The organism is Emticicia fluvialis, assembly GCF_024793945.1.
GTDB classification, from domain to species: domain Bacteria; phylum Bacteroidota; class Bacteroidia; order Cytophagales; family Spirosomataceae; genus Emticicia; species Emticicia fluvialis.
Genome location: NZ_JANUSD010000017.1, coordinates 1 through 57,671, shown reverse-complemented (window position 1 = coordinate 57,671; position 57,671 = coordinate 1). Strand labels below are relative to the sequence as shown.

Sequence of the window (57,671 nt, the reverse complement as noted above, 5' to 3'; positions counted from 1 at the left end):
ATTCTTTGTAGGTAATGCATATTCTTAAGAAATTTGTATGACACAATCTTCAAAACTTCATAATGAGCGACGAAATTAAACACGAATGTGGCATTGCCCTGGTTCGTCTTCGTAAACCCCTCCAATATTATATTGATAAATACGGCACACCCCTTTATGGTATAAAGCGTCTGTATGTTTTGATGGAAAAACAATCAAATCGTGGTCAGGACGGAGCCGGTGTGGGTAATGTGAAGCTGGAAGTACCACCGGGTAGCAGATACATCAGTCGCTATCGTTCGGTAGAAAACCGCCCGGTTACTGATATTTTCAATAAAATCAATGAAAAATATCGCGAGGTGCTACGAAACAACCCGGATAAGTTTAAAGATGCCAAGTGGTTGCAAGAGAATTTGGCGTATTCAGGCGAAGTATGGTTGGGTCATTTGCGTTACGGAACACACGGCAAAAACGAAATTGAAAATTGCCACCCGATGCTACGCCAGAGTAACTGGCGTAGCCGTAACATGCTCATGGCTGGTAACTTTAATATGACCAACGCCGAAGAGCTGTTCAGGAAACTGGTGAAACTGGGCCAGCATCCAAAAGATAAAGGAGATACAGTAACCGTGATGGAAAAAATCGGTCATTTTCTTGACGAAGAAAACCAGAGAGTGTTTGACCGCTTTAAAGGAATTTACGAGAATCCGGCATTATCGGATATCATAGAAGACAATATGGACCTCCCAAGGGTTCTTTACCGTGCCTGCCGTGATTTTGACGGTGGCTATGCTATGGCTGGTATTACGGGTTTTGGCGCATCGTTTGTAGTACGAGACCCCGCGGGTATTCGCCCGGCGTATTACTGGGCAAACGACGAAGTGGTGGTTGTGGCTTCAGAAAAACCGGCTATTAAGGCGGCTTTCAATGCCAATTATGATGAAATTGCTGAGATTCAACCAGGCAATGCCCTGATTATAGATAAACATGGCGAGTATAATGAGTTTCAGATTATGAAACCATTAGAGAAGAAATCTTGCAGCTTTGAGCGCATTTATTTCTCGCGTGGCTCAGACCCGCAAATCTACAATGAACGCAAAAGGCTGGGGCAACTGCTAATACCGCAGATATTGGAGAAGATTGATTATGACCTTGAAAATACAGTGTTTTCGTATATTCCTAATACTGCCGAAATGGCATTTTTCGGAATGGTTGAGGGGTTGGAAGAATACCTTGCCGACTGGCGTTTGAAGCGCATTACCGATGGTAATTTGTCGGCCGAGGAAATCAAAAAGGTATTGTCTTTCAGGCCGAGGATAGAGAAGCTGGTATCTAAGGATGTGAAACTGCGCACCTTTATTACCAACGACGATGAGCGCGACGAGATGGTATCTCATGTGTATGAAATGACCTACGAGGTTATCAGGAAAGGCATTGATACGGTAGTGGTGATAGATGACTCTATTGTGCGTGGAACCACGCTTGAGAAGAGTATCCTGAAAATGCTTGATCGGCTGGGCCCTAAGAAGATAATTATTGTGTCATCAGCACCGCAGATTCGCTACCCTGATTGTTATGGTATTGATATGTCTAAAATGAAAGAGTTTGTGGCGTTTAGAGCCATGCTCGATTTGTTGAAGAAAAATGGTATCGATTATATGAAGCAAGAAGTTTACGCACAAAGTGTGGGTGCTTTACAAACCAACAATGCTTATGATACCAACTTTGTGAAACAATTATACAACAAATTTACTGACGAGGAGATATCTGACAAAATTGCTGAAATTGTAACCCCCGAAGGCATGAATGCCGAGGTTTCTATGGTTTACCAGACCGTCGAAAACCTGCATAAAGCTTGCCCCAACCATTTGGGCGACTGGTATTTTACCGGTAATTATCCTACTCGCGGGGGTAACCGTGTGGTAAATCAGGCTTTTGTAAACTTCATGGAAGGCAAACTGGTAAGAGCATATTAATTGATTTTAGCATAAAGGGTATCTTATAATAAAAGGGAGCAGACCAATCGGCCGGCTCCCTTAGTGTTTATAGAAATTTAACGAACCAAACACAAATCTGCTTTCTCAGGCAGATAAATTGCCCTTTTTCTTCTTTTTGTCGGGCAAACTAAACACATTATTGGCCACCTCTTTCAGGCCAATCAAACGCAGCACGTCACGCAAATCGATTACTTCCTGAATAGGAATCACTCCATTCTGAGAAATAGTTGTTGTGGTATCCATCACCGTTTTTTATAGTTTTTTATTGTTGACAAATTACATAACAAAGGTAACCCGGAGAGCGAATATTCGCGAAATATACCCACTGATTTTCGCAGATATTTATTTAGTGGTTAAGGCACTGAGTAGGTAAGCCGGGTCCTTAGCTGGCATTAACAGTGATGTTTTGCCGGGTTTTGCTTTAACAGCCCCCAATTAAAAAGCAACCGCCCAAAGAGCCGTTGCTTTATTCATCACCTAACCACTAAAAAGTATTATAAATAATACCGTTTATCTTATTCTTGCAGCTGGTTCTGAACAAGCCGTGGGGGCTGTCAGACACTATGAAAATAGGCCAGCTTATTAATAACTTCTTTAAGTCTTCTTCTAGATACGCCAATATGCCTGCCGCCTTCTATCTTAATTTCTCCTGCATTTTTGGCAACTTCAACACCTTTTACAAACATCATATTAACCAGGTGCGACTTGTGGATTCTGAGGAAAAGCTCCTCTCCGAACATCTTTTCAAAATCTTTGAGCGTTCTAGCTGCCAGATACTCACGGTTTTGAGTATAAATGTAAGTATAGTTGCAGTCGCCCTCCAGTCTTACAATTTTTTCCATTGGTATCTTTATCCAACGGTCCAGATAAAAAACTTTTATCTGCAGATGGTCTTCTGCATAATCAGAATGACTGAAAGTAGCTTTTACTTTTTGAAGTTCAAAATCAATACTGTTCATAATTAAGCTGGGTTATTTCACTTCAAACATAATTTGTAAACGAAAATTATGCAACCCAACCAAAAGGCTTAACTTTTGTAAAGTATTGATTATGAGAGTTTTATAATGAAAGCAGACCGTTAAATCAGGTAATTTCCCCTAAGAAATTACGTAAAACTACGTAGATGCTTTCATGGCTGTTTTATCAGTTTTTATGACTGACTTCTCTGTAAAAATATGCTTTATAATTACAATATGCATATATTTGCAAAAAATTTTATTAAACGGCAGACACGTGTTAGACAGAATCAAGGAAGTAATAGATGAAGTAACCGTTGCTACGGTTGGTAGCAAGGATGACCTCGAGAATTTTCGCCTCAGGTACATTAGTCGCAAAGGTATTCTGAACGACTTGTTTGAGCAGTTCAAGACTGTAGCAAACGACCAGAAGCGGGCAGTAGGACAAGAGCTGAACAAGCTGAAAACCTTTACCGAACAACGGTTTAAGGATTTCTCTGAGGAGCTTGAAAATGCAACCGACGATTCAGCCGGTAGTAAGCTGGATCTTACTTTACCTGTTGCACCTAACTTTGCAGGTTCTGTTCACCCGCTTACATTAACCCGTCAGCGTGTGTTGGAGGTATTTGCCCGCATGGGTTTCAGCCATGAAGATGGACCCGAGGTAGAAACAGACTGGTATAACTTTACAGCCCTGAATTTTGCCGAAAACCACCCTGCCCGCGAAATGCAGGATACTTTCTTTGTTGAGAAAAAAGCTGCCCAGAAAGATGACGTGCTGCTGCGCACGCATACTTCAAACGTGCAGGTGCGTTTAATAGAAAGAAAGAAGCCACCCATCAGGTCTATAATGATTGGCCGTGTGTATCGTAACGAGGCTATATCGGCCCGGGCGCACTGCCAGTTTCATCAGATAGAGGGTCTGTATGTAGATAAAAACGTAAGTTTTAAAGACCTGAAAGATACGCTTTATCACTTTGCCAAAGAGATGTTTGGTAAAGATACCAAAATTCGTCTGCGCCCCAGTTACTTTCCGTTTACTGAGCCAAGCGCCGAAATTGACGTATCTTGTTTTATATGTGGGGGTAAAGGCTGTAACATTTGTAAGCACAGTGGCTGGGTAGAAATTGCCGGCTCTGGTATGGTAGACCCCAACGTATTGCAAAACAGCGGAATTGACCCTGAAGAATACACAGGTTTTGCCTTTGGCATGGGCGTAGAACGTATTACCATGCTTCGCTACGGAATTAATGATTTACGCTTGTTCTTTGAGAACGACGTGCGCTTTCTGAGACAATTTGAAGGTGCCTGATGCAGATTGTAGATAAGAGAAACTCTGCCCGGAAGGGTGGAGTTTTTTTGTGTCTGCATCACCCGAAAGCTGTAGTCATAAGCAAACAAAGGTTTGTTGTTGCATCGGGTTTGATTTTTTCAGAGAAAAAAAATGAATTGTGGGTAAAATTATTTAATCTTGCCTTTCAGCTGGCGCGGTTTTTTAGTGTTATAAAAGAATAAGTATAACCACCAACAACCTTCAGACATTGCTCAACTAGAAAAGATTTAAAAAGTATTATGAAGTATCCGGCACTTTTAAAATTGCTGACTGAAACCGGAATTATTCCGGAAGACCAGTCTGGCAAAATACAGGTTTATGAAAAAAATAAGCCTTTCTCTATTCATTGGGAATTACGGACTTTCCTTTACGCAGGCATTGTACTGTTAGGCACCGGCCTGGGCACCGTTATTTATTTCAACATTGATTCTATTGGCCATACGGTTCTTATCAGCCTTATTGTGGCGGCTTTTCTGGGCTGCCTGTGGTATGCATTCAGGTATCGCAAGCCCTTTAGCTGGAATGAAGTAACAACCGGCGATAAACTGGACGATTTCGCCCTGCTGGCAGCCTGCGTGCTGTTTCTAACGCTGGAAGGTTACCTGCAATACCAGTATAATATTTTTGGCACCCGTTACGGGTTGGTTACTTTTCTGCCCGCTGTATTGTTTTTCTTTCTGGCTTACCGGTTCGACCATCGGGGCGTGCTTTCTATGGCCATCACGGCTTTTTCTTCCTGGGTGGGGGTTAATATTGCGCCCATTAAATTGTGGCAACAAAAGAACTTTTCAACGGTTGATTTAACTAATATATCTATACTTCTTGGGGTGGCGCTGATGGCCGCTGGTTTTATAGCCGGATACAAAAAGCTAAAGGCTCATTTTGCTTTTACTTATCTTATTTTTGGCTCAAACATTGCATTTGTTGCGGGGCTGGCAGGTCTTATTCAGTTTGAAACCAAATTTTTGTATATGCTGCTGATAGCCCTTTTAAGTACCGGTAGTATATGGTATGGCCGCAAAATGCAGTCTTTTGTGTTTTTGTTGATGGGCGTGCTGTATGGGTACGTTGCTTTTACCTATTTTATTTTTTACAGAGACTGGGCACAGGGGCTCAGTTTTACCATATATACTTTGTATTATATGGCCTCGGCGGTTGGTATAGTGTTGTTTCTCATCAACATCAAACAAATAATTGGTATTAAAAAATGAAAAAAGCGTATAACGAAACCTGGGTTGATAACATAGAAAACCGGAATACCATTAAAGACTGGTATGATGAAAAAGTGTTGAGCAAGCAACAGTACGACAAGGCAATTGATTTATTTCCGGTAAATTTCTACCAGCCCAATATGTTTATTGAGTTCGGTTTGTTCATATTTACTAATCTGGCCTTATCGGCTGCATTTGGTTTTTTGTCTATTACCATCTTTCAAGACATACTTAACACAAGCACAGGGCTGGCAATAATAAGTTTAATCTATTGTGTATTACTAATTGTATTTCTTGAATACCTCATCAGGAAAAGAAAGCTCTATCGTTCTGGTACCGACAACGCCCTTTTGTATGTAGCCATAGGCTCGCTTCTAACAGCTATTTTTAGCTTTACCGATTTTAAGTGGCATATCTCTGCTTATTTTCTGGTTTCGTTGCTGGTATTTATTCCTTTCCTGATTCGGTACGGCGACCCTTTCGTGGCAGTAGGCATTTATGTAGCCTGGATCGCCTTCTGGTTTTCATTGGTTATCAGATACCCGGCCGGTAAAGATTTGCTGCCATTTATTATCATGGGGGTGTCTGCCGTTGGTTATTTTATAACCAGATGGTGGCAAAATAAAAATGCCTCTGCTTACTATGCCGATGCACAGATTTGCATAGAGGCTGGCGCGTTGATAACCTTTTATGTGGCCGGAAATTACTGGTTTGTGCGTGAAGGAAATGCTTTCCTGAATAACCTGGCTACCTCGGTTCAGATAAAATTCGCTCTTTTGTTTTATGTGCTTACGGTTGCTGTTCCTGCGGTATATCTGGTGTGGGGTCTTAAGAAGCAAAACAGAAAAATGGTGCTGGTAGGCATTGCTGCTGCGTGGTTTGATGTTTTTACGTTCAGGTTTTACTTTTCAGAAATACCCATCGAATGGGCCATGACCATCGGCGGGGCATTTCTGGCTTCGTTTGCAGTTTGGGGTATATGGTTTTTCAAAACTCCCAAATGGGGTTTAACCAGCAAGCAGACCCTTTCTGCTAAAGACCGCGATTTTGAGGTTTTTCTGTTGAGTCAGGTACTGCCGCATCAGGCACAACAAGGCAATAAAATGAAATTCGGCGATGGGGAGTTTGGTGGTGGCGGTAGTGGGAGTAGGTATTGAGATGGGTGAATGAGTGAGTTAGTGAATGAGTTAGTGAATGAGTGATTGAGTGAATTAGTGAGTTAGTGAATGAGTGATTTAGTGATTGAGAGATTTAGTGAATGAGTGAGTTAGTGATTAGTGAATTTTATGATTTTATTCTTTGATAATCGTGAACCATTGTGTCGCATTCTGTGCATCGTGGCTGTAAAAGTTAGCCTCAATGTTTGCCACCATGTACACAAAGTACTCAAAGTAACACAATTCAGTTCAAATTATATGCCATTCTGGCAAAGTTCAAGACCATACGCCATTCGCTCATTCATCATTCACAATTATAACCACAAACTCACTCATTCACTAAATCTTTTATTTCTTTCTCCCAAAATACCCGCAACACTTTTGAGTTAACACCTACTTCTTTAAAGAAATGGAGCCAGAAAAGCTGCTGGTTTGAAAGGTTATCCGTTGGTGATTTTACTTCTACAAAGCAATAATCGTTGTCGTCCCACATAAAGAGGTCAGGGAAACCACGCAGGTTTTCTACCAGGTTTTTCGACATCTCGTGCAGGATTTTCTTCAGTGCCTCAAAGTCTATTACCTCAACCGCCTTGCGCACCACAAGCCACATTTCTTCTACCCATGGCACAAAGGGGTTGGCAATACCGAATTTTGATTCATAATGCTCGCCCATATATACCAGCAGTAACTGGATGTTATCAAAGCTATCAAGATGATTGATGATGATGTCTTTACGTTTTTCGTAGAAATCGGGCAGGTATAAATCAGACGGGCGGCGTTGAAACGGATGATGGAAGGCAACCAGACTGGGGTCGAAAACGATATCCCAGAAGATAAGGCCAAAAATAGCCCGCCAAACGTAGTTTTCTGAAAACACAGCCAGCTTACCGTTGCTCTGGTAATAATCTACCACGCCCATTTCTACCTGATGCCTGAAGCCCTCTGAAATAGTAATGCTTTCAGAACGGTGCAGCCATGAGGTAGTACTCTTTTTATATACCCGTTTTTTACTGTTTACGTAGTTGATAAAATCAAACGCAAAGAACTTTTCATCTGCATTTTTCGGAAACTCAATCATCAACTGGCAAAGCGAAAGCGCTTCTTCAACATAGCCCAGTTTTTGGAGTGTCCGCACCTGTCGTTCTCTTGATGGTACCTGTTCGGTAAGGCGGTAGGTGTTCAGCGCTTCGTCATACAGTTTGCTTTTTTCAAGAAATGTAGCCACTTTAATAATCAACCTTTCATAAGCCGGTTTAGCTACTTCGCTCAGGTCGCCTACGGTGTCGGTAAAGTTCATAAACCAGTCGTAAACCTCAAGCGGCGGTGCCGATTGTTTCAGTTGCGAAAACAAATCGTTCTGGTCAGTTATCAGCCATTTGTCTTCGGCGTCTTTGCGGGTGTTAAAACGCGCCACCAGTTTGTCGTCGTCGTGGCTTTCATATTGCACCAGTCCAAGGTCTCTGACCACAAACTCGGTCATGTCCAGGTAGCGGTTACCAAAAAACAGAAACTTCATAAAGGTAACCTCAAACTCAAAACAAACCTTTACAACAGGCTCCATGTCTCGCACGGCATCAGCTATTTCTTCAAAGCTGAAATCGCTCAGAATAGCCTCTACCAGTTCATCTTTCTTTAATTTCTTATAAGATTTTCGCTCCGATTTGGGCAGATGTTCCTGGCTGAGCGCCATAATCGGAGCAAACCGTATGCAGAGTTCGTCTTTACCAAACACCCCCAGCAGTTCTTTGCCGAAGGTTTCGTGTTTATTAGCATTAATATGTTCTATAAATTCTCTGTCCAGTAGCTCGTTCAGCAGGGCGGGTATATCCGTTAACTCCTCGTAAGAGAGCCTGTTAATTTTAAAGAACAAGCCTTTGCGGTTACTGAAACGAATAAAAAGGCATTGAGCATCTTCGCTCAGGCAGTAGTATTTTCTCAGGAAGCGCCACTCGTTTTCGTTCAGGATATGGCGGTACTTCTCCTGTACAAAGTCTAACAGGTAGTTGAAATAATCGAGATAATATTTAGGAGGAAGCTCGTTTTGTTCTGCCATAATGATAGAAACAAAATTCAGGTATCAAGGGTTCGGCAGTTTCAGTTTGAGGCCGTCATAGGCCAGATGGATATTGGGAGGCAGCTCTGCTTCTACATCAGCATGCAGGCCCATTTTATGGCTTATGTGCGTAAGGTAGGTGGTGCCGGCATTTACTTTCCGGGCTACCTCTATGGCCTGCCCCAGTGTAAAGTGAGAAATGTGCGGCTCACGCTGCAAAGCGCCCAGCACCAGCACATCAGACCCATAGATTTTCTCCATTTCCTGTTCAGAAATGTAGTTTACATCAGTAATATACGTAAAGCCACCTATACGGAAACCAAGTACAGGCAGGCGGTGATGCAGCACCTCTATCGGCGTAAAGAAGATGCCCTCAATCTGAAAAGGTTGCAGGCTGATTTCGTTAAGATTAATAAGCGGAACGCCCGGATACTTGATGTCGTCAAAAGCGTAAGCATACTCACGTTTCAGTTGGTTTAGCACCCTGGGGTGGCCGTAAATATTGAGGTGGCGAATGCCATGCAGGTAGTTATAGGGGCGCACGTCGTCAAGCCCGGCTGTATGGTCTTTATGTTCGTGGGTATAAATGATGGCGTCTAGCCGGGGGATACGCTCGCGCAGGGCTTGTTGACGGAAGTCAGGGCCGGTGTCTATTACAAAATTTTTGCCGTTTACTTCAATCCAGACAGATACCCGCAAACGCTTGTCTCTGAAATCTAAAGAATTACAGACCTCGCATCCACACGTCAGTACGGGAACACCCGCTGAAGTACCTGTTCCTAGAAAAGTTACCTGCATGCCTGTGATACGGTAGCAACCCGTAAAGATTGCTACCGGAATATTATAAACTCGTTAGAATTATTCAGTCAGACCTTTTACAACTGTTACCAGTTTGTCAAAATTCAACGGCTTCATGAGCGCGTCGTTGAAACCGGCATTTTTGAAATCCTCTTCGGTATAGTTTTTAGCGTTTCCGGTAATAGCTACGGCCGGAATATCCGCCTTTTTCTTGTCACTCAATTCACGAATAGCCTTGATACACTCCATTCCGTCCATTATTGGCATGTTGATATCAAGAAGAAGTATGTCAAAGTCTTCTTTATCAAGCAATTGCATCACTTGTTCACCGTTTTTTACTGAGGTTATTTCAAAATTCTGAAACTCAAGAATTTTTTTGGCCAGGTTCAAAATAACTGAACTGTCTTCGGCTATTAGCACTCGTTTTGTAGATGGCATAGGAATTTCTTAGTTTGGTCTCTGCTATTTTGGTGTAAAGATAAGGAAAGAAGATTTTTAACAAAACCAAATTTTATTAAAGCCTGATAAAATATGTATTTTTGCAAAAATATAGTTTTTGCATTTCATTCTGAACCCCGACCATACAGGCTTGAATAGAATCTTACAACCCGGAAAAAAGATATACTTTGCTTCTGATTTTCATCTTGGAGCGCCCTCTCATCAGGATAGCCTGACCCGGGAAAAACTTCTGCTTGCCTGGCTGGAGCGTATCAGGCATGACGCCGGAGTTATTTTTCTGGTAGGCGATTTGTTCGATTTCTGGTTTGAGTACAAACGTGTGGTACCCAAAGGGTATGTACGTTTTTTGGGCAAGCTGGCCGAACTTTCTGATGCCGGTATTGAAATTATTGTTTTTCTGGGCAACCGCGATATGTGGATGACCGATTATTTTGAAACCGAACTGAACATACAGACCATCAGAAGACCCCGCACTTTTGTTTTTAACGATAAGAAGTTTCTGATTGGGCATGGCGACGGCCTGGGCAAAGGCGACTACGGCTATAAAGTGCTACAGGTTATTTTTGAAGGAAAACTGCCACGCTTTTTATTTAATTACATTATGCCGGCTAATCTGGGTATGTATCTGGGGTATATCTGGACCAAGTTCAGCTGGCGCAAAAAAAGAAAGCCGGAGCAATACCTGGGCGACGACAAAGAACATCTGGTGGGGTACTCAAAAGCAGTAGAAGCAAAAGAGCATCATGATTTTTATATTTATGGACACAGGCATACTATGGCAGACGTACAACTGACCCCAACCGCCAGATACATAAATCTGGGAGACTGGATATGGTATAACAGCTACGCTGTATTTGATGGCAATGATGTAACGCTGACACAGTTTAAGCCAAAGGACTGAATAAGTGCGAAAGATAAAAAGCAAATCCCCGAAAGATAGCCAGGCATTCTTCGGGGATTTGCTTTTTAGTGTTTTTCAGCCTTCGGTTTAGAAAATGTCTTTCAAACGAGGCAACTCAAGGTCTTTCTGAGATATATTCGGGTTTTCAATGCCCCAGTCAATGCCCAGTTCAGGGTCGTTCCAGATAATCCCTCCTTCAGAGGTTTTATTATAGAAATTTGTACATTTATAGGTAAAAAGGCAGGGTTCAAGCGCCAGAAAACCATGCGCAAATCCGGCTGGAATATACACCATGTTTTGCAAGGCAGAATCGAGAAGAAATTTCTGATGCTTGCCAAAGGTAGGGGAGCCGGGGCGTAAATCAACTGCCACATCAAGCGCTTTGCCTGTAATTACTCTTACCAGCTTGCCTTGCGCGTAGGGTTCTTTCTGAAAATGCAATCCTCTTAAAACACCGGCCGTTGAAGATGACTGATTGTCTTGCACGAAATCAAATGGAATGCCGTTATCGGCAAAGTTTTTTTTATGATACGACTCTAAAAAGTAGCCCCTTTCGTCGCCAAAAATACGGGGATAAATTTCTATTAAACCTTCAATAAAAGTATGTTTGAACTCCATTATAAATTATGTTCGTGTTTTAATTAGGTTCGCGCGGTTGTTGCAGGTAGTTACAAAGCCGTAAACTGAATAATTTATGCAAAAATAATATTTCCTGAATAAATTCTATTCTGTTTTGTATTAAATCAGCAGAATTACGGAAATTTGAGAAAATTTTTTAAAAATGACAAAAAAAGAGCTTTTCGACCAGATTCTTCAGAAGAAATCCTATTTATGTGTGGGGCTTGATACCGACTTGAAGAAGATTCCGGCGCATTTGTTAAAAACCAATGACCCTGTTTTTGAATTTAACCGCCAGATAATAGACGCAACTGCCCGCTACGCCGTAGCATATAAACCCAATATTGCTTTTTACGAGGCTATGGGCGTGAAAGGATGGGAGAGTCTGCAAAAAACGATGGAGTATATACCGAAAGAATGTTTTACCATTGCAGACGCCAAACGGGGCGATATTGGTAATACATCTGAGTTGTATGCCCGCACTTTTTTTGATAAAAGTTCGTCTGGTTTTGATTTTGACTCGGTAACCGTAGCGCCTTACATGGGGCGCGACTCCGTGCAGCCATTTCTGGCGTTTCCGGGTAAGTGGGTTATTCTGCTGGCATTAACGTCTAATGTAGGTAGCAATGATTTTCAGCACCTGACAGTGGAAGCAGGCGGCACGCGCAAGGCTTTGTTTGAACGTGTATTGGAGAAGTCGCAGGAGTGGGGCAATAGTGACGCCATGATGTATGTAGTAGGGGCAACCCAGGCTGATAAACTGGCCGAAATACGTAAAATTGTGCCAGAACACTTTCTGCTGGTGCCGGGTGTAGGTGCGCAGGGCGGTAGCCTGGAAGAAGTGTCGCGCTATGGTATGAATAGCCAGTGCGGGCTATTGGTCAATTCGGCCAGGGCCATTATTTATGCCTCAGACGGAACTGATTTTGCCGATGTTGCGGCACTTGAGGCCAGAAAAGTACAACAGGAAATGGAGCAGTATCTAAATGAATTAATCTGATATATTGGGTCTTGTTTTTCAAAAAAAACCATGACAGAATCGTTTATTCACTACCTGTGGCAATTTCAACAATTTAAGACTTCTTTGCTGCTGACAACCAAAGATGAACCGCTGAAGGTGCTAAAAACCGGCATGTTGAACACAGATGCCGGGCCGGATTTTCTGCAGGCAAGGGTGCTGATTGGTGAAATTGAATGGGCCGGCAATGTAGAAATGCATCTGCGGGCATCTGACTGGAACATTCACCAGCATCAGTCAGATAAGGCCTATAATAACGTAATTCTGCATGTGGTATGGGAAAGCGACAAGCCCATTTTAAGAGCCGACGGCAGCGAAATACCCACGCTTGAACTGAAAGCCATTACCGATAGCGCATTGTTAAACAGGTACCAGTTGCTGCTGAGCAATAAAAGTGTAATACCCTGCGCGGGGCAGTTTGCAGGGGTTTCTGACCTGGCTAAAATTACCACTTTCGACAAAGCCCTTACCAGACGGCTGATGCAAAAAGCCAAAGGTATTGAGGAATTGCTTGACCAGAACAACGGCGACTGGGAAGAAACTACCTACCAGCTACTGGCTAAAAACTTTGGTTTCAAGCTAAACTCAGAGGCTTTTCTAAGGCTGGCACAAAACCTGCCCCTGAAGGTGCTCCGGAAACACCGCGATAACTTGCTACAGATTGAAGCCATGCTTTTTGGGCAGGCCGGGCTTTTGGTAGAGGTAGACGAATACTCTGAAAAACTTACCCGCGAGTTTGATTTCTTTGCCGCCAAGTTTTCTTTAAAAGAACAACAGTTGCAGGCGCATGAATGGAAATTGCTTCGAACCAGACCTGCCAATTTCCCCACCATCAGAATTGCTCAACTTGCAAAGCTCATTACCAGCCAGCAAAGTTTTTTCTCTTTGTTTACTCAAACCGGGTCTGTAGATGAATTGAGAAAGGCTTTACAGGTAGAGCAGTCGGCCTACTGGCAAGATCACTATCATTTCAGTAAAAAAGCCGCACGCCGTAACAATGGCTTAGGCAAGGGCTCGGTAGATATACTGCTCATCAATACGGTTATACCCCTGCTGGCGTGTTATGCGCAAAAAACCGATAATCAGGCATATATGGATAGGGCCGTGGCTTTTCTGGAGTCGTTTCCGGCTGAAAGTAATCACATTATTGATATGTGGAAACAACTGGGCCAAAGCATTACAACTGCTTTTGATGCCCAGGCGGGTATTGAACTTTATAATCATTTCTGTACCCAAAAGAGATGCCTGCAATGCCATGTAGGTATAGAAATACTAAAGCGCTAACAAGCTTACGGGGTGTATTCTGTTTGCAAAGCTGCTCTCATTTCCTCTTTATTTTTTACAGGGCGCAGGTTTAACCGTTCTCCTTCGACCAGCATAAAATCATAAGCCGTGTCAAATTCATTTATGACGGTTCCTTCCAGAATGGCCTCTCTGATAGCCACTTTTATAAGACCCACTTCGCGTGAGGGCTTCAGATCAAACACTTCCATAATTATTTCACCGGTAATAACCGGCTGAAAATTACGAAGTTTGTCTTTGGCTTCCAGTTCAATTAACGATTCCTCCACCTTGTCGAAATTGCCCAGATACCGGCGTACACGGTTGGGGTCTTTAGAAGTAATATCTGCCCGGCACAAAATCATCAAGGCTTCTATGTCGTCGCCTGCTTCAAATAAAAGTCGCCTTAAGGCAGAGTCTGTAACGCCATCTTTGGCCAGCGCAATAGGGCGCAGGTGTAGCCGTACCAGCTTTTTTACCATTTTCATTTTGGCATCCAGCGGCAGTTTCAGCTTTCGGAAAATACCCGGGGTCATTTTTGAACCCAGCTCTTCATGCCCGTGGAAGGTCCAGCCCACTTTGGGGTGAAAGCGTTTGGTAGCCGGTTTGGCAATATCGTGCAGAATAGCAGCCCAGCGCAACCACAAATCATTCGATTTTACGGCCACGTTATCCAACACCTGCAGCGTATGGTAAAAATTATCTTTATGCCCTTTGCCGTCTTGCGTTTCAACCCCTTGCAACTCGCAGAATTCGGGGAATATTATCTGCAAAAGGCCTGCATAAAACAGCAGCTTAAAGCCGTAAGACGGCGTTTTAGACAGTACAATCTTGTTGAGTTCGTCGGTGATACGCTCTTGCGAAACAATACTGATGCGGTCTTTCATGGCCGCAATGGCATCAAAGGTGCTGCCTTCAATGTCAAAACCCAGTTGAGAAGCAAAGCGGATGGCACGCATCATGCGCAGGGGGTCGTCAGAGAAAGTTACTTCGGGGTTAAGGGGCGTACGGATATTTTTCTTTCTGATGTCTTCTACACCACCAAAAGGGTCTATCAGTTGCCCGAAGTCCTTCTTGTTTAATGATATGCCCAGTGCGTTGATGGTAAAGTCGCGGCGGTTCTGATCGTCTTCCAGCGTTCCGTCTTCTACGGCAGGCTTGCGTGAGTCGGCACTGTAAGATTCTTTTCTGGCGCCAACAAACTCAATTTCAAGGTCGTTTAATCTGATTTGTGCCGTGCCGAAATGCTTGAAATAATTAACGTGGATATTATCTCCTAATTTAGAGGCCACTCTTTCTGCCAGACCTATTCCGCTACCCAGGCAAACCACATCTATATCTTTATTGGGGCGGTTCAATATCAAATCGCGCACGTATCCGCCAATCACGTATGCATCCAGCCCTAACTCGGTGGCCGCCTGTGCAATGGTTTCAAAAATGGGTTCGTTTGATATATGCTCTTTAAAATTCATATTCATTATGTCTTTCCGGGCAATAAACGCCGAAAATTAATCAGGACGGCAATTTATCGAAGAAATTTTAAATGGACACCGAAAAACTGACATAATTTGAGCAATGCACTATGGGGCAGCGGGCTTCTCCTTTACTATTTTGCTCACAAACTGGTTGCCTTTCAGGTAGAATCGGTAGAGCAAATCGGCTCCCTGGGTAATACCAATGCGTGTGGTGGTTACAATTTCAGGGTTTTCATCTTTGGGCGGCAGGCAATAAAAATGTTGGCTGTAAACGGGTAAAAAATTAAAGTCGCGGTTAATACCCATAGCCGTTACCAGCTTGCCCGGGCCGCTGCAAAGGTTTTTCAGTTGGGTGGTTCCTCTTCTTTGCTGCATCAGTTCTATTCCATCCACAGGCTCAAGCGCTCTGATTAACACCGCTTCGCCGGTGTCTTTTTGGCCACTTACAATATTAAAACAATGGTAAACACCATAAATAAAATAGACGTAGGATATACCCGGTTTTTCAAACATGGCCGCATTTCTGGGGGTTTTCTTCCGGTAGGCGTGGCAGGCGGGGTCGTTTTGCAGATAGGCCTCTGTCTCTACAATGACGCCCGCTGTGAGGCCTTCAGGGCTGTTGTGCACCAATGTGCAGCCAAGCAGATGACGAGCCAGCGAGAGGGTGTCATATTTTTCGAAAAATTCTTTGGGAAGAATGTCCTGCATCAGTACTTTTGGCAAAATAATACCTTCAAATGTATAAAAAAATCCTTGGCCTTTTACTGTTTACACAGATTTGCTACGCACAGAAAGACTCTCTTAACCTAAATGCAACCCCCTGGAAAACCCTGAATTTAGGCTTTGGCGTTGTCTGGAAAAACTACCATTTTAATGATAAAAACCTGATGGGCACCAGCCAGATGATAAACGTGCTGGAAAGTAAACAGAAAAATAAGAAGGTCAGGTTTGGTTTTGTGGCCGCAGATGAAAAAAAGACGGATACCACCGCCAGACGATTGCTTTTACCTACCAGCCAGCTGGCAGCAAAAAGCGGAGCATTGGCAGCAGTAAACGCCGGATTCTTTGATATGAAAAACGGGGGCGCAGTTGATTACCTGAAAATTGATGGCCGTGTAATAGACACCACCCGGGTGGCCAATGTGGCACGTTTGCCCAGAAATGTGATTGCGGCGGTTGTTATTCATCGTAACCGTGTGAAAATTCTGAAAGGTGGGCTTACACCGGGTTGGGAGAAAAGCCTGCCTGCTGAAAATGTGCTGCTAACCGGCCCTTTATTATTAGCTGATGGCGAAGCCGTAAAACTGGAGAAAACATCTTTTAACGACAACCGCCACCCCAGAACCTGCGCCTGTATAACCACCGATAAGAAGTTACTTTTAATAACCGTTGATGGCCGCAGCAAGGAGTCGCACGGTATGACGCTCCACGAATTAACGGCTCTTACCAAAGCATTAAAATGCAAGGATGCTGTCAATTTTGACGGGGGAGGTTCTACTACCATGTATATTGAGGGGCAACCTGAAAACGGTGTTGTTAATTACCCGTCTGACAATAAAATATTTGACCATGCCGGAGAACGGTCTGTAAGTAATATTTTCGTAATTTTGAAGAAGTGAGGCGGCATTAAAAACCGCTGAATCAGGTAGAGCCGCATGGCATGTGGCTCATGTTTGAACCCGGAATTACCGAATTTACCGTAGCAGTTCAGAATTTTGAACCTACAACGTTTGACAATTTACATTTTTATAATTGCATTTTGAACAATATACAATATAAATACCGCCCCGATAACCTGACGGAGTCAGAGCCCAATAAGTATAAGCCTGAAAACCTGAAGTCGGAAGAGATGATTCTGAATCTGGGGCCTCAGCACCCGTCAACGCACGGAGTGCTAAGGCTGGAGGTGGTTACTGATGGCGAGATTGTGGTTGACGTAATACCTCACCTGGGGTATCTGCACCGTTGTTTTGAAAAACACGCGCAGAGCTTACCGTTTAATCAGACTATTCCATTTGTAGACCGCCTTGATTACCTGGGCGCAATGAACAGCGAACACGCCTATGTAATGGGTGTTGAAAAAATGCTGGGCATAGATAAAGACATTCCCAAACGGGTAGAGTACATCAGGGTGCTGGTGGCTGAGCTGAACCGCATAGCCTCGCACTTTATTGCTATTGGCACTTATGCGCTCGATATAGGCGCTTATACTCCTTTCTTGTGGTTGTTCCGTGACCGTGAACACATCTTGCGTATGCTTGAATGGACCTGCGGCGCACGTATGTTATATAATTATATATGGGTAGGAGGCTTGTTTTATGACCTGCCCGTTGGTTTTGAAGACCGTTGCCTGTCTTTGATAAAATACCTGAAACCCAAGCTGGTTGAGTTGCAGCAACTCGTAATAGACAACCACATTTTTATTAACCGTACTGCTAACGTAGCAGTTTTGCCGCTGCCTGTGGCTATTAATTACGGCTGCACAGGGCCGGTGCTGAGGGGCTCGGGTCTGAGGTGGGATTTACGCAAGGTGGATGGCTACTCTGTGTATCCGGAAATTGATTTTGATGTACCCATTGGCAAAGGGCTGGTTGGCAAAGTGGGCGACTGCTGGGACAGAAACTATGTTCGGGTGTTGGAGTGCCACGAGTCTATCAGAATCATTGAGCAATGTCTGGAGAAACTCACCAAAGAATATAACCGCACGCCGGAGTTTGACCCTCAGGCTGTGGTGCCAAAGAAGATTCGCCCTCAGAAAATGGATTTTTACGCCCGCGCCGAAAGTACCAAAGGCGAGCTGGGTTTCTATTTTAGAACTGATGGCCGGTCTGATGTTCCTTTGAGGGTAAAGGCGCGCGCCTGTTCGTTTAACAACCTTTCTGTACTGCCCGAGATTTCGCGCGGGGGCATGATTGCCGACCTGATAGCCGCTATCGGCTCTATTGATATTGTTATGGGTGAAGTTGACCGTTAAGCCAGGCTTTGGTTTTACGAATAATTACGGCACCCACCGCGGCCAGAAACTTGCCCCGGGGTACTGAGTTCATTATCTGTAACTCTTCTGCCAAAGTGGTGTGGCCATCTAAAAAGCTAAAAACGCGGGCCGGAGGGTTTTTGCGGTAAAGCATGGCAAAAATGTCGGCAGCGCTATGCCGTTTTTGTTCCAGCACATTCAGAAGTACCGAGGCATAGAACCGGAAGCGGTTGTCGAAAATACTTGCTTCTATTTTAGGTGAACCCGTCTGCTCAAGGTTTTCAACCAGCTTCTTTAGTTTTCTTTGCGTATTGGCAAAGGTGTATCCGGTGGCAGGGTTGGTATATCCGCCTGCGGTGCCAATTCTTACCACACGTGGGCTTGGGCGTTCGGTAGTGGGTACGTCGCTCATGGGTATCACACCAAACTCTTCTTCCAGAATCTGATAATCCTGCAATTGCAAATCGTTATTCAGATAATCTCTTAAGGCTGCATCATAATCGTCAGATGGTAGGAGTGTTTCACTGAAAATGGTGTATTCAACCAAAGCAGTATGGGCATCTAATGGCAGCAAATACATAAACCGGCAATCTTGCTTCTGATCAATATTGAAATTCATCAGTACTGGCACATCCGGGTTGAAGGCAGCTTGGGCTGTTTTAACTACGTATCCTTTAAAATGCTGCAGCAGATTGTGGTTAAGTGGCTGGGTAAGGTTAAGTTGATAGGTGCTGTCAAATACCAGAGCAGCTTCATAGGCCTGTCCGTCGGTGGTTTCTACCACTACACTATTTGCATTATCTTTTATGCTGTTTACGCTATCTTTCAGCCATTCAATTGGTTGATGCCTTTGAAGGTCGGCTTTTACAAAATCATAAAAATCTTTTCCGCGCAGCAACTTATACTGATAGCCGCCCATATCTAACATCTGTTTGTTGCCGTAGGCATCAATCAGCTGTACATTCTCCCATTTTTTTATCAAAACAGATTCAAACGTGTTTATGCCTCGTTCCCAGAATGCCCAGGTGCGGTCGTTCGTGTTTTTCTCCTGTGGCTCAATTATCAGCACAGATTTATCGGCCAGCTTACTGTTTTTTAGATAGTAAGCCAGCGAAAGCCCGGCCATGCCGCCACCACAGATAATGTAGTCGTAGTGTTTCATGGGATGAATGCCTGCTAAACAGGATAGTAAAGTTAATGAGAACTTTACAGGCGTCATTAACCACCTCCCCCTAAAATAAGCGATTATCATTGCCTAGTTTAGGGTACTCCTACTTGAAAAGGAGGGGAGATTGTTTTGATGATATATATGTATGTAAACCTACAGAAAAGCCCCGATTTATATGAATTGGGGCTTTTCTGAAATATCTTATTTATCAATACTACACATGTACGTGGCGCTCGGCATGGTAACTTGAACGCACCAGCGGCCCCGATTCAACGTATTTTATACCCCGTTTCAGGCCTTCTTCTTTATACATGGCAAAGGTATCCGGGTGTATAAACTCAATTACTTCATGGTGCATCTTGGTAGGTTGCAGGTACTGGCCCAGAGTCAGAATATCCAGCCCGTTTTCTGCCAGGTCGTCCATTGCTTGAAAGACTTCGTCTCTGGTTTCGCCCAGCCCCAGCATAATGCCAGACTTGGTGCGCTTGCCATACTCTTTGGTTCGGCGTGTTTGTTCAAGGCTTCGTGCATATTTGGCCTGCGGGCGTACATTACGATACAGGCGTTCAACGGTTTCCATGTTATGTGAAACAACCTCCTGCCCGGCTGATATCATTCTATACAATGCCTCCCAGTTACTTTTAGTATCAGGTATCAGCGTCTCAATGGTGGTTTGCGGTGAGGTTTCTTTCACTGCTCTTACGGTCTGATACCAGATTTCGGCACCTTTATCTTTTAACTCATCACGGTTGACCGACGTAAGCACAGCATGCTTTACCTGCATCAGCTTAATGGCTTCCGCAACGCGGCGGGGTTCGTCGGTATCGTATTCGTTGGGCCTGCCGGTGGCTACGGCACAAAACGTACAACTACGCGTACAAACATTGCCCAGAATCATAAAAGTGGCTGTTCCTTCTCCCCAGCATTCGCCCATATTGGGGCAATTGCCCGACTGGCAGATGGTGTGCAGCTTATGCTCATCAACTAAACTACGTACTTTTTTAAAATTGTCGCCTATAGGTAACTTTACCCTCAACCAATCGGGGCGGCGTGTTCGTTGTTCGGTGAGTACAACGGGTGTATCTGTCATAATCTTTTCTGCTAATAGTTTGAGGCAACGGCCCTACAAGGTACAAAAGTATAAGTTTTCATACTTCTGTAAAACATTTTAATGCAGATTACTTGGTTTTACTTTGTTTTTTGCTGCCAAAATAAATGGTCAGGTAGCCTGCAGTATAGAAACGCGAATTGGTGGTTAATTGGTTCGACATAATTTCAGGTGTTTTACTGAAATACTCTGCCGTAAGGCCAACTTCAAAGCCTGTCATGTTGTTGCCAAAAGTATTGATATCTATATTGGCGGCCAGCTTGGCATGGGCACCCGGTATAACTTTCATACTGGTAAACAAGCCCTGCCAGATACCCGCAGACCCCTGAATACGGTTAAAGTCTGTATGAATGTTGGGGTCAAACTGAACCACATCTACAGCGCCTTTGCCGTCTCGGTCATATTTAATATAATAGGGTTTTTGTAAGCCCAACGATGGGCCAACGGCTGCAATTACACTTATGCCAATGCCGTCTTCACCGTTTTTTCTGAAGTAAACTATCTCACGGCCATATTGCGGGCGAAGCGAGAATAAATAGTTGGTTTTGCCATAAATAATACGGTTGGCAATGATGGTGGGTTCAGACCGCTCTTTGTTGTTTTTGATATTGACCGCCTCAAAGGCAATGTACTGATGAACCGGGTTCCATTTATAAGTACCTATAGATTTAGAGTGCCGCACAACAAAGCCCCCCAGCAGGCCGGAGTTGGTGTTGGTAGTTAAACCATAAGCCAGCATTTTATAGTCTTCTTTTTTACGCTCTGTTTTTTTAGAATCAGGTTTATTTACAACAGGCGGTGGTGGGGTAGAAGACCTTCTTTGCGCAAAACCGCCTGAAAAAACAAGCAAAAGCGCCAAACTTAGTACACCTATTTTCACGGGCGAAAAATTTATGATTCTGTTACTACCATTGACAATATCTAAATGTAGATTTTTTTCTACTGATAGCAACATTAAATTATTTTAAATTGTTTACCGAAACGGTTTTTTTGCAAAATACTTATTTTAAACGTAAATTTGGTTAGCATTATTCAAGAAAATGCCACAAATTCTAAAAATTTCTTTTTAAAAAATGCCGACTTCAAAAATTACTTACCTTGGCGAGCTTCGTACGGAAGCCGTACACCTTCAATCGGGCACACAAATAGTAACAGACGCCCCGGTTGATAATCATGGAAAAGGAGAAGCTTTTTCGCCTACCGATCTCACCGCAACCTCATTAGGCAGTTGTGCCATGACCATCATGGGCATAACGGCCCGCCGCGATGAAATTGATTTCACGGGTTCAACTATTGAAGTGACGAAAATTATGTCGGCAGAGTTGCCTCGCAGAATAGTAAAAATTGAGGTGAATTTTAACATGCAAACACCTGAAGAACTAAGCGAAGAAGTAAAGCACAAGTATATCCGTGTGGCGCATACCTGCCCTGTGGCTCTGAGCCTGCACCCTGATATTGCGCAGGTATTTAACTTTAACTGGCACGTTGCCGAAACCGTTTAAATGATATTCCCGGGGGATACGCCGTGTGTCCCCCGGGTTGTATGTATTTAAGATACCTGGTTTACAAGCTCATCAAACCGGATGTCGAAATGAGAAGCATCATAAACGCACGCTCCGTTTTTAATCAATAATACCTGTGGCGACTGATGCTCAACGGCAAAATCCTGCGCTATTTTGTTAGAGATTCCCCTGAACTGCAGCAGGTCAAGATAATAAGGTTCTATGCCCCGGGCTTTGGTAGTGTCCCAGGCGCGTTCCATTCTGCCAAGCGATGCCGCACTTATTGAACACGTAGTGCTATGTTTGAATACTAATACCGGATGCTGAAAAGATTTTTGTCTGATTTCCTCAATCTGCAATTCGTTATTGATGGTCTGCCAGTTCATGCGCGTTTACTTTGTTTATTTATGCTTTAAACCAAAAGCTAAACTTAAAAGTTTCGGCAGCAACAGAGAAAACAGCAGGCTTTAATGCCGGTTACTACGATAAAGGAGGCTGATTTGATACCGCAGATTAATGAATTTGAGCGACACCATACGTGCCATGTGAGACCGGGAAATGAATTTTATAAATTTTGAAATAAAACCCGGATAATTGGGTGTTGTGGTTTTATCGTTCTGGTTAAGGGCCACCGCCAGCGTGATTGAATAATAGGCCAGCGCATTGGTTACATCCATCAGGGCATGAATGGTCTTGTCTTGATTAATAAAATAAAACTCGCTGTAGAGAATATCTTTCACCAGAATAATGGTAACACCAGTTACCCCAACCCAGTAACTTTTTTTGTTTACAGGCCTGAAATAACCCAATACCAATAAAACAAACAATTCAAAAGCGTATAAAACCGTTACAAGAAAAACGGTGTCTGGTATTACTTTCAGTAGAACGAAACCGAAAAAAAAGAAAACAAAACTGGCAGGGAAAGCCAGCTTTAAACTGTTTTTCCATTGAAGGTTGTAAACACGGGTGCCTTCTTTCTGAAAAATTATTATATAAACCAAGTGCACAATGCAGGCGAGTGAAATCTGGATTAGTTCGCCATTGCCGTGGTAGTTGAGGTAAATGGAGAGGTCGCTGAAGGCGCCTATAAAACAGGCAAAGTACATGAGTTTGTCGATACTGGCAAACGCCCATTTTCTGGCAAATCCATAGTACACTCCCAGCAGTGGCATTAACATTGTTGCCCCTATCAGCAGTGCGGTACGGCTATCATTCAGAAAGACGTAAATATTGAATATTACCAGTATCGCCAGTAATACAGTAATAACTCTCTGCATGAGTTAATTAATCGAAGTTCGGTTTGGACTTAACTAAATTGAGAACAAAGCTATTAAAAAGTTCTTGAAATTTCCCTGATTCGGGTCGGGTATCTCAATAATTTTAATTTTTTATTTTTTGAGCATTCGGGTGCTTTCAGGGGGGTAAGGCTGCCAAAAAACCCTTGAATGCTGATATTTCAGAAGATTTCGGGCATAGCAAATTACTGATAATATCCGATTTCTTACCGTTTATCTTTAAATTCTTACCATTTGTCGGTAAAGTCAGTATTTACACAAAAATGCTTCGTTCTTTGATAATTTATATCATTTATGTTTAACCCTCTTTTTTAACTATTAGCCATTCTAAAACAAAATCAATTATGAAAGAATTGCCAAAACAAATGTCGTATGTTAATGATGTATTCAGTTCAGCACGCGACCTTGGTCTTATCCAGGTAAGAGCTCAGCAGGGCGATCAGCCCGGCCGTTCTATTTCGCTGAACGGAAAATCTTACACCAGTTTCATGTCTAACAATTATCTTGCCTTTGAAAACGATGAGCGGGTAAAGGAAGCGGCCATTGAGGGCATCAGAAAGTACGGCATGCAAACTTCTATTTCCAGAATGTATATGTCTTTTGACCACTACCTGGAGCTGGAAGAAAAGCTGGAAAAGATTTTTGGCTTACCTACATTTCTTTCGTCTTGCACTACTTTAGGGCACTTCGCCTACCTGCCTGTAATCATAGGCAAAAATGATGCCGTAATTCTCGACCAGTTCGTACATGAGAGTGTTCAGTTGGCTGCCAACACTTTAAAAGCCGACGGCTACCATGTAGAAGTGATCAAGCACAGCCAGATGGATATGCTTGAAAGAAGAATTAAAATGCTGAGCGAAAAGTTTGATAATGTCTGGTACCTGGCCGACAGCGTTTACTCTATGCACGGCGACCTGGCACCATTGAAAGACGTGGAAACACTTCTGAACGCGTATGATAAATTTAAGGTGTACATTGATGATGCCCACGGCATGAGCTGGATTGGTCAGAACGGCAAAGGCTATGCCCTGCATAACATACCACGGCATGAGAAAATGTATGTCATTACGTCGCTCAACAAAGGCTTTGGCGCCTTCAGCTCGGCACTGATATTCCCGAATCAGCTAACCAAACAAACCGTTTATAATTGTGGCGGTGCATTGCGTTTCTCGGCACCTACTTTGCATGCCGGTATAACGGCGGCATCGTGCATTGCAGATATTCATTTGTCTGACGAGATATACGAACGACAAATGCGCCTTAACGAACTCATTACTGTATTTAAACAAAAGGCACAGGCCCTGAACCTGCCAATTGTTAATTATTCGCACACACCACAGTTCTTTTTAGGCCTGGGTAGTGTAGAATTACTGATACGGTTCTCGCAGTTTTTAATGAGCAAAGAATTCCTTCTTAGCCCATCAACTGTTCCGGCGGTGCCTGTAAAACACTCAGGTTTCCGTATTTCACTGAGCCTTTACCAGACAGTGGAAGACGTTACAAACCTGCTTGACCTGCTGGCCGAGTACATTGAGGTACTCGAAAAAGAAGGTTCTTTTAATAAAGAGCAAGTATTGAAGGGCTTTAAAATGAGAGATAACCAGAATCATCTGGTGTAATGCGTCTTATTAAAATCGGCCTCTGTCATTTAATTAATGGCAGGGGCTTTTTTAATGGTGAATTAGTGAATGAGTGAATGAGTGATTGAGTGATTTAGTGAATGAGTGATTGAGCGAATTAGTGAATGAGTGATTGAGTGAATGAGTGATTGAGTGAATAAATTGTGTAACATAGTGTAATCCTAGAGTACATGGTGGCAATTACCAAGACTTAAAACCAAATTGCCACAATGTACACCAAGTACCCAAATTTGCACAAATATTTTTAATCGTTTATTCATTACTCACTAACTCACTCATTAACTAACTCACTCAATCACTCAATCACTCAATTCTTCTTAGTAAATTAATAAAATCATCTTTAATTTATCCAATTATATAGGCGCGTGATTTCTTTTTTCTTATCTTTAGCATCAGAAACAATCACTTAAGACAAACTATAAGTACTTATGCCTGGTGGCCAGGTGCTTACATTAATAAATGAGCCTTAATACTGATAATATCCGACTGGTTTTCGGACTAAAGCTAAAACAACTGCGAATTGACAAAGGTATGTCGCTTACTGACCTCGCCCAGAAGTCAGGCCTGTCGATGTCCTATATCAATGAAATAGAAAAAGGAAAGAAATATCCGAAGTCTGATAAAATAGTGGCTTTGGCCGATGCCATGGGCGTTGATTACGACAGCCTGGTGTCGCTCAAACTCAACAAAAAACTTGAGCCCATCTCTGAGCTGCTCCACTCTAATTTTCTGACCGAGCTGCCCTTTGAAATTTTTGGTATTTCGCCGGCCGACCTGCTTGAACTGCTCTCAGGGGCGCCAACCAAGCTGAGCGCCTTTATCAGCACTATTATTGAAATAGGCCGCAATTATAACATGACGGTAGAGCAGTTTTATTTTGCCGTTATGCGCTCGTATCAGGAAATGCACGACAACTACTTCCCCGAACTGGAAGAGGTGGTCGACAGGTTTCTGGCCGAAAACCGCATCAGCGCCGACACCCAGATTGATGAGTTTTACCTCTCTAATCTGCTAACTGATAAATACGGCATTGCCATTAAGTACTTCGACGAAGACGACTACCCCCATATCATTAACATCCGCTCGGTATTTTTGCCCAAAACCAATACCCTGCTCATCAATAAACGTATCACGTCTGACCAACGCGCCTTTACCCTGGGCCGCGAGCTGGGCTTTATTTATATGAAGCTCAAAGACCGCCCCTATACGTCGTCTTGGGTAGAGGTGAAGTCGTTTGAAGAGATTCTGAATAACTTCAAGGCCTCTTATTTTGCCGGAGCCATACTGATACGCCGTGAGAAACTGATAGAAAAACTGGAGCAGCTGTTTAACCAGCCAACCTGGAGCAACGCCGCACTGGTAGAAATGGCCGAGCAGTTTCAGGCTACGCCAGAGACACTCTACCACCGCATCAGCAATGTGCTGCCCCGATACTTTGGCATTGACGAGATTTTCTTTCTGCGGTTTGAGGCCCCTACGGGCAAAAAGGAGTATCATCTTACCAAAGAAATGCACCTGGCGCGCAGGCATACACCGCACGAGTCGCAGGAAGAGCATTACTGCCGCCGGTGGGTGTCATTGAATATTCTCGACGACGTGTCAGACCTGCAACAAAAAGGCGAAGTGAAAGAGCCACTGGTAGGGGTGCAGATATCTAACTATGTTGACTCCGGCAGTAAATATCTGGTGATGGCCATGGCGCGCCCGCTGAACATCATTAAGCATACCAACATCAGCGTGTCGGTGGGTTTTGAGATAAACGACAACCTGCGTGCCAAAATGAAATTTTTGGACGACCCGAACATCGTAACCCGCGACGTAAACCAGACCTGCGAACGCTGCAGCCTTTTCGACTGCAAAGAGCGCGTAGCCGCCCCCGTGATACTACAAAAGAAACGCCAGATACAGAACATGAAAGCTGCCCTGAGGGCCATGGAGGGGTGAGGATAGATACCATTTTATTACAAACAGCCTTGTTATGGGGCTGTTTTTTTTGTTTTGGGGGTACCGTTAAAAAAAAATAATATCTTATCAGAGAATAGATAATTGTATTGGATTATACATAGCTAATTTTGGGTTTTATTTCACATTTAATTTTAAATTATTTTGTAGAATTAAAGAAAAAATGCAAAATTCTTAATGTTTATGAATCTTAAAATCATTTTAAATTAAATGGCAAAATTGAAAAGAGAATCTTTTGAATGGGCATTAATCCATTTAACGAGTTTTTATGACAGTGATTTTTATCCATTGCTTTTCGAATTTAAAGCTATTAAGCATGATTGGAACAATATCCTGCCTGTTCTTTTGGAAATAGATATTGACACATATGCACCTAAAATGCCTTTTATTTCTGCTGCACCAAAGTCGGACGGATCTTGTAGAGTTGTTCATCAACTTGACCCAATAGACAGTTTGATTTATACGGCATTAGCGTATGAACACGCTTTAAATATTGAAGCTGCTAGAATACCTGTAGAAAGACACATTGCATTTTCTTATAGAATCAATCCAGATACAAAGGGTTCTTTTTTTGACACTAATAGAAATGGATATGGACTTTTTTTGAATAAAGCGGAGGAATTGGCTGGGGAAAAAAAGGAAGGATATGTTTTAATGACAGATCTTGTCGACTTCTATAATCAAATTTATCTTCATAGGGTTAGCAATATTTTGGAAGAAGCAGGGTCTATAAATTGTAAAGATTTTGAAAAGTTTTTATTAGGACTCAACAATAATATATCAAAAGGTATTCCAGTTGGGCCTGCGCCAAGTATCATAATATCAGAAGCAATCCTGTCAGATATAGATAATAAAATCATTAGACACAATGAGAGCTTTGTGCGATATGCAGATGATATATACATCTTCTTCTCTGATAAAATTGCTGCTCAGAGATTTCTCAGTAACTTAACACTTTACTTGCACTCAAATCATAGATTAGTTCTTTCATCAGAAAAGACAAGAATTATTACGACTGTCGAATTTCTTGAAAAGCATTTGAAAATAGAAGATGTTTTAGAAAAACAAAGACTACACAGCAAATTACGAGAAATCCAATCTGATATATACCCATTACCAGAAAAGCAGCCAGCATTTGAGGAGCTTGATAACAATGAAAAGTTCAAATTGCGGGCGGAGATATATAAGGAATTATTTTTGGAGTCTATTTCTTTCGAGAAAATTGATTTGGGATTAATGCGACATATTCTAAGACAGGCAGGCAATTATAAAATAAGAATAATTATACCTTTGATTTTTAAACATTTTGATACTTTAATTCCTGTCTTACGAGAGATTGTTAGTTTCTTTTTAAAAGTACTTAATGAGAAAACAGCGAAAAGATTTGAGGAAGAATTTTCATTGTTATTAGAAAAACCCTATTTGAGTGATTCTTTTATAAATATTTGGATTTTCACTTTATTCCAAGATGATTCTTTCAATAATACTAATATTAAGATTGATTATAATAAAGTTAACCGAATCAGAGAACGAGCATTAATAGCAAAAAGGTCGCATGACAAAACGTGGGTAAAGGATATAAAAGATGGTATCGATACTCTAGGCCCTTGGGATAAAAGAGCTGTTATTGACTCTGCAATTGTTTTGTCAAAAGACGAATGTTTGCATTGGTTAGGATTAATTGCGTCAAAGGGAGAGCTGGTTGAGAAATCTATATGCGCAAAAGTAATTAGTGATAAAAAGGCTGAATAATTGATGTATATTCAAATACAATTATCATCATAAAATGATTAAGATTTAGTTCAGAGTTGTAGATAAATACAAATTCTAGTGCTTTAAATAGAGTTTAGTTATATGACAGTATTATCTGCATCGAAACGGTGATTGACAAATAGTTAATATAATATTATAATGAAAGAAATTACAAAGGTTAGTTTATCAATAATACAGGAACACGAGGTATCTTGTAATTCAAGTATAACTTTAAATAATCACAACTTGCCGGATTTTTGTCCAATAAATGAAGTTAAATGTTATAGAGTATTACTTGAGGAAGATGATATTAATAGAATTTATCTTTTGTGGGAAGCGGGTTTTAATAATTTAACAAAGAACAATTCTTTTAAACTAGCTGATTTGACTGTTGATGCCCAAGAGTTAGTACGTGTTAAGTCCTTTCTCGATAATAGAATTGATTTACGAACATATGCTAATCTTGAAGTTATTCTTTTTGGTCAAAATTTGGAAGAATCCTCACTAACAGCCACCGATGGCAACCATAGACTAATGTCTCAATTCCTTAGTTATAAAAGTATTGCTGAAGTTCCAGCGTATATCTATACCCATGAAAAAATCAATAATTGGAATTTTATACCGCCTGTGGCTCGTTAAAATAGTTAACATCCTATTAACCAAACACTCTTTTGGCGGAATGTACTTAGCCATTAAAATAACTGCTCTTATGATCATTCATAATAACATCATTTAAAGTTAGCCAATGCAATTATTGATTAAGTAATTTGGCAATTGCTTTATATAAATCAACTCTATATAATCTCCATCCACCAAATAATCCCTATCTTACCCCCCAATTCCAAATCAAAAAAAATGAAAAAACTATCAATACTAGCCCTATTACTAATCTCAAACCAACTACTAGCCCAACTACCTGTAAAATCATTAGCACCGCAAAGCGAGTTGCTGAAAAGCAATGATAAAAAGCTGGCCGCCAACAAAAAACTGGTGTATGATATGTGGCGGGAGTTTCTGGAAGGTGGGCACATGGAAGTAGCTGAAAAATATTTTGCTGAAGATTATATGCAGCATAACCCCAACGCCGCTACGGGCAGAAAGGCGGTGGTAGAATTTTTCTCGAAATTCAAAAAGCCGGAACCCATAGCCGATGCCATTAAGGCGCAGGTGGTGTCAATCGTGGCTGAGGGCGATTTGGTGGTTATCAGTTTTGTAAGAGAATTGCCTGACCCAACCGACAAAACCAAAAAATATACCACAACCTGGTTTGATATGTTCAGAATTGAAAACGGCAAAATAGCCGAACACTGGGATAGCGCCGAGAAATATGCGCCTGCTAAGTAAAGATTATAAGCGTGCTTCCTCCTGTTCGGCTGAATTTCAATTCAGTCGCTGTGTATTGCGTTCTCTGAACGCAAACAACCAAATGATGCTCAAAAAACAACTGCCACACTGACGGATAAAACAATCAGCCAAGCATCTGATTGAAATACTGTTTATTGCCCCCACTGCTGCACAACAATGCCCAATTGTTTGTCGGTAATTGCAAATTCTCTGGCTCCCCAGGGGCGCAGGGTTATCCGGCTCAGGTTAGGGTGCAACAAGTGCGGATGCGAGGCCGAAACCCGGGCATACACTTCTTCTATGTTATCGGTTACCAGTCTGAACTCCGGGTTGTGTTCACGGGCCAAAGCGGCATCCTGAAAAAGATTAATCGTTATATCTCCTTTGGCAAGCACACAAAAAGGCCTTGCGGTTTTCAGTTCATCATGCACAATGCTGAACTGCAGGCAGTCGACAAACGTAACGAGGCCGTCTTTAATATCAACATAAAAAATATTTGGTACCAGCTTGCTGAAATGCATAGTGTAGGTTTGGTTTGTTTATTGGTTTACGGGGGCATCCCGCACGATTAGGGTAATTAACAAATTTAATTTTTTTTACCCAACCGTTCGATAAATAATTGTAAAATTATTGTTTGGTATTGGGTTATAAACCAGATATTTACAGACTGTTAATGCCAATATCGGAAGAATCTTCGGCGCAAGTTTAAAAAAAGCCTTAACTTGCATACTAAATCCAGCTTTCTTAAAGTTTATAACGAAAACCTATAATCTTTTCCCCATGCTACAAACAGTTTTGCTTCAAGTTCCAGACTCAACCTCAACTGCTGCAAGTGCCGAATCAATTAATTATTTAAGCCTCTTATTGAAAGGGGGAGTTGTTGTTTACCCGCTATTGTTTTTGCTTTTTCTGGCCATATTCTTCATTATTGAGCGTTACCTGTTTATCAGAGCTGCCTCTAATATAGATTTTGGCTTTCTACGCACCTTAAAAGATAACGTATTACGCGGCGACCTACGCACCGCTACCACCCTTTGCAAAAGTACTAATCTGCCTATTTCACGTATATTAGAAAAGGGTATTACACGTATAGGCCGCCCTGTGAAAGACATTGAGAGCGCAATGGAGATACAGGGGAACCTGGAAATATCTAAAATGGAAAAAAATATGGGCTTTCTGGGCCTTATTGCCGGGGTTGCGCCTATTCTGGGTTTTATTGGTACCATTTCGGGTATCATCCGTATATTTTATGACATTGCCGCTACCGGAAACTTCACCATCGAGATTATTGCCAATGGATTGTACGAAAAAATGATTTCGTCTTTCACCGGGCTGGTGGTAGGGGTGATAGCCTACGCCGGGTATCATGGTATCAACATGATGATTGATAAATTCAGTATCCACCTGCAGGCAACTGTAATGGATCTGCTCGACACATTGAACGAGCCTGTGAGATAATTTTTCAGCAACCATCAGTTTACCAACATGAAATTAAAACGCCAAAGAAGATTTGAAGCCGAAGTTTCAACCGCATCGCTGAACGATATTATGTTCTTCCTGCTGTTGTTCTTCCTCATTATATCTACGCTGGGGAATCCTAACGTAATTAAACTGCTTTTGCCTAAATCGTCGAAATCCTCGCACGATGTCAGCAAGCAACCGGTTTCGCTTTCTATTACCAAAGATAAGGTGTATTATATTAACAGCACACCGGTGCCTTTTCCGCAACTGGAAGAACGCCTGATAGCTGCCACCGCCAATATGGAAGAACCAACGGTGGTTTTAAGAGCCGAAAGCTCACTTACCGTGCAAGACCTGGTAGATGCCATGTCGCTGGGTGCCAAGCTGAAAATACGCATGGTTCTGGCTACCGAACTGAATAAGTAAATAGAATTATTATAGATGCACCAGGCCACCCATCGGGTGGCCTGGTGGCGTTTAATGGGGTGGGGTTGCACCTTTACTCTGCCAAAACCATTCCTGATTTCGGCGATTTTATGGTGTATTTCAAGCCCACCTTGTATTCTTTGGCAGGTGCCATGGTGAGTGTCCATTTAATTTTTCCGGTTTCTGTATTAACTTCCGCTTCGGGTGCTTCTTTGTCGTCAATGCTTACATCGCGGGTATTTGAGACAGGAAACTGGTCTTCAATCACCAGATTGATGGTTTCGTTTTTGGTGTTGCGCGCTACGATTTCAAAAGCAAACTGCTCAGTTTTATTACTGCCAATAAACTGTTTTTTCTGATAGCTTTTTATTTGTGTTCGGCTTATGATTACATTTTTATCTCGCCCGAACGAAAGGCTCAGGGTATCTTTATTGAATAAGTTCAGGTTCGATTTCCCCACATACGTGTTTTCAATAAACAGACTGGCCTCGCCGGGTAACAGCTTGTATTTCTCCCAGTTAATAATCTGTGCGTTCAGAAACACATCAGTGTCTATTTTCGGGATGCTAAAATGCTGAAAAACCGCCGGAATACTCTCTTCCTTAATTTCCACAGTAATTACCTTGCCGTCTGATGGAACACTGTATGGCACCAGAATATCAAAAGATTGGCTGGTAGGGGCATCTCGTTCAGTAATATCCAGCGGAACGGTTCTTTTTTTGTAGTCATTATTGCCGGCAATTTCCACCCCGGCGGCCCGGCCTGCTGGAGCATAGCCTGTCACAACAGCCTCGTTTAAAGCCTGAACAGACTCATCCATCACTACATCTAATCTGTTAGAAGTTACAGGTCTTTCAAGCCTATAGTAGCCAATATAATCGAAAATTAATGTTACCGATTTGCCATAAAGCTGGGGCGGAATTGTTAACCTGTAATAACCGTTTGCATCAGTTGATGTACTAAGGCTGGTACCTTTCAGGCTAATTTGCACACCGGGCAAAGGTTGTTTGTCGCTTTTTCCGGTTACTTTACCGAACACCTCTGCCTGATTAGCATTGATGCCCTGATTATCAGCCTCCTCCACCTGATTATAATAGTCGCTGTAATCATTTCTTTGGCCTACTGTCCATTTTTGTAGTATGGGTGCCTGCCCACTTTTGAACGGATTAGCCGTTGAAAGGCTCAGCTTTATGTCTTTCCAGTCTTCGCCTGAAAACTGGTACACATTGGCCTTATATGCCATGCGCAGGGGTTGGTTGAGCTTCTCAATTCTGAAATCATAAGTAGGCGCCCAGCCAGCATTTTTTACGAAATAATTTATTGAAACAGGGGCGTTGGTTACAGGTTCTTTTGCGCTGACGGTAACCGAAATTTCTGAAATTAGCGCGTCTTTTCTGGCATTGATTTCTGTAAGTTGCTGGTTAAGTTTTTTCGTTTCTTCTTCCAGTTTCTCTATTTTGTTCTGAAATTCCAGTTTTTTGGTCAGCACCTCCACCATCCGTTGTCGCTGGAAGTCGATACTTTCTTTTAAGTCGGCGGTTTTCATACCTGCCTGGGTGCCACCCACCACCTGATTTTTGAGCAGTATTTCTTCTTCGCGCTGGTAAACCAGCAGGTTGTTTTTTTCAACCGTCATCTTCAATGCAATCTGTTTTTTCTGGGCATCAATTGCATTGATTTCTTCCTGCAGGGGTTTGTCAAGCATATTACCTATTTTATGCGATACCGACAGGATAGTAAACCTGCCCTCGCTCTTCACCTGAATGCTATTGGCGTTGATTTGCGGCGATATACCTTTGAACAGCAGCTCGGTTCTGCCCACAGGCAACGACACTTTTGCAGAACGGCTTACCTGAGCGCCGTTGAGAAAAACCGTCACGTTTTCAACTTTTGAGTGGATAGTGTTGGGTTGTGCCCATAGCCATTGGCTTAATAGGCAAAGCAGGATGATTTTCTTCATAATATTTGTTTTTTTATGATGGATGCAAAGCGGCGTAGGATTCCATAAAAAATGAAAAGTTTTTTTTAAGAACGGGGCAAAAAAAAACAGGGCAAAGCCCTGTCGTATTTTATACAATGTGCTGGTATCATAATCGTTGCATTACCTGTTTTACCATCGCGTTTTTCCACTCCGTAAAATCTCCGGCCAGAATGTGTTCGCGGGCCTGGCCAACCAGCCAGAGGTAAAAAGTAAGATTATGTACGCTGGCTATTTGCGCGGCCAGAATTTCGTCACATTTCACCAGGTGGCGTAGATATGCCTTGCTGTAGAAAGTGCTTACATGTCCGCCGAGGTTTTCGTCGATGGGGCTGTAGTCGTCTTTCCACTTTTCGTTTTTGATGTTGATAATACCCTGCGTGGTAAACAGCATACCATTACGGGCATTGCGGGTGGGCATTACGCAGTCGAACATATCAATGCCCAGCGCAATGCTTTCGAGTATGTTTTCAGGCGTACCCACGCCCATCAGGTAGCGTGGTTTATCTTTGGGCAGAATGTCATTTACGTAGTCAATGGTTTCATACATTTTCTCTGCCGGTTCGCCTACGGCCAGCCCGCCTATGGCATTGCCCTCGCGGTTCTGGTTAGCAATAAATTCAGCCGACTGGATACGTAAATCTTTATACACACTGCCCTGCACAATCGGGAAAAGCGTTTGCGAGTAGCCATACAGGCCTTCGGTGGCATCAAACCTGTCGCAGCAGCGTTTCAGCCAACGATGCGTCATTTCCATCGATTTTTTGGCATAATCATAGTCGCAAGGGTAGGGTGCGCATTCATCAAAAGCCATGATGATGTCGGCGCCTATTACCCGCTGAATATCCATTACGCTTTCAGGCGTAAACAAGTGTTTAGAGCCATCAATATGCGACTGAAACTTTACGCCCTCTTCGGTTATTTTCCGTATATCTTTTAATGAAAACACCTGATACCCGCCCGAGTCAGTTAATATCGGGTGGTTCCAGCCGTTAAATTTATGCAGGCCTCCGGCACGTTGCAGAATATCCAAGCCCGGCCGCAGGTATAAATGGTAGGTGTTGCCCAGTATTATCTGCGCTTTTATATCGTTTTCAAGCTCTCTCTGATGCACCGCTTTCACGGTTCCGGCTGTACCCACCGGCATAAAAATCGGTGTCAGAATCTCGCCGTGGTCGGTTGTTATTTTTCCGGCTCTGGCTTTTGAGCCGCTGTCTGTCTTTTGTAATTCATATTTCATGCTGCAAAAATACGAAAGATTCACATTAATCGCTTATCAAATGCCTTTATCGTGTTATTGGGATTCAGATAGAAATTAACAGGTTTTTGAAATAGAATTGCCAATTGCGAGTTATATTTGTAGAGATTCTATTCAAATCCTCATGGAAAAATTATTTAAGGAGTTTCTGCATGCCGAAAACCTTTACCAAACCCGCAGGCATTTTTTTAAAACCTGCACAACTGGTTTAGGGGCTGCTGCTTTAGGCTCAATGATGAGCGGCTGTTTTTCTGGCAGTTCGTCAGGCAATGGCATAATAACAGACCCCACTCTACCTAAAACCCCGCATTTTGCACCCAAAGCCAAACAGGTTATTTATATTCACATGGCCGGAGCGCCGTCTCAACTGGAACTGTTCGACTACAAACCTGAACTGATGAAGTACGACGGCAAGGATTGTCCGCAGGAGTTTCTGGAAGGCAAAAAATTTGCTTTCATCAGGGGTGTACCTAAAATGCTGGGTTCTATCGGAAATTTTAGCCAGCATGGGCAGTCGGGGGCTTATATTTCAGACTTTATGCCGTATCTGCCAGACGTGGCCGACGAGCTGACTTTCCTGAAGGCCATGTACACCGACCAGTTTAACCATGCGCCGGCTCAATTACTGATGCACACGGGTAGCCCACGTTTGGGCAGGCCGAGCCTGGGTTCGTGGGCCATGTATGGCCTGGGTACCGAGAATCAGAATCTGCCCGGTTTTATAGTGCTGGCATCTGGCGGGCGTAGCCCCGATGCCGGAAAAAGTGTGTGGGGCAATGGATTTTTGCCCTCTATATACCAGGGTGTACAGTGCCGCACAGGCGCCGACCCGGTGTTGTATGTATCTGACCCGCACGGCATGAGCCGCGACATACGCAAGCAAACCATTGAGGCCATCAATGAAATTAACCGCCAGCAATATGAAGAAGTACAGGACCCCGAGATATTGACCCGGATATCGCAATACGAAATGGCTTTCAGAATGCAGATGTCGGTACCGGAGGTGATGGATATCAGCAAAGAACCCGAATGGATACGCAATATGTATGGGGCAGAGGTAGGCGAAGCCTCTTTTGCCAATAACTGCCTGCTGGCCCGCAGGCTGGTTGAAAACGGTGTGCGTTTTGTGCAGCTTTTCCATTGGGGATGGGATGCGCACGGCACCGACCAGCGGTTGTCATTAGACGGAGGTTTCAAGGAATTATGCCAGATAACCGACAGAGCCGTAACGGGGTTAATAAAAGACCTGAAAATGCGTGGCCTGCTAGACGAAACCCTGATTGTATGGGGCGGAGAATTTGGCAGAACCCCTATGCAGGAAAACCGCGACGGACAAACCCTGCCGTTTAAAGGCCGCGACCACCACCTGGATGCCTTTACTGTTTTTATGGCAGGCGGAGGTTTGAAAAAGGGTATGTCTTTAGGCGAAACCGACCCGCTTGGTTATTATGGGGTAAAAGACCGCACCCATGTGCATGATTTACAGGCTACTATACTGCATTTACTGGGCTTTGACCACGAAAAACTTACCTATACTTTTCAGGGGCGGCCGTTCAGGCTAACCGACGTGGCAGGTAAGGTAATAAAGCCCATATTGAGTTAATACAGCATTATTTTATCAGGTTTTATGGCTGCTGGCTACCGATACAAAATGGTCGGTAGTCTTTTTTTGTACAGTATTAAGAATCTTTTGTACTAAATAGTTAATTAAAACCGCTAAATAAGTTTTACTTTTAAGTTAAGGCCGTTTTTTGTTGCTTCGTACAGTCAAATATTTAGTTTGTTAAGAAGTAAAACAAGCTTTTGCTGTGGCCATCCCTTACGAATTTCTGAAAATGCTATACTATATATCATTACCTAATCAAAGATATTTTTTCTAGTATCAACTACAGTCAGTTGATAGCACGGCTTTTATAATTGAGTGAATGAGTATGTCCCGGCCAATATATTGCCTGACAATCGTAACCCAAAAACGCTTTTAACAGGCACCATTTAAACCAAAGTTAAAAACCGGCAGTTAAACTTATCTGACCAATAAGTGCTGCCGGTTTTTTTTGCGTATTGTTTGGTATCTCAAAACTCACACAATTCAATATAATGGCCGTCGGGGTCGGTTAAGAATAGCTGCCTGGCGCCGTCAGGGCGTAGTTTAATGGGCATATAGTCTACACCCATTGTTTGCAGGTGCTTTTCGGCTTGCTGTATGTCGGTAACCTCCAATGCGAAATGATTGCCCCTTATCCCGGTTGATGTACCTGTTTCTTCACGCCCTATGAGGTGCAGTTCGCGGTTATCACCCAGGCTGAACCATCGCACGGGGTAGTCAAAGGCAGGGGTGGGTATTTCGTGCAGGTCAAGGGCATTTGCATAAAAGTGGGCGCTGCGTTCTACGTCTGTTACCTGTAACGCAACATGGCTAAAGGTACTGATGGTCAGCTTGTTAAGCATAGGTGTTGTTGGTTATATATAACTTTTTTTAACTCAATTGGCTTTGCAAAACTAAATAAATCATCCGAATCGCCCCGGCAGTTTAGCTGTTCATTTGTTTTTTTAGTAACTTGCGGCATGGAAAAGTTCGTAGTTTCAGCTCGTAAGTACCGCCCGATTACGTTTGATGCCGTAGTGGGGCAGTCTCATATCACCACTACTCTTCAGAATGCCATCAGAACCAATCATCTGGCGCAGGCTTTTCTGTTTTGTGGGCCGCGTGGTGTGGGCAAAACTACCTGTGCGCGTATTTTAGCTAAAACTATCAACTGTCAGAATCTGCGGGAAGACATTTCGCCTTGTAACGAATGCGAATCATGCCGCAGTTTCAACAACAACGCATCTTTCAATATCCATGAATTGGATGCGGCTTCTAACAACTCGGTGGAAGACATCAGAAACCTGACCGACCAGGTGCGTTTTCCTCCGCAATCAGGTAAATACAAAGTATATATCATAGATGAGGTGCACATGCTGTCGCAGGCGGCTTTCAATGCTTTCCTGAAAACGCTGGAAGAACCCCCAGCCTATGCCATTTTTATTCTGGCAACAACCGAGAAGCATAAGATTCTGCCTACTATCCTGAGCCGCTGTCAGATTTTTGACTTCAACCGGATTCAGATAAAAGACATGGCCGACCACCTGGCCAATGTGGCCAGTAAAGAGGGTATCAATGCCGATTACCAGGCGCTTGAGTTAATTGCCCAAAAGGCCGACGGTGGTTTGCGCGATGCCCTGTCTATGTTTGACCTGAACGTAACCTTTGCCGCAGGCAATGAGCTTACCTACAGGGCTGTGCTTGACAACCTGCATATTCTGGACTATGACTATTATTTCAGAATGACAGATAGCCTGTTCAGTGGCAATATATCGGCAGCTTTACTGCTTTATAATGAGGTGCTCGAAAAGGGCTTTGACGGCCACCAGTTTGTGGTAGGTCTTAATGAGCATTTCAGAAACCTGATGGTAAGTAAAGATGCCCAGACGGTGAAACTGTTGCAGGTAGCAGAGTCTACTCAGAGAAGATATCAGGAACAGGCCGAAAAATTACCGATGGGCTACATTATGTCGAGCCTGAGTGTGGGTAGTCATCTGGATATTAACTATAAATCGGCCAAAAATCAACGCCTGCATGTTGAGATAGGGCTAATGAAGCTCTCACAGATACAACAGGTGTTGAACCTGAGTGACCTGCCCACCGGCACGGCAGACGAAAAAAAAAAGCCTAGCGTAAGCGAATCCACAGCAACACAGCCCGCGGTGCCTGCTGCCCCACCCGTAGCGGCTGAACCTGCTAAAACTGCACCTCAGCCGGTTTATACGGCACCTGCTGTACCCGAAGCCAAGCCCGTTGTAAGACAACCGGCACAGGCAGCATCGGCCAGACCGGCATTTGTGCCATCTTCGTTGAAATCAACCAATATTGATATTTCTTTGCCATCTTCTGCTGACAAGGGCAACCAGGCGAATGAACCCGCGATAAACCCTGTAAGACAGAACAAGGAGTTTACGGTAGAACAATTACGGCAGGAATTACACAGATTTGCAGATTCGCAGAATAAATCAACGCTTGAAGTTATGCTGAAACGTGATTTTGACTTACAGGGAACCATGTTAAAGCTAAGGCTCGATAACCAGGTGCAGATGGATCTGCTGACAGGTATAAAGCAGGATTTGGCTGAATACTTAAGAAAACAACTACAAAATTATACGATTCAAATTTATGCCGAGATTGTGGAATCTCAGATTGAAAGGCGCCCCTATACGGCTCAGGAAAAATTTGAATTTCTGGCCAATAAAAACCCGGCTCTTTGGGAATTAAAGGATAAACTAGGCATGGAGCTGGTTTTTTGATGTGAGATTATAATTTTGGTAGAGCTGCAATGCTTGCGGCTTATCGACGAATTAGCATTTTCTCTAATGGGGTTTGCTAGGTTAATTCTAATTGATGATTTTAATGAATAGATAGTCCCCTGGAGACGCAAGCATTGCGTCTCTACTAAACTGCAAAAAATATGAAATCAAAAAGGAAAATTAAAACCTATAAGACTGTGGAAGAAGTAGTAGAAGCCAAGAGTGAAGGAGCAAGGAAATTCTTGCAATCAGTAGATATTCCCCAAATTATTGCTTTGCATCCCACCCCTTCTAAAACCCCAAAGCCGTAAGTGCAGCGCGGGCTTTATTGTCTATTGATGTTTTGTATTCGTGGCGTTTGTAAGCCAGCGCTTTTTCGAAATATACTTTCGCCTTTTGTGGCTGATTTCTCTCCTGAAAAATATAGCCTGCCTGCAAGGCAGCACTCGCCCCGAAATGCCATTGCGAATCTTTGTTCTGGTCGGTTAGTTTTATGGCCCTCTCATAATAAGCCAGCGCCTTATCGGGTTGGGCAGTTTTATGAAAAATTCGAGCTATTCTATAGTTGAAGTCGGCCTTGTCTTTAGCCGAACCAAAGCTGGTTTCAGAAAGATTGGCGGCTTCGTGCAGCGCTTCGTCATAATATCCGGCATCAAAAGCCAGTCTGATTCTCATCAGCCGTTTATCCGGAAAAGTTTGCGTTTTGTTATAGCTTTCGTAGAATTTCTGTGCGGCCTTGTCAGACTCTGCCACCGTATTACCAACATCCGGAATACGCCTCAGATAAGCCAGGCTCTTTTTTTCATCGCCAGCCAGCCAGTTGCTTAAAAATAATTTATAATAGGTGTCTTTTAGAAAAGTTTTCCCTTTAAAATTACGTATATAGGCCATATACGCTGCGCTGGCCTGTGCATAATTTCCTTTAAATAGGTTTATTTCGGCCTTGTATAGCTCGGCAATCGGGAAGTATAAATAAGAAGCATTGTACGGATTCAGCCTCAGGATTTCAGCGGCCTGGTCGGTTTGACCTGTTTTTAAAGATATGGCTGTGGCCAGATAACAAAGGTTAAGGTTGTCTTTATGGTGGTTAACTGCCTGTAATAATTCTTCATTGGCCTGGTCGGTGTAAGGTAGTATGTACGCCTGGATAAAGAAGCGGCAAAAATCAGCCTCGCCGCCCCATATTTTGTCTTTAGATGCGGCCTCCAGTTCTTTTATACCTTGTTGAATGTTGCCTTTCAAACCCAGAAAATTGGTAACCCATTGCTGGTTTTCAGGTATTGAACCCACTAACACGTGCAAACAGCCAATAGACTTCAGATTCGGCAGAAACTCCGGAAACAGTTTTCTGTTTTCTTCCAGCAGCTTATTGGCCTGAATGATATTCCAGGCCGCTTTTATTTCATGCCCGAACCTGATTTTAAGCAATGCCCAATGAATTTTGAGTTCTGCCCTCAGAAATCGGTTATAGGGCGACCGCCTGTCGGTTTGCTCAATCAGCGCAAGTCTTTGTTCTTCTTTGCCGGTTAGTTTTTCAAAAGCAGCCGCATCCTCCGAATTAAGCAATTCTACCATATCGGCGTAGTTTTCTACATAAACCCTGAACGGGTTGGCCGGGCTTTCGGTGGCAAGCAGATTTCTTCCGCTTTGCATACGCAGTTTAAAAATTTCGGCGTAAGCTTTTTGAAGATTGGGGGTGAAGTCGGCCGTGGTGGCGTAGGCAGGGATAGCAAACACCAAAAGCCACAACAGGCCTGAAAAGAACCTGTTGATAGTTGCAAAGTGTTGGTGTCTGATGAGCATGGCTATTCTGAAAACAAAAAAGCCAAATCTTCCAGAAAATGAAAATTTGGCTTTCTCTTAATGAAAATGATATTATTTTCTGCTGATTTCGATGGCGTCAACGTCAGCCAGAATACGGCCGCAGTGTTCGCAAACGATAATCTTCTTTTTGTCTTTGATATCTGCCTGGCGTTGCGGAGGCACAATGTTGAAACAACCACCACATGCACCACGACGCACCATTACAACGGCTAAGCCATTGAGAGCATTAGAACGGATACGGTTATAGGCGTTCACTAAACGTTCTTCTACGTCAAGTGCGGCTTTGTCGCGTTGGCCAACCAGCGCTTTTTCTTCTTCCTGGCTTTCGGCAACCAAAACATCCAACTCTTTGCGTTTTACCTCAAGGTCTTTTTTACGGCCATTCATGGCTGCTTCTACATCAGCAATCTCAAGGCTTTTATTTCTGATTTTGAAGTCAGCTTCTTTGATGCGTTTGTCGGCCAGCTGAATTTCAAGTTCCTGTAACTCTAATTCTTTAGATATGGCATCATATTCGCGGTTATTGCGAACATTCATTTGTTGGTCTTTATACTTCTGAATCAGCTTTTCGGCATCTTTTTTATTCAGACGATACCCGTTGATTTCGGCTTCTAAAGCATCTACTTCTTTTTTAAACTTAGAAATACGTGTTTCAAAACCAATCACCTCATCTTCCAGATCGCGTACTTCGTCTGGTAAATCACCACGTAGCTTTTTTATTTCGTCCAGCTCTGAATCAATAGATTGAAGATTTAGAAGAGCATCTAATTTTTGTGCAACTGTTAATTCCATAATATATGAACCGCTACGGCGGACCGTCTTGAATTTAAAGCGTTGTTGTTTGCTGCGGAGACCACCCCTGCAATCATCTGATTAATAATAATATTGAACAGGATTTGTTGGTGTTTCCGACAAATGGACTGCAAAGTTAGTGAATTTTTTGCAAATATAATCTTTCAACAATTCTTTTGTAAATTGCTCGCTTTCATAATGGCCAATATCTGCAATGATGATGCGATTTTCGGCATCAAAAAACTCATGATACTTATAATCAGCAGTTATGAATATGTCGGCACCGGCTCTGATGGCGTCGCCCAACAAAAAGCTACCCGCACCGCCGCACAAGGCAACTTTGCTTATAGGTTTATTCAGCAAACCTGTATGTCTGATAACTGAAACCTGCATATTTTGTTTCAGATAGGCCAGAAAATCTGTTGGTGCCATCGGCGCAGGCAGATAACCAACTGCACCCGAGCCCACTTCCTGATGGCGGTTATCCAGCTGGGTAAGGTAGTAGGCAATCTCTTCATACACATGCCCTTTGCGCATGGCGGCCAGTATCTGGTTTTTGAGATATGCCGGAAAAATAACTTCTACCCGGTTTTCTTCAACTTCTTCCATTGGCCCGCCCGACTGCCCGATTACCGGATCAGCCGCTGCCCCGGGTTTAAATGTGCCTTTGCCTTCAACCCTGAAACTGCATTGGCTGTAGTTGCCAATTTCGCCCGCCCCGGCGGCATAAAGTGCATCCAACAGGTCTCCTGTGTGTTCTACTGGTATAAAAACCACCAGTTTCATCAGTAAGTCGGTTTTGGGCGCCAGAATTTTAACCCTTTGCAGGCTCAGTTTCTGCGCAATTTTAAAACTGACGCCATCAACCACGTTGTCAAGGTTGGTATGGGTGGCATAAATGGCGATGTCGTTCTTGATGGCTTTTATAACGGTGCGTTCTATGTAATTTTTGCCGTTCAGCCGCTTGATACCCTTAAAAACAATGGGGTGGTGCGCCACAATAAGGTTGCAACCGCGCTGAATGGCCTCTTCCACCACATCTTCGGTCGAATCGAGCGTTACCAGTATACCTGTTACATTTTCGTCAGGACTACCCACAATAAGCCCTGCGTTGTCATAAGACTCCTGATAGGGCAGGGGAGCAAGTCTTTCAATATAGTTAGTTATGTCTTTTATTCTCATCGGGTAAGTCGGTAAATTAATAAAGCCGCACGTTGTGTAAGTGCCGGAAACTCCTTCAGATTGATGGTTTCTCCGGGCGCGTGCGCTCCCTGTCCGGATGCGCCAAGGCCGTCGAGACAAGGTACATACTGCGCAATATAAGAAATATCTCCGGCACCGCGAGAACCCGGGTCTCCGGCTTTTACTTCGCCCAGACCCAAATCATGGCTCACCTGATTCAGCACTTTCAGCAAGTCAGCATTGGCCTGTGTTGGTTCCATGGCCGGAATACCGTCTGAAAACTTTATTTCTGCAGTTGTTCCGTTCAGGTTCTGGGCCACAATCTCACGCATTTTATTACGGGCTTTTTCTTTCTGTGCTTCGCTGATAAAGCGTAAATCGCCGGTTACTATTACCTTTTGGGCAATGATGTTTGTTTTGCCCACGGCCTCACCTTTGGCAGTAGCCTGGTTATAACTTACCTCGGTTCCACCTGAAATTACGCCCGGATTAAAGGTCAGGTATTTTTCGGCGCTCAGGGTTTCTCTGAAGCGGTCTAAAATACGGGCAGCTTCATAAATGGCTCCGTAACCCATACCGGCATTGAATATACCTGACGAATGACCAGTTTTACCCGTGGTAGTTAATTCCCAACCACTTGCACCCCGGCGTGCAGTGGCAGCAATGCTGAAACTCTGAGCGGTTTCGTAAGCCAGAGCAATGTCTGACTGGCGGGCACGCTCAATAAAATCTTTGCGGCTGATGCTGGTGGGTTTGCCCGAACTCTCTTCGTCGCCGGTAAAGTAAATAGTTATGCTGGTGTCGTCGAGTAAGTTCTGGGCATGCAGGGCTTTCAGAGCGGCAATAATCATTACATCGCCTCCTTTCATATCATTTACCCCCTGCCCGGTAGCAAATGTTTCGTTCAGCCGGGTAAAGGGTGTAAAAGGCATTGATTTCTCGAAAACGGTGTCTAGATGGCCAATCAGAAATAATTTTTTACCTTTTTTGCCTTTCCGGTACGCCACCAGATGACCGGCACGATTGAGGGAATCTGGCAGTGCAACCCACTCTGTGGTGAAACCCAGAGCCTCAAATTCCTGACGGAATAGCTGTCCGACCTGTTTTACACCTTCGAGGTTCAGGGTGCCACTATTGATATTCACCACTTTTTCAAGCAATTGCTCGGTTTGGGCAATGTGCGCGGTTATATGTTCTGCCACTTTTTTTTCGACCGGACTGATTTTTTGCGCCAGCCCATTAAAACCCGGTAATAGAAGCAAAAAGATTAAAGCTTTATTCATCTTAATAAAATTACAGATAGCGTTCGTTCAGGATTTTTAGATGGTGCAACTCATGCCCCGGAATCAACCAGGCCAGCGCTCTTGTAGAAGTAGGCTGGTTATTGGCCAAACCAACCCGATGCAACTCATCATTGCTGAACGATTTGAAAAGCAATATAGTAGATTTTCTCTGCGCTTTATATTGTAAGCGTAAACTTCTGAGACTTTTTTTGTTAAAGTTGGTGCCTGCCATATATTGAGCCTCATTAAAACCCGGCAGCGACTGTTTTTCGCCTCTGGCAATACACAAGGCACGGTAGGCCAGTATTCTTTCTGTATCAATCAGATGGCCGAGTATCTCAATGGGCGTCCATTTACCGGTGTCGTATCGGTAAAAGTGTTTTTCTGAAGGTAATGATTGATAGAAGTTATCCACAATTGAAATATTTTCTGACATTTGTTTCAGGGCATCGTCAGATGTAACTTGCTGAATATAACTGTGTTGATACGAAAGGGCGTTATACTCTTGCGGAGTGGGTTTAAAAATTTTCATATTTTTTTTGATTCAGGTATTGACACGCAAATATAATGTTCCTACCTTTGCAGTCCCAAACGATGAGAGAAAATAAAAATCACGAAGCGTTAAGGAGAAGAAGGTCCGGTAGTTCAGTTGGTTAGAATACCTGCCTGTCACGCAGGGGGTCGCGGGTTCGAGTCCCGTCCGGACCGCAAAAGCACTCAGAAATGAGTGCTTTTTTTGTTTTCTGCAATTTCGGGGGTAGATATAGATCAATCTTAACAGCTGGTTAGTGCCCGTAATTGTGTAATTTATTAATACTCTGTTGGACATTACCTTTCGATTCAGCCCCTAATCCCGCTTTCTGTTGACCATTTCAAAGATAATTTGAGACCCAACCCTTGTGTGATTTTCCACAATCTGGTAAGCTACTTCAGATTAAGTAAGCATTAACTGAATATATAATTTATGCTCAATTCCTGAGCCTGGTAATATCAGGTAGTATAAGTATCTCGGGAGCGCAACCAAGCATTCCCCTTGTAATTACCGCTATCATCTTTTTTAACCCAATCTATAGAGTAGAATCAATCGTTCTTCTTTTAAGAAGCAGTTTACCTGTAAGCGCACGGGTATAACATTCTGCAGGCCAGGGGGCATAACTATTACCAAGACCAAGTACGAAATCCGCCTGCTTTCTGAGTTCCAAAGTTGCTTGGTCAGTATCTGCAGGAGTTTCAAAGTTCGCGCCCCCCTGCCAACCTGCCTGGCTCGAAAAATATAAGCGTAAGTTTCACTCTCCCGGAGGTCACGAATGCTTCAATAAACAGCAGCTTTAATGAAAAAGGGATTCAAGAAAACCTACGGTTTTCCTAAAGGTATTTTTAAGCATATTACCGGACAGACACCAGTTCATTATCTGCCATTTCCTTCAAGAAAAGAAATGTTTTCTGCAAGCAATCCTCTTTTGAAATGGTATAAATGTCTACCAGTTTATCAACAATGCTTTCAGCACGTAGGGGTTGTTCGAGCAATTTCCAGACATCGGCACTTACTTCATTTAGAAGTATATAATTGCCAGTATCCAGGTTCATCATAAGGAGTTCGTTACTAAGTTCGCTTGTCAGGAACTGCTGGTCATTCCGTATGATCAGAGATTGAGGAGTGATCATTATTCCTTGAATTTTAATCTTTAAAGATAGTATAATCAAAAGATAGTATAATCACTTGCAATAAATAATTTTTTGAATTATATCTCTGGTCTTAGATAAGAATGCTTTTGCCCATAATCTTGCATATTTTCGTATAGGAAAAAGGAAAAGTAAAGCGTTTAATTTATTTGTCTCTATAATGAACGACCTTATACTTCTTTTAAGTGATAGATTCAGGGCAGATATTCGGGTCAATAAAAGTTTGCTATTGGTATCGCCAATGGCGGTAAGCGTGATCTTCGAAAAGGTAATTGGAAGGCTCATCTTCCTAGATGCTAAATTAAATGTGTCCGGATTGTTATTTATCGATCACAGCAATTTTGATTTTATGTACAGTAGCCTTTATGAGCGTTACGAGCCACTTGCATTCGAAAATAACCATAAGGAACGCCCACGACCACTTTTTGGGCGCCATAACAAAAAAGTTGCGGAAGTAACTTATGTTATCGGGCGTTCAGAAAAAAACGCTAAGCGTTGTATTCGACGCTCCCGATGAGGATTATTGGAAGAACGTACAAAATTATTGCCCCCAAAATTTATATGCCATTTTCATACAGGCTATTCAATGTCGTATAGATAAGTAAGTTTACTTTATTTTACTATTGGTTACTTACGAGAAAGTGTTTATATTTACTCATAGTATAAGGGGGTAATTGACCCAACATCAAATCTAACAGATTTTCGATTAGAACTGACAATAAATATAAACTATGAGTTTGATAACCAACAATTTAAGGCTCTCTGCTGTAAAGAAGAGCCTTATTGAGTTTCTGCCATATTCAATCGTGACACCGTTTATTTATTGTTTAATTCCAGCCTTCGCAGAAAAACAGTTCTGTTCTTGATTGGATAATTGGATGGGTCAATTCCCATTTATGGAAGTTGTTAAATAGAAAACGAATACTTACTTTAGACGAAATTAAAATTAATATGTATCGTTATTGGGGCTACGGCCTTCATATTGAATCGGAGTTGGAATTTCCCGAATTGCTTCCGCGCGAATTCGTGGATGAACCTGATTTAAAGATCAGTTATGGTGAAACTCCATCGGCTATCGCAGGTGACAAAGTGGTACATAAAAGCAATTGCTCAATATCACCTGATCAATACTTGCTTTGGCTTCCCGTGGCTCGTTATTATGTGTCGTCGGGAAAATCAATTGTGGTAAGCCCCTCCAAAGAATCTGACGAAAAGAGTGTACGACTGTTTTTGCTTAGTAATGCTATGGCCGCGATACTTCACCAACGGAATGAAATAATGCTGCATGCATCAGCTGTGTGTGTCAAAGGTGGTGTTGTTTTGTTTTGCGGACATTCTGGCGCGGGCAAGTCAACAATAGCTGCCTCACTCCAGGCAAGAAGATACCAAATCTTTTCGGATGATGTGTGTATACTAAAGTGCGAAAATGCAATTGATGAAGTAAAAGTATCACCGACATACCCAATGATGAAGCTTTGGGAAGATAGTTTTGAAAAGCTGGGTCTTAGAAAGCCAGACTCCGACATGGAAATTAGACCAGGTGTAAATAAGTATTCGAAATTTATTCACACCAATTATCAGACAGATTTAATGCCCGTGTTGAAAATTTTTCTGCTAAACCCTGCTGAAAACGGGAATGAAGAAGTTAGCATTCAATCACTGCCTCCAATGACAAGCTTTATGAGAATTCAATCACAAACCTATCGGACCGGTCAGATCAATGCAATGGGTATGGGCGGCCAGCATTTTTTAACTATTTCGGCACTTATTGCCAAGGTTCCGGTATACGAGATATCTAGAAAAAGTTCAGATAATACTGTTGCCCAGCTCGTTGAAAAGGTTATGCATTATTTACCTAGGTTGAACAGTAAATGAACTATATGCAGCAAAATTTCGAGCAGCTTATTGCTCCTGTCACAACCAAAGCTTTCTATGCCGATTTCTTTAAACGCCAACCGCTTCTTATCCAGCGAGACCAACCTGATTTTTTTAAAGAATTGCTGTCCATTAAAAGCATGGCTGATTACCTGGAGCGAAAGGATCTGATTTATCCAAGTATAAGAGTTGTGAAAGATGGCATGGAATTGCCCACAAGCTTCTATGTAAATCAAAGTAATTTTGGTAACAGGACGCTTGAGAATATTAATACCAGGAAAGTATTTGGTTTATTAGCCGATGGCTCCACCGTAGTAGGACAACAAATGAACCTTTCTTTTCCATCACTGTATGCGCTGTCTCAAAATTTGGCCCAACAGTTCCAGGCAAAGTTGAATATCAACGGTTATTTAACGCCATCAGCATCTAAGGCATTCAGGCCGCATTACGACATGCACGAAATAATTGTGATACAGGTATATGGTTCAAAAGTCTGGAAATTATATGATATGCCCGTTGCCAGCCCTAATGAGCCGTTTGATAGAGCCAAATGGACACCTACCGCCCCGAGCCATGAATTTACTTTAAAGCAGGGTGACACGCTTTACCTCCCCTGTGGATTCATTCACGAGGCGATCTCGGTTGATGAACCTTCGCTGCATCTCAGCATCGGACTTTCACTGCATGATGCCGAATTACAGAACAAGAACTTTGTGGAACCAAGGGGACGCCTCTTCGATGTATTACATCACAGGCAACTTACGCCAGACAGCCGCCTGCGGTGTAGTATGAAGCCACCTCCTACATTGACTGAACACAAAGACTTTGTGACAATAGAATTTTATGACACAAAATTAACTTTCCCATTGTCTCAAAAGGACTTATTGCTCAAACTTTTAACAACAGAGGAAATTATGATACGCGAACTGCCTGGCAAGTTTAACGATCCGGCATTAGTACAAGGCATCAGGTTGCTGATTAAGCACGGAATATTAGAAATTGTGTCAATAGCCTGAACATTTGAGCACGTTTAAGGTTAGACAGAAACGAATGACTTCAGCTTCATGTAATCTTCCCAAAGTTTGGTTTTTATAAGTGACATTACACGTTCATTGAGCACAAAACCGTTCACCATTACGTTTTGTAAGTAATGAGAAGACCGATTTGGGTCTTTTGAATAAATATTACATCCGGAACGTATAGCCGCCCATTCGTTTTCTTCAGCGCTAACATTGAAATGATCAAATAGTTGCTTAATATGTTGCACTTTGTCTTCGCTGTAGTGGATGAATAGCGCATTATGTTCCAAAGCCTGTCCGGCATTGTAAATTCCTGATAGTATGTTGACAATAAAATCTATGTAGGCCCAGGTGGCTACCTCTTTTTTGTTGATGCGAAGCATAGCCGAAACAAGTTCTGGATTTAGGAACAAATTGGACCAACCCGGTTTGGCACGGATTAACGACTCCACTACCTGGAAAGGGTCACGAAAAGCAAAAGCTATGGGAACATCCGGCCATATTTCCCGGATAAGTGGTAAGAACAGTATATTCCAACTGCTGAATTTGATGAATAATCGATCGCATTCACTTTGTGAATGCCCCAGAAGGGTGATTACCGATTGTATAAACTGCTTAACCTTGTCCTTGGGAAACTGCGTATCTGCCAAAGAATTGGAAAGTAAGTACGATTGAAATAATGTGTTTAAAATTCCGGCTTCGGATATAACAGTGGCTCCTTTAATTTGCTGCAAAGCATTTGAAAGAAGCGTGGAGCCGCAGCGTGATACATGAAAAACAAACCCAGATGGCGTAACAGCAGGGAGTAGTAAGGCTGAATTTAAAAGCGTCTCAGCAGAGGTAGTTAAGGTGTTATGACCTGCCTCTAAAATGCTGATATGATCCTCAATCACATGGTCAAAAAATGGCTTATCAAATTTTGATAAGCCAATGTCGACCCAAAATACTTCACCTTCGATAGTATTAAATGAAATGTGGTATGGAATCATACAGTGAAGAAACTAAACACCAAAATCAGGATGGTGATATATCAGTATCTTCTGCTCCACGGGTAGGGCCACTTTGAACAGCCTGTCTAGGAATAATCGTTAGTGAGGGATCTACCCACAGCTTTTTTGAATCAGGTTTTTCTGAATCAGGATTTTCTTTAGGATCTACTTGCATATTATGTATATTTATTTAGTACTAATTTTTTAATAAATTTACATAGTTTTTTTTAATTTCCAAATAATTATGCTTTCCGCCACTCGCTTAGTCGGAAGTTTCATAGATAAAATTCTTTTTTCCAGTTCATCAATACTGGTTTCTTTATAGGCATCCAGAAAAAGGTCTTTGTTAAGGTAGGGAAGGATATTATTTAGGTCAGGCAATTCGTTCAGCCAGCTTCGCATACTTTCTGCCCGCTTCATCCATTTTCGTGTCGTATTCCCTACCGGAATCGCCATTTTAAGATGATTATTAAGAATAGATGCCGGTATTTTGTAAGCCATGGCCTCTCTAAAGAGTTTTCGGCGATTTGTTGCAGTTACTTTATATTCAACCGGGACACTTAGTACGTACTCTATAAGCCTTATATCGGCCATTGGATACGCAATTTCCATTTTCATCTCTTTTGTAGATCGGATCTCTCCCTCCATTCTTTGCGATGAATAGTCATTCGTAGCTTCATTTACCTGAATTTCTCTGAAAGTGCTAGGCAATCTATAAAAATCATCCTCAATATCAGCGGCAAGTTCATCGAAATATTGGGGCAGCAACAGGTTCGTTGGGGAGTTTTTAATGTCGTTATTTCTTTTTTTTCTCACTAGCGATAAAACAAATGCCGGAAAAAGCTTCTGAAGTATTACGCGCAACAGGAGTTTTGTAGCAAAATTTACCTGCTTCATTTTCCAGGCTTCCCTGAAATAACGGATTAACTTAAACTTAGACAAATATTCCAGGTAAAAGGGATGCTTAGTCCACCAGGTAGCCATATGATCGCCCAAATAACCTGATAATATATTGCGTACCCCGTGTTTCTGACTTAACTGCTTCATATGGAGGAATCCGATATCAAGATGAGAGCAGGGGCCGTCATTCCTTTCCAAATTGACCTTGATTTCATTAATCGAATCTCTCGTATAATCTCCGTCAATATACACTTCAAGATAATCAAGGGGCGCATATTTTCTTACTTCCTCAACATAGAAAGACTCTTTGTTAGTTAATTCCGGAAACTCAAGATCGGGCGGCCTTTGGAATGATACCCCTATTGTACTTTTTCCGGCAAGATGGAGTTGTTTAGCCGCGATACAGGCAATTGATGTTGAGTCCATACCACCACTCACCTCAAAACCAACCGGAAATGCCGATCTGGTCCTGCATTTTACAGCCTGCTCAAGCAATTCGTAAAACCTTTTTGGATATTGTTCAGGGTCTTTAAATATGGTTTCTTTAGTTGTATCAAGTTCCCAGTATTTTCTGGTAGTTATTTTGCCTTTTTCCAGGCTCAGGCAATGCGATGCACATAGCCTCTGTACAAATGTATAGCAGGTTTTTTCCCGGGTGTGAAGACCAGCTAGTAAATATTTAAGGTAGAGTTCGTTGATTTCTTCGTTAATACCAATTGCGAGTAATCCTTTAATTTCAGAGGAAAAGGCGAATAAATCATCATCTTCATAATAATAAAGCGGTCGGATACCCATATGATCCCGCGCCACGAATAACTTTTCTGCTTTTTCATCCCAAATAGCAAATGCAAAATCGCCAATCAGATGGTCTACACAGTTTTCGCCATATTTTTCATAAGCTGCCAGTATGAGTGTACTATCCGGAGCAGGTTGATCCTTTGGATGCTGGGGTAGGTTAAGCTTTATTATCAGTTCTTCGCGGTTATCTATGCGACAATCTGCAGTTATAGCCAATCCTGTATCCTTGCTGTAAAGCGGAAGATGTTCATGAAGTGATTCCGGCGTGTTGTGAAGCATCAGATGTCCGAGACCAACCCGGTTACTTTGCCAGAACCCTGACGCATCGGCCGTCCAATGATCCAGCCTGGCCTGCATATTTTGTAACTTCTGTTGCTCGACGAATCTATGTTTACTTATAATGCCAAATATTGAGCTCATGGGTACATCCGGTATAGCCCAAATATACACAATTACCAGTATTAATTAAATGGTGTCCATTACCTTTTTTTTCTGCCGTCAATACTGAAATAGGGGTATCTAAAAAGTATTTTCAGGCAAATAATCTTTGGCAGTACTTGGTTTTTTGGAAAGCCCTATCCACCCAGTTAGCACCAGAATACCATCCACTAATTAGTGCGGTTGTCGGAAGCATCGCATCATTTACTAGATGTTGACCATCTTCTTGGTAAGCTGGCCATTGCAAATGTTATCTATAATAATGTATATGGCAACAGTGTCGTATTTTAGCATTGTATCTCTTGATTTGTCGTGATTTTTAAAGTACCGCCTTGCTAAGGATAACACTATTTTTATGGCTGACAACTTGAGTTAATTAATACTAACGTACAAATTTCAATAGCTAGCCAGTTTAAGGAGAGTACTCCATTTTCATGTTAACTCCTATTTGTAGGGGTTTCGTATCGTCAGATTAAGGCATAATTTAGTTCGTGAAATGCGACTAAAAGCCTAAATCCGACTATGCGAACACTTTTCTCATTCTTATTAGTATTCAATTCATGTTTTGTCTTTTCTCAGAACGTTAATCAGCTCGAGGTCACATGGTTAAATCCTAACCCTATTAAGTATAACGATGGTGTTATTTTTACTAACAATGAATCGTTGAAACTTGAGTTTCTTATAAAAACAACGCAGAAAGAGGAGGATGTCAAAAACCACCTCAGGATTCTGGTTAATGGTGTGGATACGAAAGAAGGTAAAAAAAACTTAGGTGTAAGAGAAATCAGAAAAAAGAGCGCGACTGCCTCGTTTCTCAACAGATTTATTTACCCGAGGACAAAAATTTCATTGAAATAGAGTTGTCAATACCTGGCCAAGTCAGGAAGATTAGTGAAAAACTGGAAGTTAATCTTCTTAGTGAAGAAAAACCACATCTCTACATAGTGAGTGTAGGTGTAAGTTCTGATCTGAACTATACCCAAAAAGATGCCGAGAGCATTTATAATATTTTCAACGGACAGTTTGCCAGTTTATTCCAGACCGTTAGAGGTGAGCTTCTGGTTTGTCCGGAAAACACTACGAAAGCAAAAATTGCTACTACTATTGAGAAAATCAAATTTCAGGGCTTGCGGCGAAACGACGTTTTGATTCTCTTCTTTTCTGGGTATGGAATTAATAGCCTCAATGATTCTGATGATTTTTATCTGTAAACAAGTGATGCCAATGCTTCCATAAGCCGGTATTCCCTTATTAGCTATCAGAACGATGCGATTGATAATATTAAAGACCTGGACTGCAAGCGCATTATTTTAATTGATGCCTGCCAAAGTGGTGCTGCACGCCAGAATGGGCAGAAAACCGGCGCAATCGATTACGGGAGAATACAGAGAATTATAAGCCAGACGCCTCCTTCTATTATTACACTCACAAGTAGCTCAAGCAATGAATCTTCAATAACCTAGCTCCCTCTAAAAAAAAGAATCTAAAATAACTACTTACCCTATCAACTCAAGTCCCTTCGCCGGCACAACTGGCATTGCGGCTAGTTTATTAAATTGAAAATTTCTTAGAGTAGAACCGAAGAAGGAGTACTTGAGAATAGGAGAAAAGCGCTGGAAAGAATTAAAACAAAGGCAAATTAAATTGTACGAAGTAATAATGCCTTAAATATAAAGATGCCGATAAATAACTTTTCTTTGCTTTCAATTTCCATTTTCTAGAACTTAGAATTATCAAAAAAACAGTTGTATAAAAAGAATAATTAAACCCGTAGTGCATTTGGAGAGGGATAAAAAAAGCTGTTCATATTGACATAAATGTCGTATATTTAATTGACTACCAATCGATTAAATACTATGAACAACTTCGGTGAAAGTTAGGAACAAATTTTGAATGTTTTAAGAGTTATAGCTAGTAAAAGTAATTTTTTAAATCAGATTAGAGTTCCCAAATTGTCAGATATCGAGTTAATTTCTTTAGCATTAACGGCTGCATTGACTCTGAGCATCAGCTATTTAGGATACTTCCTGATAATTTGTCAGACAAAATAGAGAGGACAGTTTATAATCGTAGAAAGAGAAGGCTTTTTGGTTTTATAGAAATACTCAGAAGTAAACTTGCTTCTATACTGGTTCCCTATGAAGAGTATTTAATAGTAGATTCCATGCCATTAGAGGTGTGCAACCTAAGCAGAAGCCCCAGGTCAGTCATTTGCAAAGAAACCTTTGAGAGCGCTCCGGATAAAGGCTACTGTGCCTCTCAAGGTTTAAGTTATTAGGCTATAAGTTGCATGCTGTTTGTAGTATTGGCGGTGTTTTTAAAAGTTTTGATTTAACCAAAGCTTCTGTGCATGACATCCATTTTTTGAAAGACATCAAAAACAATTATGAAAATTGTACTATTATTGGAGATAAAGCCTACTTAAGTGTTGATTATCAGTTAGATTTATTCAACAGTAACAATATTCGATTGCAGGTTCCAATGAAAAATAACCAGAAAGATTACAAACCTCAGTTTTTTCTTTTAAGAAAGCGCGCAAAAGAATAGAAACACTATTTTCTCAACTTTGTGACCAGTTTATGATTAGAAGAAATTACTCAAAATCGTTTCAAGGATATAAAACCAGATTGTTGACTAAAATCACTGCTTTAACAGTAATTCAGTATCTAAATCATCTTGCTAACAGAAAATTGAACAACATTAAAATTTCAATTACCTAAATGCACTACGGGTTCATTTACTCAATAATGCGATAGAGCCCTTTTTCATGGGATAGGGGAACTATTGCTTGAACAAAACGAAAAATATCATGAGTGTACTTACCAGGCAAATCTTAGAACAGTTAGATTACGTATCATCCAACAAACTGGTTGAATATATTTTCAAGAAGTATCATAAGTTTGATTACAAGGCAGTTAGCCGACTGTCACCTCCATTTGAGAAGATTGTTTTCAATGCCTATTGTGATGAAACAGATGAAATAATTGGTACGATTACGCTTACGCGCCCTAATGAGAAGAAGATATTTCCGTCTAATTTTTACTTTGGTTTCAAAACTCCTTCATACGTTGATTTGGCAACCACATTAGAAATGGGGCGACTGGTAAAGAGTGATAAACCCGAGCACAAAAACAATGATGCTTACATCTACATCTCTCTTTTGCTGGCAGTGAAGGCGTATAGTCAGTTGAAGGGTATTACAAGATGGGTGGCTTCTGTTCATAACAATCTACTGCAGAATATTCTGAACTTGGGCATTCCGGTTGAGATTATTGCTACCGAGCCTCTCCGTATGGAATCGTCAATCAGAGAAGGTATGGGTAATTACCCTAACAATGTAAACTTCATTACAGCTACTATGGCCGATTCGTTCAAAGCGCTTGAAAAATTCCAGTACCTGATTGATGATGGTAAAATCACAATAGAAATCAATAAGCCTGCTCTTTAACAGAGCGGGCTTCTCCTAAAACTTTTCTTAAATAAAAAAATGAAAAAAATTCTTACCTCTGTATTGATTGCAGGGCTGATGCTCTATTGCCCTTTGCTTGATAAACCATCTTTTATGTCGGATATAAAGTTGATTATTCCAACAATATGTAGTCTTTGGTTATTGATTGAGCAAAAAGAGTTAAATCTGAAAAATATCAGCAAGCACTCTGCTACTGATGGATATTCTACCATCCTGATTGTGTTTGTCGGAATGATAACTCAGGCAATGCCGTTGCTTGAGTGGAAAACGCAAGGACAGACATGGTTGTGCTTACCAACTACTATATGGACTTACCTGGGCTCGTTTATGCTTTTTTGTGGTTTGTATTTACGCCTCAAGGCCATGCACCAGCTAAAGAAATTTTTTACAAACGAAGTCAGGGTGGATAAGGACTGGAAACTAATCCAGACAGGGTTGTATCAGTATGTTCGGCATCCATCTTATACAGGCGCCATTATTACCATGCTTGGTACGTCTGTCTTGTTCGAATCATGGTTGAGCCTCACCGTTAGCGTGTTTCTCTTATTGGCTGTATATCTATACAGAATTAAGCTGGAAGAAAAATTACTCATAGCTCATTTCGGGGATGAATACCGCGCTTATATGAAAAGAACATGGGCACTTATACCTTACATTTTTTGAATTATTATTAAAAAAAGAACCAATACCCCTTATTAATGGGGGTTGGTTCTTTTTTGGCTATAGAGGTACTTTGTTTCAACTTATTTATTACCCAAAACTACTGTAGCTATGACCCAGATAAATCTCAATGTTAAGACAAGCATTCTGCCTAATGAGATGATGTATTTTGTAGCATGCATAAATTATACAATTATTTATTATAAAAACCGGACAGAAATAATTTGCGTGCCTTTGAAAAAGATTGAAGAAAAGCTTCAGTCTTATCCTTTTTGTCGTATTCATAAGTCATATCTGGTCAATGTAAACTATATGTCTGACAGAAAGACCAGGTATTTAATTGAAATGACAGACAATTCAATTCTTACTATTTCCAGACGGAAAACGAGTGCCTTTAAAAAATTTCTAAAAAAGAATGCAAGTGTTAAAGCGCTGACCAAAAAAAGGGTCATCAATGCTGACTATCCGGCTCCGGAATCGAAATAGCCTTACCATCGAAAGCATAATCTTATTTTTTTCTATAATTTTTTATCCTTTAAACCTTATCTGCGTCAAGATTGAAAATATGTACACACCAACTATTATAACATTTTTTTTCTGGTCGATGTTACCACTTTAGTTGGTATATGCTTAATATTCAGCGGAATAATGAGTTCATGGGGCGGCAGACAGTTAATATTTTTGGGATGCTATTATTGGTGCTTTGCTCTTTATGGGCAAAGGTTGCCTCCTAAGTAACAATTTTATTATTCAAGTTTAATTCAAGCTTGAAAAGTATTGATGAACGCGTAAAACCTGATAGCCAATCTAATTAGAGAGGTAATTCTTATCGTTTGTGTATCGGAACAAATAAATTAGCTATTGTAATTTTTGATTTAAAAACCTTTTAATACCTATAAGAATCAATCTGAAATGATGAAAATAAGAATTGCGATTGCTGATGACCATCGATTACTTGCACAATCTCTTGAAAACACACTAAACACTCACGAAGAGTTTGAAGTAGTGAGTGTTTGCCACACCTGTAAAGATACACTTTGGAATATTGAAATCCATCATCCGGATGTGTTATTGCTTGATTTAAATATGCCAATAGTGGGCAGTGTATGCTACTCCCCAATGGTTGTACCACGAAGTGGTAAAGTTAAGTTGAGAATAAATAATTTATTGTTGTAAATCTGTGTTGAAAGTGGGAAATAACTCAAAGAGTTATTCTCGTTTTCAACACTTTTTCTTTTTGGTTCTTTTTCTTTTTGTTAGTAAGCTGTGATTATGTTGATAACTAAGCTGCCTTAATCAAGTAAAGACCCTGGG

General features: G+C 42.0%; 53 protein-coding genes, 1 tRNA gene and 1 pseudogene. 30 read left to right on the top strand and 25 right to left on the bottom strand.

All coding sequences use genetic code 11. The features are described 5' to 3' along the window. Positions 1–62: 62 nt before the first annotated feature. The gene (locus tag NZ848_RS18205) at positions 63–1,955 is read left to right on the top strand and encodes an amidophosphoribosyltransferase (RefSeq protein WP_259016730.1); all 1,893 of its coding nucleotides are present in this window, start codon (positions 63–65) and stop codon (positions 1,953–1,955) included. Positions 1,956–2,060: 105 nt separating this feature from the next. Here NZ848_RS18205 and NZ848_RS18200 read toward each other — a convergent pair whose 3' ends face one another. Continuing rightward, positions 2,061–2,219, bottom strand: a complete 159-nt coding sequence (locus NZ848_RS18200; protein ID WP_158237902.1) for a hypothetical protein — start codon at positions 2,217–2,219, stop codon at positions 2,061–2,063. 311 nt (positions 2,220–2,530) lie between these two features. Next, positions 2,531–2,935, bottom strand: a complete 405-nt coding sequence (locus NZ848_RS18195; protein WP_259016729.1) for a LytR/AlgR family response regulator transcription factor — start codon at positions 2,933–2,935, stop codon at positions 2,531–2,533. Between the two features lie 274 nt (positions 2,936–3,209). Here NZ848_RS18195 and pheS point away from each other — a divergent pair, with 274 nt between their 5' ends. The 3 genes from pheS to NZ848_RS18180 all read left to right on the top strand — a co-directional run bounded on the left by pheS (position 3,210) and on the right by NZ848_RS18180 (position 6,633). Next, the gene (gene pheS / locus NZ848_RS18190) at positions 3,210–4,244 is read left to right on the top strand and encodes a phenylalanine--tRNA ligase subunit alpha (protein WP_259016728.1); all 1,035 of its coding nucleotides are present in this window, start codon (positions 3,210–3,212) and stop codon (positions 4,242–4,244) included. Positions 4,245–4,504: 260 nt separating this feature from the next. Beyond that, on the top strand, positions 4,505–5,476 hold the full coding sequence (locus tag NZ848_RS18185; protein ID WP_259016727.1) for a DUF2157 domain-containing protein: 972 nt from the start codon (positions 4,505–4,507) through the stop codon (positions 5,474–5,476). Then, positions 5,473–6,633 (top strand): hypothetical protein, encoded by a 1,161-nt coding sequence (locus tag NZ848_RS18180; RefSeq protein WP_259016726.1) that lies wholly within the window; start codon positions 5,473–5,475, stop codon positions 6,631–6,633. The genes NZ848_RS18185 and NZ848_RS18180 overlap by 4 nt, the downstream gene beginning before the upstream one ends. 328 nt (positions 6,634–6,961) lie before the next feature. On the opposite strand, the gene NZ848_RS18175 is transcribed toward NZ848_RS18180, so the two are convergent. From NZ848_RS18175 to NZ848_RS18165, 3 genes are read right to left on the bottom strand one after another with little or no spacing between them, the layout of a single operon-like run. Then, positions 6,962–8,686: a VRR-NUC domain-containing protein gene (locus tag NZ848_RS18175; protein ID WP_259016725.1), complete on the bottom strand. Its 1,725-nt coding sequence runs from the start codon at positions 8,684–8,686 to the stop codon at positions 6,962–6,964. Between the two features lie 24 nt (positions 8,687–8,710). Continuing rightward, on the bottom strand, positions 8,711–9,484 hold the full coding sequence (locus tag NZ848_RS18170) for an MBL fold metallo-hydrolase (RefSeq protein ID WP_259016724.1): 774 nt from the start codon (positions 9,482–9,484) through the stop codon (positions 8,711–8,713). A 60-nt stretch (positions 9,485–9,544) separates the two neighbouring features. Beyond that, positions 9,545–9,922, bottom strand: coding sequence for a response regulator (locus NZ848_RS18165; RefSeq protein ID WP_101725680.1), 378 nt, complete (start codon positions 9,920–9,922; stop codon positions 9,545–9,547). A 151-nt stretch (positions 9,923–10,073) separates the two neighbouring features. Between NZ848_RS18165 and NZ848_RS18160 the strand changes: the two genes are divergently transcribed. Next, positions 10,074–10,844, top strand: coding sequence for a UDP-2,3-diacylglucosamine diphosphatase (locus NZ848_RS18160; protein WP_101725939.1), 771 nt, complete (start codon positions 10,074–10,076; stop codon positions 10,842–10,844). Between the two features lie 87 nt (positions 10,845–10,931). Here NZ848_RS18160 and rfbC read toward each other — a convergent pair whose 3' ends face one another. Beyond that, positions 10,932–11,462 carry a dTDP-4-dehydrorhamnose 3,5-epimerase gene (gene rfbC, locus NZ848_RS18155; RefSeq protein ID WP_259016723.1) on the bottom strand — a complete coding sequence of 177 codons (531 nt, stop codon included), beginning with the start codon at positions 11,460–11,462 and terminating at the stop codon, positions 10,932–10,934. Between the two features lie 163 nt (positions 11,463–11,625). Here rfbC and pyrF point away from each other — a divergent pair, with 163 nt between their 5' ends. Together pyrF and NZ848_RS18145 are read left to right on the top strand one after the other, a co-directional pair. After that, positions 11,626–12,462: an orotidine-5'-phosphate decarboxylase gene (pyrF, locus tag NZ848_RS18150; RefSeq protein ID WP_253526634.1), complete on the top strand. Its 837-nt coding sequence runs from the start codon at positions 11,626–11,628 to the stop codon at positions 12,460–12,462. Positions 12,463–12,492: 30 nt separating this feature from the next. Further along, complete coding sequence (locus NZ848_RS18145) at positions 12,493–13,764, top strand: DUF2851 family protein (RefSeq protein ID WP_259016722.1); 1,272 nt, start codon at positions 12,493–12,495, stop codon at positions 13,762–13,764. Between the two features lie 5 nt (positions 13,765–13,769). Here NZ848_RS18145 and NZ848_RS18140 read toward each other — a convergent pair whose 3' ends face one another. Continuing rightward, on the bottom strand, positions 13,770–15,233 hold the full coding sequence (locus tag NZ848_RS18140; RefSeq protein ID WP_259016720.1) for a CCA tRNA nucleotidyltransferase: 1,464 nt from the start codon (positions 15,231–15,233) through the stop codon (positions 13,770–13,772). A 108-nt stretch (positions 15,234–15,341) separates the two neighbouring features. Beyond that, positions 15,342–15,944 carry a DNA-3-methyladenine glycosylase gene (locus tag NZ848_RS18135; RefSeq protein WP_259016719.1) on the bottom strand — a complete coding sequence of 201 codons (603 nt, stop codon included), beginning with the start codon at positions 15,942–15,944 and terminating at the stop codon, positions 15,342–15,344. Between the two features lie 29 nt (positions 15,945–15,973). Here NZ848_RS18135 and NZ848_RS18130 point away from each other — a divergent pair, with 29 nt between their 5' ends. Both NZ848_RS18130 and NZ848_RS18125 read left to right on the top strand, forming a co-directional pair. Next, the gene (locus NZ848_RS18130; protein ID WP_259016718.1) at positions 15,974–16,855 is read left to right on the top strand and encodes a phosphodiester glycosidase family protein; all 882 of its coding nucleotides are present in this window, start codon (positions 15,974–15,976) and stop codon (positions 16,853–16,855) included. Positions 16,856–16,992: 137 nt separating this feature from the next. Further along, a complete protein-coding gene (locus NZ848_RS18125; protein WP_253535591.1) occupies positions 16,993–18,210 on the top strand; it encodes an NADH-quinone oxidoreductase subunit D in 1,218 nt (405 codons plus the stop codon). On the opposite strand, the gene NZ848_RS18120 is transcribed toward NZ848_RS18125, so the two are convergent. The 3 genes from NZ848_RS18120 to NZ848_RS18110 form a co-directional block, all read right to left on the bottom strand. Continuing rightward, on the bottom strand, positions 18,188–19,372 hold the full coding sequence (locus tag NZ848_RS18120) for a lycopene cyclase family protein (protein WP_259016716.1): 1,185 nt from the start codon (positions 19,370–19,372) through the stop codon (positions 18,188–18,190). The two genes, NZ848_RS18125 and NZ848_RS18120, sit on opposite strands and share 23 nt — an antisense overlap. 220 nt (positions 19,373–19,592) lie before the next feature. Further along, positions 19,593–20,468 carry a lipoyl synthase gene (lipA, locus tag NZ848_RS18115; RefSeq protein WP_253526615.1) on the bottom strand — a complete coding sequence of 292 codons (876 nt, stop codon included), beginning with the start codon at positions 20,466–20,468 and terminating at the stop codon, positions 19,593–19,595. An 88-nt stretch (positions 20,469–20,556) separates the two neighbouring features. Continuing rightward, positions 20,557–21,366: a hypothetical protein gene (locus NZ848_RS18110; RefSeq protein ID WP_259016715.1), complete on the bottom strand. Its 810-nt coding sequence runs from the start codon at positions 21,364–21,366 to the stop codon at positions 20,557–20,559. Between the two features lie 193 nt (positions 21,367–21,559). On the opposite strand from NZ848_RS18110, the gene NZ848_RS18105 reads away from it, so the two are divergent. Next, on the top strand, positions 21,560–21,988 hold the full coding sequence (locus NZ848_RS18105) for an OsmC family protein (protein WP_259016714.1): 429 nt from the start codon (positions 21,560–21,562) through the stop codon (positions 21,986–21,988). Between the two features lie 47 nt (positions 21,989–22,035). On the opposite strand, the gene ytxJ is transcribed toward NZ848_RS18105, so the two are convergent. Next, the gene (gene ytxJ / locus NZ848_RS18100) at positions 22,036–22,374 is read right to left on the bottom strand and encodes a bacillithiol system redox-active protein YtxJ (protein WP_101725670.1); all 339 of its coding nucleotides are present in this window, start codon (positions 22,372–22,374) and stop codon (positions 22,036–22,038) included. 81 nt (positions 22,375–22,455) lie between these two features. Further along, positions 22,456–23,265, bottom strand: coding sequence for a hypothetical protein (locus tag NZ848_RS18095; protein WP_253526611.1), 810 nt, complete (start codon positions 23,263–23,265; stop codon positions 22,456–22,458). Between the two features lie 362 nt (positions 23,266–23,627). Here NZ848_RS18095 and NZ848_RS18090 point away from each other — a divergent pair, with 362 nt between their 5' ends. The 5 genes from NZ848_RS18090 to NZ848_RS18070 all read left to right on the top strand — a co-directional run bounded on the left by NZ848_RS18090 (position 23,628) and on the right by NZ848_RS18070 (position 29,981). Beyond that, entirely contained in the window at positions 23,628–24,902 is a 1,275-nt protein-coding gene (locus tag NZ848_RS18090) for an aminotransferase class I/II-fold pyridoxal phosphate-dependent enzyme (protein ID WP_259016713.1), read from the top strand. A gap of 480 nt (positions 24,903–25,382) precedes the next feature. After that, complete coding sequence (locus NZ848_RS18085) at positions 25,383–26,867, top strand: helix-turn-helix domain-containing protein (protein ID WP_259016712.1); 1,485 nt, start codon at positions 25,383–25,385, stop codon at positions 26,865–26,867. Between the two features lie 228 nt (positions 26,868–27,095). Next, entirely contained in the window at positions 27,096–28,637 is a 1,542-nt protein-coding gene (locus NZ848_RS18080) for a reverse transcriptase domain-containing protein (RefSeq protein ID WP_259016711.1), read from the top strand. A gap of 159 nt (positions 28,638–28,796) precedes the next feature. Next, positions 28,797–29,276, top strand: a complete 480-nt coding sequence (locus NZ848_RS18075) for a hypothetical protein (protein ID WP_259016710.1) — start codon at positions 28,797–28,799, stop codon at positions 29,274–29,276. A 216-nt stretch (positions 29,277–29,492) separates the two neighbouring features. After that, positions 29,493–29,981, top strand: coding sequence for a nuclear transport factor 2 family protein (locus tag NZ848_RS18070; protein WP_259016709.1), 489 nt, complete (start codon positions 29,493–29,495; stop codon positions 29,979–29,981). Between the two features lie 152 nt (positions 29,982–30,133). On the opposite strand, the gene NZ848_RS18065 is transcribed toward NZ848_RS18070, so the two are convergent. Next, a complete protein-coding gene (locus tag NZ848_RS18065; protein WP_259016708.1) occupies positions 30,134–30,502 on the bottom strand; it encodes a hypothetical protein in 369 nt (122 codons plus the stop codon). A 259-nt stretch (positions 30,503–30,761) separates the two neighbouring features. Here NZ848_RS18065 and NZ848_RS18060 point away from each other — a divergent pair, with 259 nt between their 5' ends. Both NZ848_RS18060 and NZ848_RS18055 read left to right on the top strand, forming a co-directional pair. Continuing rightward, positions 30,762–31,439, top strand: coding sequence for a MotA/TolQ/ExbB proton channel family protein (locus NZ848_RS18060; protein WP_101725663.1), 678 nt, complete (start codon positions 30,762–30,764; stop codon positions 31,437–31,439). A gap of 27 nt (positions 31,440–31,466) precedes the next feature. Further along, the gene (locus tag NZ848_RS18055; RefSeq protein ID WP_101725662.1) at positions 31,467–31,868 is read left to right on the top strand and encodes an ExbD/TolR family protein; all 402 of its coding nucleotides are present in this window, start codon (positions 31,467–31,469) and stop codon (positions 31,866–31,868) included. Positions 31,869–31,941: 73 nt separating this feature from the next. Here the strand turns inward: NZ848_RS18055 and NZ848_RS18050 are convergent, their stop codons facing one another. Beyond that, complete coding sequence (locus NZ848_RS18050) at positions 31,942–33,828, bottom strand: mucoidy inhibitor MuiA family protein (protein ID WP_259016707.1); 1,887 nt, start codon at positions 33,826–33,828, stop codon at positions 31,942–31,944. 127 nt (positions 33,829–33,955) lie between these two features. Continuing rightward, complete coding sequence (gene tgt / locus NZ848_RS18045) at positions 33,956–35,086, bottom strand: tRNA guanosine(34) transglycosylase Tgt (RefSeq protein ID WP_259016706.1); 1,131 nt, start codon at positions 35,084–35,086, stop codon at positions 33,956–33,958. A 142-nt stretch (positions 35,087–35,228) separates the two neighbouring features. Here tgt and NZ848_RS18040 point away from each other — a divergent pair, with 142 nt between their 5' ends. Then, positions 35,229–36,707 (top strand): DUF1501 domain-containing protein, encoded by a 1,479-nt coding sequence (locus NZ848_RS18040; RefSeq protein ID WP_101725659.1) that lies wholly within the window; start codon positions 35,229–35,231, stop codon positions 36,705–36,707. A gap of 470 nt (positions 36,708–37,177) precedes the next feature. On the opposite strand, the gene NZ848_RS18035 is transcribed toward NZ848_RS18040, so the two are convergent. Beyond that, positions 37,178–37,552, bottom strand: coding sequence for a VOC family protein (locus NZ848_RS18035; protein WP_259016703.1), 375 nt, complete (start codon positions 37,550–37,552; stop codon positions 37,178–37,180). A 117-nt stretch (positions 37,553–37,669) separates the two neighbouring features. Here NZ848_RS18035 and NZ848_RS18030 point away from each other — a divergent pair, with 117 nt between their 5' ends. Together NZ848_RS18030 and NZ848_RS18025 are read left to right on the top strand one after the other, a co-directional pair. Beyond that, a complete protein-coding gene (locus NZ848_RS18030) occupies positions 37,670–39,445 on the top strand; it encodes a DNA polymerase III subunit gamma/tau (RefSeq protein WP_259016702.1) in 1,776 nt (591 codons plus the stop codon). A 161-nt stretch (positions 39,446–39,606) separates the two neighbouring features. Beyond that, entirely contained in the window at positions 39,607–39,756 is a 150-nt protein-coding gene (locus NZ848_RS18025; protein WP_259016700.1) for a hypothetical protein, read from the top strand. On the opposite strand, the gene NZ848_RS18020 is transcribed toward NZ848_RS18025, so the two are convergent. The 5 genes from NZ848_RS18020 to NZ848_RS18000 form a co-directional block, all read right to left on the bottom strand. Next, positions 39,737–41,248, bottom strand: a complete 1,512-nt coding sequence (locus NZ848_RS18020) for a tetratricopeptide repeat protein (RefSeq protein ID WP_259016698.1) — start codon at positions 41,246–41,248, stop codon at positions 39,737–39,739. The two genes, NZ848_RS18025 and NZ848_RS18020, sit on opposite strands and share 20 nt — an antisense overlap. A gap of 72 nt (positions 41,249–41,320) precedes the next feature. Beyond that, on the bottom strand, positions 41,321–42,061 hold the full coding sequence (locus NZ848_RS18015) for a zinc ribbon domain-containing protein (RefSeq protein WP_101725655.1): 741 nt from the start codon (positions 42,059–42,061) through the stop codon (positions 41,321–41,323). Between the two features lie 81 nt (positions 42,062–42,142). Next, complete coding sequence (locus NZ848_RS18010) at positions 42,143–43,243, bottom strand: Nif3-like dinuclear metal center hexameric protein (RefSeq protein WP_259016697.1); 1,101 nt, start codon at positions 43,241–43,243, stop codon at positions 42,143–42,145. Next, on the bottom strand, positions 43,240–44,526 hold the full coding sequence (locus NZ848_RS18005) for a M20/M25/M40 family metallo-hydrolase (RefSeq protein ID WP_259016696.1): 1,287 nt from the start codon (positions 44,524–44,526) through the stop codon (positions 43,240–43,242). Before NZ848_RS18005 ends, NZ848_RS18010 begins: the two co-directional genes overlap by 4 nt. A gap of 10 nt (positions 44,527–44,536) precedes the next feature. After that, complete coding sequence (locus NZ848_RS18000) at positions 44,537–45,058, bottom strand: DinB family protein (protein WP_259016695.1); 522 nt, start codon at positions 45,056–45,058, stop codon at positions 44,537–44,539. A gap of 102 nt (positions 45,059–45,160) precedes the next feature. Here NZ848_RS18000 and NZ848_RS17995 point away from each other — a divergent pair. Then, positions 45,161–45,234 (top strand) — tRNA-Asp (locus NZ848_RS17995). 678 nt (positions 45,235–45,912) lie between these two features. On the opposite strand, the gene NZ848_RS17990 is transcribed toward NZ848_RS17995, so the two are convergent. After that, complete coding sequence (locus NZ848_RS17990) at positions 45,913–46,191, bottom strand: PqqD family protein (protein ID WP_253526549.1); 279 nt, start codon at positions 46,189–46,191, stop codon at positions 45,913–45,915. 178 nt (positions 46,192–46,369) lie between these two features. On the opposite strand from NZ848_RS17990, the gene NZ848_RS17985 reads away from it, so the two are divergent. The 3 genes from NZ848_RS17985 (at position 46,370) to NZ848_RS17975 (ending at position 49,100) form a co-directional block, all read left to right on the top strand. Next, the gene (locus NZ848_RS17985; RefSeq protein ID WP_259016693.1) at positions 46,370–46,726 is read left to right on the top strand and encodes a hypothetical protein; all 357 of its coding nucleotides are present in this window, start codon (positions 46,370–46,372) and stop codon (positions 46,724–46,726) included. A gap of 434 nt (positions 46,727–47,160) precedes the next feature. Beyond that, entirely contained in the window at positions 47,161–48,084 is a 924-nt protein-coding gene (locus tag NZ848_RS17980; RefSeq protein ID WP_259016692.1) for a hypothetical protein, read from the top strand. Positions 48,085–48,089: 5 nt separating this feature from the next. Then, positions 48,090–49,100, top strand: a complete 1,011-nt coding sequence (locus tag NZ848_RS17975) for a cupin domain-containing protein (RefSeq protein ID WP_259016691.1) — start codon at positions 48,090–48,092, stop codon at positions 49,098–49,100. A 20-nt stretch (positions 49,101–49,120) separates the two neighbouring features. Here the strand turns inward: NZ848_RS17975 and NZ848_RS17970 are convergent, their stop codons facing one another. Both NZ848_RS17970 and NZ848_RS17965 read right to left on the bottom strand, forming a co-directional pair. Continuing rightward, positions 49,121–50,092 (bottom strand): sulfotransferase, encoded by a 972-nt coding sequence (locus tag NZ848_RS17970; protein ID WP_259016690.1) that lies wholly within the window; start codon positions 50,090–50,092, stop codon positions 49,121–49,123. A 213-nt stretch (positions 50,093–50,305) separates the two neighbouring features. Continuing rightward, positions 50,306–52,210: an asparagine synthase-related protein gene (locus NZ848_RS17965; protein ID WP_259016688.1), complete on the bottom strand. Its 1,905-nt coding sequence runs from the start codon at positions 52,208–52,210 to the stop codon at positions 50,306–50,308. Positions 52,211–53,088: 878 nt separating this feature from the next. Between NZ848_RS17965 and NZ848_RS17960 the strand changes: the two genes are divergently transcribed. The 6 genes and pseudogenes from NZ848_RS17960 (at position 53,089) to NZ848_RS17935 (ending at position 57,533) form a co-directional block, all read left to right on the top strand. Further along, positions 53,089–53,439, top strand: a complete 351-nt coding sequence (locus NZ848_RS17960; protein ID WP_259016687.1) for a caspase family protein — start codon at positions 53,089–53,091, stop codon at positions 53,437–53,439. A 675-nt stretch (positions 53,440–54,114) separates the two neighbouring features. Beyond that, positions 54,115–54,948 (top strand): annotated as a pseudogene (locus tag NZ848_RS17955) (IS982 family transposase). Positions 54,949–55,037: 89 nt separating this feature from the next. Beyond that, positions 55,038–55,676 (top strand): hypothetical protein, encoded by a 639-nt coding sequence (locus tag NZ848_RS17950; RefSeq protein WP_259016686.1) that lies wholly within the window; start codon positions 55,038–55,040, stop codon positions 55,674–55,676. 39 nt (positions 55,677–55,715) lie between these two features. Next, complete coding sequence (locus NZ848_RS17945) at positions 55,716–56,360, top strand: methyltransferase family protein (protein WP_259016685.1); 645 nt, start codon at positions 55,716–55,718, stop codon at positions 56,358–56,360. A gap of 108 nt (positions 56,361–56,468) precedes the next feature. Beyond that, entirely contained in the window at positions 56,469–56,843 is a 375-nt protein-coding gene (locus tag NZ848_RS17940) for a LytR/AlgR family response regulator transcription factor (protein WP_259016684.1), read from the top strand. A 426-nt stretch (positions 56,844–57,269) separates the two neighbouring features. Then, positions 57,270–57,533 (top strand): response regulator transcription factor, encoded by a 264-nt coding sequence (locus NZ848_RS17935; RefSeq protein ID WP_259016682.1) that lies wholly within the window; start codon positions 57,270–57,272, stop codon positions 57,531–57,533. Positions 57,534–57,671: the final 138 nt, after the last annotated feature.

Bases quoted from the DNA above. Each gene is read 5' to 3' on its own strand.
- NZ848_RS18040 (WP_101725659.1), top strand. From the start codon at position 35,229: ATGGAAAAATTATTTAAGGAGTTTCTGCATGCCGAAAACCTTTACCAA.
- NZ848_RS17970 (WP_259016690.1), bottom strand. From the start codon at position 50,092: ATGATTCCATACCACATTTCATTTAATACTATCGAAGGTGAAGTATTT.
- tgt (WP_259016706.1), bottom strand. From the start codon at position 35,086: ATGAAATATGAATTACAAAAGACAGACAGCGGCTCAAAAGCCAGAGCC.
- lipA (WP_253526615.1), bottom strand. From the start codon at position 20,468: ATGACAGATACACCCGTTGTACTCACCGAACAACGAACACGCCGCCCC.
- NZ848_RS18020 (WP_259016698.1), bottom strand. From the start codon at position 41,248: ATGCTCATCAGACACCAACACTTTGCAACTATCAACAGGTTCTTTTCA.
- NZ848_RS18075 (WP_259016710.1), top strand. From the start codon at position 28,797: ATGAAAGAAATTACAAAGGTTAGTTTATCAATAATACAGGAACACGAG.
- NZ848_RS18120 (WP_259016716.1), bottom strand. From the start codon at position 19,372: ATGAAACACTACGACTACATTATCTGTGGTGGCGGCATGGCCGGGCTT.
- NZ848_RS18050 (WP_259016707.1), bottom strand. From the start codon at position 33,828: ATGAAGAAAATCATCCTGCTTTGCCTATTAAGCCAATGGCTATGGGCA.
- NZ848_RS17990 (WP_253526549.1), bottom strand. From the start codon at position 46,191: ATGATCACTCCTCAATCTCTGATCATACGGAATGACCAGCAGTTCCTG.
- NZ848_RS17975 (WP_259016691.1), top strand. From the start codon at position 48,090: ATGCAGCAAAATTTCGAGCAGCTTATTGCTCCTGTCACAACCAAAGCT.
- NZ848_RS18015 (WP_101725655.1), bottom strand. From the start codon at position 42,061: ATGGAATTAACAGTTGCACAAAAATTAGATGCTCTTCTAAATCTTCAA.
- NZ848_RS17985 (WP_259016693.1), top strand. From the start codon at position 46,370: ATGAACGACCTTATACTTCTTTTAAGTGATAGATTCAGGGCAGATATT.
- NZ848_RS18205 (WP_259016730.1), top strand. From the start codon at position 63: ATGAGCGACGAAATTAAACACGAATGTGGCATTGCCCTGGTTCGTCTT.
- NZ848_RS18030 (WP_259016702.1), top strand. From the start codon at position 37,670: ATGGAAAAGTTCGTAGTTTCAGCTCGTAAGTACCGCCCGATTACGTTT.
- NZ848_RS18000 (WP_259016695.1), bottom strand. From the start codon at position 45,058: ATGAAAATTTTTAAACCCACTCCGCAAGAGTATAACGCCCTTTCGTAT.
- NZ848_RS17965 (WP_259016688.1), bottom strand. From the start codon at position 52,210: ATGAGCTCAATATTTGGCATTATAAGTAAACATAGATTCGTCGAGCAA.
- NZ848_RS18005 (WP_259016696.1), bottom strand. From the start codon at position 44,526: ATGAATAAAGCTTTAATCTTTTTGCTTCTATTACCGGGTTTTAATGGG.
- NZ848_RS18170 (WP_259016724.1), bottom strand. From the start codon at position 9,484: ATGCAGGTAACTTTTCTAGGAACAGGTACTTCAGCGGGTGTTCCCGTA.
- NZ848_RS18185 (WP_259016727.1), top strand. From the start codon at position 4,505: ATGAAGTATCCGGCACTTTTAAAATTGCTGACTGAAACCGGAATTATT.
- NZ848_RS18090 (WP_259016713.1), top strand. From the start codon at position 23,628: ATGAAAGAATTGCCAAAACAAATGTCGTATGTTAATGATGTATTCAGT.
- NZ848_RS18065 (WP_259016708.1), bottom strand. From the start codon at position 30,502: ATGCATTTCAGCAAGCTGGTACCAAATATTTTTTATGTTGATATTAAA.
- NZ848_RS18135 (WP_259016719.1), bottom strand. From the start codon at position 15,944: ATGCAGGACATTCTTCCCAAAGAATTTTTCGAAAAATATGACACCCTC.
- NZ848_RS17935 (WP_259016682.1), top strand. From the start codon at position 57,270: ATGATGAAAATAAGAATTGCGATTGCTGATGACCATCGATTACTTGCA.
- NZ848_RS18010 (WP_259016697.1), bottom strand. From the start codon at position 43,243: ATGAGAATAAAAGACATAACTAACTATATTGAAAGACTTGCTCCCCTG.
- NZ848_RS18175 (WP_259016725.1), bottom strand. From the start codon at position 8,686: ATGGCAGAACAAAACGAGCTTCCTCCTAAATATTATCTCGATTATTTC.
- pyrF (WP_253526634.1), top strand. From the start codon at position 11,626: ATGACAAAAAAAGAGCTTTTCGACCAGATTCTTCAGAAGAAATCCTAT.
- NZ848_RS18055 (WP_101725662.1), top strand. From the start codon at position 31,467: ATGAAATTAAAACGCCAAAGAAGATTTGAAGCCGAAGTTTCAACCGCA.
- NZ848_RS18035 (WP_259016703.1), bottom strand. From the start codon at position 37,552: ATGCTTAACAAGCTGACCATCAGTACCTTTAGCCATGTTGCGTTACAG.
- NZ848_RS18060 (WP_101725663.1), top strand. From the start codon at position 30,762: ATGCTACAAACAGTTTTGCTTCAAGTTCCAGACTCAACCTCAACTGCT.
- NZ848_RS18070 (WP_259016709.1), top strand. From the start codon at position 29,493: ATGAAAAAACTATCAATACTAGCCCTATTACTAATCTCAAACCAACTA.
- NZ848_RS18140 (WP_259016720.1), bottom strand. From the start codon at position 15,233: ATGAATTTTAAAGAGCATATATCAAACGAACCCATTTTTGAAACCATT.
- NZ848_RS18130 (WP_259016718.1), top strand. From the start codon at position 15,974: ATGTATAAAAAAATCCTTGGCCTTTTACTGTTTACACAGATTTGCTAC.
- NZ848_RS17980 (WP_259016692.1), top strand. From the start codon at position 47,161: ATGTATCGTTATTGGGGCTACGGCCTTCATATTGAATCGGAGTTGGAA.
- NZ848_RS18095 (WP_253526611.1), bottom strand. From the start codon at position 23,265: ATGCAGAGAGTTATTACTGTATTACTGGCGATACTGGTAATATTCAAT.
- NZ848_RS17950 (WP_259016686.1), top strand. From the start codon at position 55,038: ATGAGTGTACTTACCAGGCAAATCTTAGAACAGTTAGATTACGTATCA.
- NZ848_RS18025 (WP_259016700.1), top strand. From the start codon at position 39,607: ATGAAATCAAAAAGGAAAATTAAAACCTATAAGACTGTGGAAGAAGTA.
- NZ848_RS18195 (WP_259016729.1), bottom strand. From the start codon at position 2,935: ATGAACAGTATTGATTTTGAACTTCAAAAAGTAAAAGCTACTTTCAGT.
- NZ848_RS18165 (WP_101725680.1), bottom strand. From the start codon at position 9,922: ATGCCATCTACAAAACGAGTGCTAATAGCCGAAGACAGTTCAGTTATT.
- NZ848_RS18080 (WP_259016711.1), top strand. From the start codon at position 27,096: ATGGCAAAATTGAAAAGAGAATCTTTTGAATGGGCATTAATCCATTTA.
- NZ848_RS18200 (WP_158237902.1), bottom strand. From the start codon at position 2,219: ATGGATACCACAACAACTATTTCTCAGAATGGAGTGATTCCTATTCAG.
- rfbC (WP_259016723.1), bottom strand. From the start codon at position 11,462: ATGGAGTTCAAACATACTTTTATTGAAGGTTTAATAGAAATTTATCCC.
- ytxJ (WP_101725670.1), bottom strand. From the start codon at position 22,374: ATGAACTGGCAGACCATCAATAACGAATTGCAGATTGAGGAAATCAGA.
- NZ848_RS18085 (WP_259016712.1), top strand. From the start codon at position 25,383: ATGAGCCTTAATACTGATAATATCCGACTGGTTTTCGGACTAAAGCTA.
- NZ848_RS18105 (WP_259016714.1), top strand. From the start codon at position 21,560: ATGCCGACTTCAAAAATTACTTACCTTGGCGAGCTTCGTACGGAAGCC.
- NZ848_RS18180 (WP_259016726.1), top strand. From the start codon at position 5,473: ATGAAAAAAGCGTATAACGAAACCTGGGTTGATAACATAGAAAACCGG.
- NZ848_RS18145 (WP_259016722.1), top strand. From the start codon at position 12,493: ATGACAGAATCGTTTATTCACTACCTGTGGCAATTTCAACAATTTAAG.
- NZ848_RS17940 (WP_259016684.1), top strand. From the start codon at position 56,469: ATGACCCAGATAAATCTCAATGTTAAGACAAGCATTCTGCCTAATGAG.
- NZ848_RS17945 (WP_259016685.1), top strand. From the start codon at position 55,716: ATGAAAAAAATTCTTACCTCTGTATTGATTGCAGGGCTGATGCTCTAT.